Genomic DNA, 57671 nt, shown 5'->3' on the forward strand with positions numbered 1-57671 from the left:
CCGATCGTTCGTTGAGACAAGTTGATAAATATTCAAATTCCTACGCCATCGATGTTAGCGCTACCGAAAACCATCGATTAAATTTGTTGCGGTGCAGAAAATTGCGCCAAGTAAAACGCAAACCGGGCAATGCTGTCAAGCAAGCCACACTATTTTTGCCAACCGGCGAGGGAATAAAGTGGCATCTGAGCAAGAATGGGGCCAGCATGGCCTCTCCACCCCTGTTTTGTTCGCCAAGCCGTGGCCGTGAATGTATATAATGAGAATGATTATTGATCATGGCTTTTGTATGAGACTTTGTGACTTGACGCCGTTTACCCCCGCAGTGATCGAATATGTAGAAGACGTGCTGGAGCAGGACCCGATCGCCAAGCGCCTGCGCGAGCTGGGATTTGTCCATGGCGAAGCCGTGAGCCTGGTGGCGCGCGGCCCGGTCGGCGCCGATCCGCTGATGATCCAGATCGGCTTTACCCGTTTTGCCCTGCGTCGCGCCGAAGCGCACCGGGTCCACGTCAATCCAGCGTCCTGAATCCCGGCCTCATGTCTAGTGCATCCTCCCTCCGCATCGCCCTGGTAGGCAACCCCAATTGCGGCAAGACCGCCCTGTTCAACCAGCTGACCGGCAGCCGCCAGAAAGTGGCGAACTACGCCGGCGTCACGGTAGAACGCAAGGAAGGCCGTTTCACCGCACCGTCCGGGCGCGTGTTCCAGCTGCTCGACCTGCCCGGCGCGTACAGCCTGGAAGCGACCAGCCCGGACGAGATGATCACCCGCAAGGTCTGCCTCGGCCAGATGCCGGGCGAAGCGCTGCCGGACCTGGTAGTGTGCGTCGCCGACGCCACCAACCTGCGCCTGCACCTGCGCTTTGTGCTGGAAGTCAAACGGCTGGGCCGGCCCATGGTGCTGGCATTGAACATGATGGACGCCGCCCGCAAGCGCGGCATCACCATCGACCGCGTGGAACTGCAGCGCCGGCTCGGCATCCCCGTGATTGAAACCGTGGCGGTGCGCAGCGGCGGCGCGCGCGGCCTGATCCAGCACCTGGACCAGGCCGGCGCACCGGCAGCGGCAACCGGCAGCGTCGGCGACGATCTGCACGCCGAGGTGCGCAGCATGCTGGCGGCGGCTGTCGCCATGCCGCGCAATACATCGATGATCGACGACGCCATCGACCGCTGGGTGCTGCATCCGGTGTTTGGACTGGCGCTGCTGGCGGCCATCATGTTCTTCATTTTCCAGGCGGTCTTTTCCTGGGCGCAGCCGCTGATGGAAGCGATCCAGGCCGGCGTCGGCGCAGTCGGCGCCTGGGTTGCGGCCGCCATGCCGGAAAGCCTGTTGCGCAGCCTGGTGAGCGACGGCATTTTCGGCGGCCTGGGCACGGTGCTGGTGTTCCTGCCGCAGATCCTGATCCTGTTTTTCTTTATCCTGGTGCTGGAAGAATCCGGCTACCTGCCGCGCGCCGCTTTCCTGCTCGATCGCATGATGTTCAAGGCCGGCCTTACCGGCCGCTCCTTCATCCCGCTGCTGTCGAGTTTTGCCTGCGCGATTCCCGGCATCATGGCGACCCGCAGCATCCAGGACCCGCGCGACCGCCTGACCACCATCCTGGTGGCGCCGCTGATGACCTGTTCGGCGCGGCTTCCCGTATACACCTTGCTGATCGCCGCTTTCATTCCGAGCCGCAGCGTGTGGGGCCTGTTCAATTTGCAGGGCGTCGTCCTGTTCGTGCTGTACGTGGCCGGCATCGCCAGTGCGCTGGCGGTATCCTGGATCATCAAGCGTGTGCGCAAGGATAAAAGCGAGCACGCGCTGCTGATGGAGCTGCCGTCATACCGCCTGCCCGGCGCCCGCAATATCGCCATCGGCCTGTGGGAACGGGCGCTGATTTTCTTGCGCCGGGTGACCACCATCATCCTGTCGCTCACGGTGCTGCTGTGGTTTTTATCGACCTTCCCCGGCCCGCCGCCAGGTGCAACCATGCCTGCCATCGATTACAGCCTGGCGGGCCGGATCGGCCACCTGCTGGAATACGTGTTTGCCCCGATCGGCTTTAACTGGCAGATATGCATTGCATTGGTGCCGGGCATGGCGGCGCGTGAAGTCGCGGTATCGGCACTGGGAACCGTGTATGCGATGTCCGGCAGCGAGGACGCCATCGCTTCGCAACTGGGGCCGATGATCGCCCATCAATGGTCGCTGGCGACTGCGCTGGCGTTGCTGGCCTGGTATGTGTTTGCGCCGCAATGCATGTCGACGCTGGCGGTGATGCGGCGCGAAACCAATTCCTGGAAGATCGTCGGCGCCGCCACCGCCTACCTGTTCGGCCTGGCTTATCTTGCGGCTTTCCTCACCTATCAGATTACGAGGTTCTTGACATGACGCCCTTTCTCGTGCTGCAAGCCATCGTGATCGGCGCCGCCGTGATCGCCAGCCTGGTCTATGCCTGCCGCCGCCTGATGCCGGCCACCAGCCAGCGCTGGCAAGGAGCCCTGGCGAATTCCCTCAGCAGCGACTCGCGGCCGACAGCACTGCGCGCGATCGGCAAGCGTTTGCAACCGGCGGCCTCAACAGGAGGCTGCGGCAGCGGATGCGGCTCGTGTTCCACCGGCTGCGGCCCAACCCCGGCAGCCGACGAACAGCCGCTGCAATTCCGCGAGCGCTCGCGCGAATAATCGATCCGAAAGCACAAGTACCCCGCAAGCAGCCAATTAGGGTCAGAGTCAAATTGTTTGCGTTTATTAGGGTCAGAGTCAAATTGTTGACCGGTCAACAATTTGACTCTGACCCTAATTACTCGTCCTGCAGCGCGTAGCGGGCGCAGTATTCGTCGGTGATCAGGCCGGACCACCAGCCGCCGCGCAGCACGGCGCGGATTGCTTCTGCTTTCTTGACGCCGCCTGCCATGCCGATCACCGGGCGCGCCGGCGGCGACGTCAGCGGCAAGCTGGTGACGCGGTCTTCAAGCGGCGATGCGATCAGGCGGCCGTCGCCGGCGATGGCGTGGCCGATCATCTCTCCCACTGCGCCATATCCCTGCAATTGCGCCACTTCTTCGGCGGTGATGAAACCGTCTTCGTGCATCGGACAGCCTGGGGCAATGGTGCCGACGCCGATGAAAGTGACGTCGGCATGCTGCGCCAGGTCGGCCACGATGCGATACACGCGGTGGCTGCACCACTGGCGCATGTCGTCGGCGCTGTCAGCCACCAGCGGCGCCGGCAGGAAAAAGAAACGAGCCTGGATCTTGTCGGCGGCGGTAAGCGCCACGTCATAGCGATTCGATGAGCCGTCGGCGGCAATCGCTCCCACCATCGACACGATCCGATGCTGCGGCCGTTCCATTTCAGTGACCGCTTCCAGCACCGCCTTCAAGGTCCGTCCCGAACCGACGTTGACCACCAGCGGCGTCTCCTGCTGCAGATAGCGCTCCATCACCTCGGCGCCGACCACGGCCAGCATCTGCTGCACGCGGGCGTCGTCGACCACGTTGCCGCCCGCGCCCGTGCTCGGCACCACATGGCATTGCTCCAGGCCGTAGCGCTGCTGCAATGCTGCGGCCAGCTCCAGGCAAGTCGATACCGGATGCTCCACCCTGACCTTGACCAGCCCCGACTCACGCGCATAAGCCACCAGCCGCTGCGCCATCTGGCGCGAGATTCCCAGGTGGTCGGCGATTTCGTTCTGGGTATTGCCGGCCACGTAATACATCCACGCCGCGCGCGCGGCGAGATCCAGCTTTTCATTTGCCATCTGATTTCCTTTTTTGGGCACGGTGCGCCCGGCATGCGTCTCCACGACATGCATCGCCTGGGCCGCTACTGCCTTGTTTTTGGCATTCGACCCAGGAATTGTCCCAGATAGTGCAGCGCAGCAGAACTAAATCTTGACACGCTTTGAATCATGCATGATTATTTGCTCAACGAAAAGTCTTTTGCTCAACATTCGAAACAGCAAGACATGGCTCAAAAGACAACGTTAAAGAATTTTCCAGGCGACCACTATCAACGCCGCCTGAGAAAGTGATAACGCGAAGCCGCGCAAGTCGGCATGGCGTATTGATCATTCCTACAATGGAGACAAACATGAAACGTCGCAGCATCCGCGCAAGCTCGTTTTCAGCCGCCCTGGCCCCACTCAGCCTGCTGGCTATGTTCTGCAACAGCGCCTGGGCCGCGCCAACCACCGTGAACATCGCAACGATCAACAATCCCGACATGATCGAATTGCAAAAACTTTCCTCGAATTTCGAAACCGCCAATCCTGACATCAAGCTGCGCTGGGTAGTGCTGGAAGAAAACGTCTTGCGGCAGCGGGTCACCACCGACATCGCCACCGGCAGCGGCCAGTTCGACCTGATGACCATCGGTGCCTATGAGGCGCCGATCTGGGCCAAGAAAGGCTGGCTGGCGCCGATGGAAGGCTTGCCTGCCAGCTACGACGAAGGCGACCTGATCAAGACCGTGCGCGAAGGCTTGACCGAAGGCGGCAAACTGTACGCGCTGCCGTTCTATGCCGAAAGCTCGATGACGTATTACCGCAAGGACCTGTTTGCGGAAAAGGGCTTGAAAATGCCCGAGCACCCGACCTTCCAGGACATCGCCGGCTTCGCTGAAAAACTGACCGACAAGCAGAACGGCATCGCCGGCATCTGCCTGCGCGGCCGTGCAGGCTGGGGCGAGAACATGGCGCTGGTCGGCACTATGGTGAATACCTTCGGCGCCCGCTGGTTCGATGAAAAATGGCAGCCGCAGCTCAACTCGCCAGAATGGAAAAACGCCGTCACCACCTATGTCGACCTGCTGCGCAAGTACGGCCCGGCAGGCGCCACCTCCAACGGCTTCAACGAAAACCTGGTGCTGTTCTCCAGCGGCAAATGCGGCATGTGGATCGACGCCACGGTGGCCGCCGGCATGATCTACAGCAGCAAGGAATCGAAAGTGGTCGGCAAGGTAGCGTTTGCGCCGGCGCCGGTGGCGGTCACGCCTAAGGGCGCGCATTGGCTGTGGATCTGGTCGCTGGCGATTCCGAAATCGTCGAAATCGCAGGACGCCGCCAAGAAATTCGCGGCCTGGGCGACTTCCAAGGAATATGTGCAGCTGGTCGCCAAGGAAAAGGGCTGGGGCCTGGTCCCTCCAGGCACCCGCATGTCGACCTACGCTTCGCCTGAATACAAAAAGGCGGCGCCTTATTCCGACTTCGTGCTGAATGCGATCCAGTCGGCCGACACCAAGGATGCCACCTTGCAGAAAGTGCCTTACACCGGCATCCAGTTCGTCACCATTCCCGAGTTCCAGTCGCTGGGAACGGTAGTCGGCCAGGCGATTGCCGGCGCGCTGGCGGGCAAATCGACCGTCGAAGCTGCGTTGCAGACATCGCAGGCGCAGGCGGACCGGGTGATGCGTCAAGGGCGGTATATAAAATGACAGCGCAAGTAATAACACGCAGTCAATAAAAACAGCAGGCCCGCAGGCGGACGCTATGCCCGCCTGCCCTCCCTTGCCGCTGCCGGACCATGCCCTTGCAAGGTCCATCATCCGCAGCGCAAAAACGTAAGAGGTAAATCATGTCGACTCCTTCCGCCCAGGTCGCCAGCGCGGCCCTGCCGGTACGGCCAAACACCAGCAAATTCAAGCCGGTACGGCTGCTGCAAACGCCCTCGGTGTTCCTGCTGCTGCTGTGGATGATCGTGCCGCTGGCGATGACGCTGTACTTCTCGGTCATCCGCTACAACCTGATGATGCCGGACGTCACCGGTTTTGTCGGGCTGGACAACTATGCCTTCCTGTTCAACGATCCGGCATTCTGGCCGTCGATCCTCAATACGCTGCTGCTGATCGGCTCGGTGCTGGTCATCAGCGTGGTCGCCGGCACGCTGCTGGCGGTGCTGTTCGACCAGCCGTTCTTCGGTCGCGGCATCGCTCGCCTGCTGGTGATCGGCCCGTTCTTCGTGATGCCTACCGTGGCCGCCCTGATCTGGAAAAACATGATCCTGCATCCGGTCTACGGCCTGCTGGCCTGGGCCATGCGCCTGGCCGGCCTGGAGCCGATCGACTGGCTGGCCGAATATCCGATGCTGTCGGTGATCATGATCGTCGCCTGGCAATGGATCCCGTTCGCCTTCCTGATCCTGCTGACGGCATTGCAGTCGCTCGACCTGGAACAGAAAGAAGCCGCGCAGCTGGACGGCGCCGGACCGATCCGGGTGTTCTGGTATGTCGTGCTGCCCCATCTCAAGCGCGCGATCACGGTAGTGATCATGATCGAAACCATTTTCCTGCTGTCGATTTTCGCCGAAATCTTCACCACGACCGCCGGCGGTCCGGGCACGGCGACCACCAACCTGGCTTACCTGGTGTATTCGATCGGCCTGCAGCAGTTCGATATCGGCATCGCCTCGGCCGGCGGCATCATCGCCGTGGTCCTGGCCAATATTGTGTCGTTCTTCCTGGTGCGGATGATGGCCAAGAACCTGAAAGGAGCGAACGAAAAATGAGCGCTAAAAACAAAAACCGCCTGTGGTTGGGGCTGGTGGCGTGGGCCTGCGCCATCGTGCTGTTCTTCCCTATCTTCTGGGTTGCCATCACCGCCTTCAAGACTGAACACCAGGCTTACGTGCCGACCCTGATCTTCTGGCCGACGCTGGAAAGCTTCCATGAAGTGATGGCGCGCAGCAATTACATGAACTTCGTCGGCAATTCGCTGATCGTCTCGCTCGGCTCCACCATCCTGTCGCTGCTGATCGCGGTGCCGGCAGCGTATTCGATGGCGTTCTTCCCCACCGCGCGCACCCAGAAACTGCTGCTGTGGATGCTGTCGACCAAGATGATGCCGGCGGTAGGCGTGCTGATCCCGATCTACCTGCTGGCCAAGAATACCGGCCTGCTCGATACGGTGACCGGCCTGACCATCATCTACACCCTGATCAACCTGCCGATCGCGGTCTGGATGGCGTTCACCTACTTCAACGACGTGCCCAAGGAAATCCTGGAAGCGGCGCGCATCGACGGCGCCAATGCCTGGCAGGAAATGGTGCACCTGCTGCTGCCGACCTCCATGCCCGGGCTGGTCTCGACGGCCCTGCTGCTGATCATCCTGTCATGGAACGAAGCGTTCTGGAGCATCAACCTGACCAGCGTCAGCGGCGCGCCGCTGACCGTTTTCATTGCTTCCTACTCGAATCCGGAAGGACTGTTCTGGGCCAAGCTGTCGGCCGCTTCGCTGCTGGCGATCGCGCCGATCATGGTGCTCGGCTGGCTGGCGCAAAAGCAGCTGGTGCGCGGCCTTACTTTCGGCGCGGTGAAATGAGCAAAACAATGGATAGCCATATCAGCCACCTTATCTGCGACTGCGACGGCGTTTTGCTCGATAGCGAGAGCATCGCCCTCGCCGTCCTGCATCGCGAGCTGACGCCGTATTTGCCGCCGTCCATGCTGCAGGCCGGCCCGGCGCTGCACAGCGCAATCGCTGAGCGGCTGGGAATGATGACCAATCTGCTGCTGGATGAAGTCGACAGCGAATTCAAGCTGGGACTGGGCGCGGCGGACTACGATGCGATCAACCTCGCGGTCGGCCGCGCCTGCAGCGAAGAAGTCAATCCGGTTCCCGGCGTCAGGGAAGCACTGGCGGCGATTGCCTTGCCGAAGGCGGTCGCCAGCAACAGCAGCCTGGACCGCATCCATGCCGGGTTGCGCCGCTGCGATCTGCTGGAGCTGTTCGACGGCCACATCCACAGCGGCCACCAACTGGGCAGTCCGAAACCGGCGCCGGACGTCTACCTCGCCGCCGCCGCCGGCTTTGGCGTGGCGCCCCGGCAATGCATCGCGATTGACGACAGCATCACCGGCGTCCGTTCGGCGGTTGCCGCCGGCATCCGCGTCATCGGCTTCACCGGCGTCGCGCACGACCGCCAGCGGGCCGGCGCCCGGCTGCTGGCGGCCGGCGCCGAACGCATATTCGACGACATGCGGCAACTGACCGAGCTGCTCAGTAAACAGACGGCGTAATGCCACGCATTTTCACTGGATCGCCGCCATCCGCGGCGGCAATCCAAGAACAAAACAGAAGGAGACCATCATGGCAGGCGTAACGATCAAGAACCTCATCAAGAGCTACGACGACAATGAAGTCATGCGCGACATCAACCTCGACATCGAGGATGGCGAATTCGTCGTCTTCGTCGGCCCCAGCGGCTGCGGCAAATCCACGCTGCTGCGCATGATCGCCGGCCTGGAAGATATCACCAGCGGCGACCTGTTCATCGGCGACACTCGCATGAACGACGTGCCGCCGGCCAAGCGCGGCATCGCCATGGTGTTCCAGTCCTATGCGCTGTATCCGCACATGACGCTGTACGACAACATGGCGTTCGGCCTCAAGATCGCGGGAAAATCGAAAGCCGAGATCGACATCGCGGTCCAGCGCGCCGCCAAGACCCTGCACATCGATCATCTGCTGGACCGCAAACCGAAAGCCCTGTCGGGCGGCCAGCGCCAGCGGGTGGCCATCGGCCGCGCCATCACGCGCGAACCCAGCGTGTTCCTGTTCGACGAGCCTTTATCGAACCTGGATTCGGCCCTGCGGGTCAAGATGCGCCTGGAATTTTCGCGGCTGCACGACCAGCTCAAGACCACCATGATCTACGTTACCCATGACCAGATCGAAGCCATGACCCTGGCCGACAAGATCGTGGTGCTGTCCGCCGGCCGGGTAGAACAGGTCGGCTCGCCGCAGCAGCTTTACCATCACCCGGCGAATCGTTTTGTGGCGGGCTTCATCGGCTCGCCAAAAATGAACTTCATCGACGGCAAGGTAGCAGCCATCGCCAATCACGGCGTGCTGGTGGAACTGGCCAGCGGCGGCCGCCAGTCGGTTACGGTCGACGGCAGCAGCCTGCAGATCGGCGCGCCGGTCAGCATCGGCGTGCGTGCCGAACACTTGATGCTCGATTCGCACAATCCGATGCTGAAGGCAAAGTTCACGGTGCTGGAGGCGCTGGGCGATTTCTCCTATCTGTACGCCGATTCAACCGCATCCGAAGAGCCGCTGGTGCTGCGCGTAGCCGATACGGTGGACATGCAGCGCGGCAGCGAAATCGGCGTGTCGGCCGATCCCCAGCGTTGCCACCTGTTCGACCAGGGCGGCCGCGCCTTGCGCCGGCTGGATGCAACCGTCTCCGCAACCGGACAGAACCATCCAGCCACTGCACAGACGGCATAAGACATTATTTACCAAAGCGGCGTCAGCCATCATTTATCCAGGACTCACCATGCAAGCCACCTCCTCTCCTACTGACGCAGCCGGCAATACCTGGCTGCACATCGGCGCAGGCTCCTTCCATCGCGCCCACCAGGCGGTATACCTGCATCACCTGATGGAAACCGGCGACACCAGCTGGTCGCTGGCGCTGGCCAACATCCGCGACGACATGACGCCGCTGCTCGACGCGCTGGAACGCCAGGGCGGCGCCTATACGCTGGAAACCGTGACGCCGGGCGGCGTGCGCAGCTACGAAACGATCCGTTCGATCAAGACCATCGTGCCGTGGGACGCGGCGCTGCTGGAACTGACCGCGTTCGGCGCCAAGGCCAGCACCAGGATCATTTCGTTCACGGTTACCGAAGCCGGCTACTACCTGGACCATCACCACAAGCTGGACACCGGCAATCCCGACCTGGCCGCCGACCTGCAAGGCGAACTGAACACCGTCTACGGCGCCCTGACCGCCATCCTGCGCGCACGCGCCGCAGCCAGCAACGGCCCGGTCACCCTGCTCAATTGCGACAACCTGCGCCACAACGGCGAACGCTTCCACGACGGCTTGCTGCAGTTCCTCGCATTGCGCGGCGAAACCGACTTGCAGCAATGGGTGGCGGACCACACCAGCAGCCCCAATTCGATGGTCGACCGCATCACGCCGCGCCCCACCGAGGAAGTCAGGACACGGGTGGCGCAAGCGCTCGGCCAGGCCGATCCTTGCGCATTGATGGCAGAGTCGTTCATCCAGTGGGTGATCGAAGACCGCTTCGCCGCAGGCCGCCCGGCGCTGGAAAAGGTCGGCGTCGAAATGGTGCAGTCGGTGCTGCCCTATGAAGAAGCCAAGATCCGCATACTCAATGCCACCCATAGCTGCATCGCCTGGGCCGGCACGCTGGTTGGCCTGAACTATATCCACGAAGGCTGCGCCCGGGCGGATATCCGCAAAATGGCGTACGACTATGTCACGCAAGACGTGATTCCCTGCCTGACGCCGAGCCCGCTCGACCTGGCGGACTACCGCGATGTGGTGCTGGAGCGCTTCGGCAATCCGAATATCCAGGACAGCAACCAGCGCGTCGCCGCCGACGGCTTTTCCAAGATTCCCGGCTTCATCGTGCCGACCCTGCAGGAATGCATCGCCCGCGGCGCCGTGCCGCACGCCACCCTGGTCCTGCCGGCGCTGTTCTTCCTGTTCCTGCAACGCTGGGCGAAAAACGAACTGCCCTATGCCTACCAGGACGGCATCTTCGATGAAAACGCGACCCGCGCCATGCTCGGCAGCCCCGACCCGGTGCGCGCCTATTGCGCCGATCCCGCCTTATGGGGCACACTAGCTGGCAGCCCGCAGCTGGAGCTGCCGCTGCGCGCGGCGCTGGTGCATGTCCAGGACTGGCTTGCCCAGCAGACCTGACCGGATGCTGCGCTGGCAGCATCTGTTGCTGCAATAATCACCCATAAAAATACAATAGGATGGAGATATGTATCTCGGCATCGATTTGGGCACTTCGGAAGTCAAGATCGTCCTGATGGATCAGTCCGGCAAGCTGCTGGCCGACGCCGGCAGTGCGCTCACCGTGTCGCGCCCGCAGCCGCGCTGGTCGGAACAGGATCCCGGGCAATGGTGGCAAGCCACCGGCGAAGCCATCGCCAAGCTGCGCGCAAAAGCGCCGGCAGAATTCCGCGCCGTGCGCGCCATCGGCCTGTCGGGCCAGATGCACGGCGCCGTAGTGCTCGGCGCGCAAGACCGCGTCTTGCGTCCGGCGATCCTGTGGAACGATTTGCGCAGCATCAGCGAATGCGTCGAACTGACCGAACGCGCGCCGCAATTGCACCAGATCGCCGGCAACCTGGCCATGCCCGGTTTCACCGCCCCCAAGCTGCTGTGGCTGGCGCGCCACGAACCGGAAGTATTTGCCGCCATGCAGATGGTGCTGCTGCCGAAGGACTGGCTGCGCCTGAAGATGACCGGCAACAAGGTATCCGAACCATCCGATGCGGCAGGCACCCTGTGGCTCGATGTCGCCAAACGCGACTGGTCGGACGAACTGCTGGCGGCGACCGGCATGCGCCGTTCGCACATGCCGCGCCTGGTCGAAGGCGGAGAATCGTCAGGCACGCTGTTGCCTGAAGTGGCTGACGCCTGGGGCTTGTCGCCGGAAGTCATCGTGGCCGGCGGCGGCGGCGATGGCGCCGCCAGCGCGGTAGGCATCGGCGCGGTGAATCCCGGCGACGGTTTTGTCTCGCTCGGCACCTCGGGCGTGCTGTTCGTCGTCAACGACCGTTTCCGCCCTAACCCGGCCCAGGCGGTGCACGCCTTCTGCCACGCCCTGCCCGGCCGCTGGCACCAGATGAGCGTGATGCTGTCGGCCGCCAGCTGCCTGCGCTGGTTCTGCCGGCTGGTCAGTGTCGACGAAACCACATTGCTGGCGGAAATCGCCGAACTGGATACGGCTGCGCTGGAAAACGCGCCGCTGTTCCTGCCCTACCTGTCGGGCGAACGCACCCCACACAACGATCCCTATGCGCAAGGCGTATTCCACGGCCTGTCGCACGCCCACGGCCGTGCCGCGCTCGGTTATGCCGTGATCGAAGGCGTCACTTTCGGCATGGCCGACGGCCTCGCCGCCTTGCACACCGCCGGCACCGAGGTCACGGAGCTGTCGCTGGTAGGCGGCGGTTCGCGCAGCCCTTACTGGGCGCAACTGATCGCCGATGCGCTGAATGTGCGCATGGTGACCCACGTCGGCAGCGAAACCGGCGGCGCGCTGGGCGCCGCCCGCCTGGCCTGGCTGGCTGCCAACGACCAGCCTGGCAAGGAAGCCGTCATCTGCGCCAAGCCGCCGCTGCGCGAGGCATTTACGCCGAATGCGCAGCGCCACGCAGCACTGCAGCCGCGCCTGGCGGCTTATCGCGAGATTTACCGCTGCCGGCCTGAGCGAAATGCGGATGCCGCCTTGCCTGGGCATTGAATTGCTTTAATTTCGCGGTTGATTGCTGCTAGAATATATTCGTACTCTTGCATGGGCTTTTGCAAAAGTAGTGCCGGTGTAGCTCAGTTGGTAGAGCAATTCATTCGTAATGAAGAGGTCGGGGGTTCGACTCCTCTCTCCGGCACCACGAAACATTTCAAGAAATCGCAAAAAAACGCTGCAAACCACGTAAATACATGGTTTTGCGGCGTTTTTTTCATTTCAATCTCAATCTGTTGATTTGTGTCCAAAACTAATAGTCATCTAGCAGTCCTCTCTCGGACTGGACCAAGATTGATCGAGAATCCAAGTCGCTTGCAGAGCGTGTTGTGCTTCGAATTGGTTAGGTGATTGATAGCCCGGCGCTGGCGCGGGTTCACCCCAAGACACTCGTGACTGCGCCATTTTTTTCGCTGTCTTGGGGCACCATAACGACCATGTGCCTATTGGGTGTTTTTCACACGTGCGATCGATCCTCTATTCGCATCTTCCTTATAAGCATAGACGACCTTGCCGTTGGCGATTTCTCCCATGACGATCATGTTTAGGGTTATCGCTTCATGATCGGTCGGCGAAAAAGGCTTGTAGTAGCGCGAGACGATTGTAGATGTTGTGTGCACCTGCAAGTTCTCTAGAGCATCCTTTATCTTCGAACCGTCCACCGAGTTGGCCTGGAATAACGCCAGCGTCAGCAAGCGCAGCGCATCATAGGTCTGGGCGGCAACCATGGCAGATGGAATGTGGTTAACCTTGTTAATGTTTCGATAGGTCAGCGAGAATTGATTACTCACTGAACTTAGGTCGTTTTCAATGAACGTCACTGAAGTACGCGTACCTTCAGCGGCCGCACCTGACTTGTCTATGAATGTCTGTTGCGATAAAGTCCACGGCCCAACCATCGGCAGTTTCAATTTCAGTTTTTCTGCGCTTTTCACTACCATTGCCCCTTCCGGGCCAAGGCAATACAGTACGATCGCCTGAGCACCGTTTTCTTTCGCATGCTGCAGTTGTATTGTCATATCTATGTCGCCAACCTTGAAGCTCTCCACCAGCACTGGCTTGATCTTGCGCCGTTCCAGCTCCGCCAGTATGTTTTGCTTGGCGAACTGGCCAAAGGGGCTGTCATCATGCAACAGCGCAATTTTATCGATCTTGCGGCGATCGATCACATCGTTGAGAATCACGATCGGCTGCAGCGCATCGTTGGTGCCAGAGCGGAACACATAGCTGACCGGATAGGCCGGCGGCATGAAGGATTTGGTAATCGCCGCGCCGGTGGCGCCTGTCACGATCAACGGGATCTTGGCTTCCTGGAATATTTTCGCCGCAGGCAGCGCAACACCGGTATTGCCGAAACCGACCACGGCGACCACTTTTTCCTTCTCGATCAATTCTTTGGCCATGGCAACCCCGAGCTCCGGTTTAGCTTGGTCGTCACGCTCGACCAGTTCGATCCGTCGTCCCATGACCCCACCGATCTGATTGATGTCGGCAAGGAATACCCTGGCGCCGCCGACAATACTTTGCCCCATGTCCTCCGATGACTTTCCTGTGACAGGACCAATGATTCCTATCTTGATCGGCGGTAATTCGGCAAATGCGTTTGTGTAAAATCCTAGTGTCATCAGGCAAAAAATGACACTGGACATCCTGTTTCCTTGCATCGTTGTCTCCATGGAATTTGAACATTCTTTTTGTTTTTGTTAGTCGGGAATTTCAGAAAAAACTTTGTGCCCTCCCTTTATCCAGTTCTCCAATTAGCATATGGTGAGTAAATTTGACGAAAAATGTAATCAGGAAACCCTTAGTTCTGCGTGGGGATTTCCTTCAGTGTTGCGGACAATGACGCATGTCGGGCAATCCTCGTCAACGTATCAAAGCCGCCAGGCGTGAAATCCGGCAAGCAACGGCGCAGCCCGAAACAGATTCACGAGGATCTGTTGGAATCGGGTTTCAAGGGGTCTTGCGACAGGGTGGCGGCGCTCGCCAGGCAATGGAGGGGACGGCTAGATGATTATCAATTCGGCGCGCAAACGAACAGCTACCTGGCTAGATCGTTTTTATCAGCCGCAGCGAGAGAAAACTCACGCACCTTTACAAGCAACGGAGAAGCATCAAAGCATTTCTTATACTGCTGATTTTGGACTGATCGAGGAGCGGCGGCTGCAAGATTGATACGAGCGGGTCGCAGAGTCAGCAATTGCCTGGAGAATGTCCCCCTGAACTAACGAAACAATTGCATCCTCATTGCGTGTTTGGTTGCAGTACAAATTTGTTTCAAAATAGCGACAAATTTTAACGGAACGGTTTGATTTATCCCACAGTGGCGCCGATGCTGCCGATCAGCGTACAGCCGCATTCGGTCTTGTGACCTTCCAGCGCAACGGGAATCCCGTCAAGGATAAACGTCGAATGCCCTTCGATGATCTTGTTGACGCCGTGCGGTTTACCGCCCGGATAGACCAGCGGACATTCGACCAGGTCGCCCAGCCGTGCAATCGGCTTGTCCAGCACGTTATGCGTGGGAGAACCGCTGATCACATGACCGCCATGACTGGTTTTGTCGCCCACCACGATGATTTTTAGAGCCATGATTTGTCCTGAAAAAATAATCCAACTACATTAAGCCACGCAGGCAGCATTCGCAATTTCGCGGCCACATCCGATCCGGAATTCATCTGTAAGAAGAACCAGAATACATGGACAGCACGTTCATCGCCACCACAAGTCCGATACCCACAAACGGAAAGGCGATGGCGCTGCCCACCGCCAGGTAAGCCTCTTTCCGCCATTGCCTCCTAGCGCAATACCATGCGGCGATTATCAGCGCAGGCAGGGCCAGATAAAAAACATAGACGATATTCACCGACGCCAGCCAGAAAAACAGGAACAATCCGACTGCCACCAGCAGCCAGATCCAGGTGTTCGGGCGCGAGGCCGGAGTGGCGGGATCCGCGCTCTCCGGCGCCATCCTCATCATGCGGCGCCATCCTATGAATAACAGGGTAAACAGCGGCGGAATGAAGGGAGCGACGGCAGCAGAATTGATGGAGCGGCCCAGGAGGACGGTTAATACAATAAAGGCGACACTAACCAATAACGACAGGCCGATGCCGCGCAGTATCCAATCCCACGCGCGGGTGCCGGCATTTGCATCCGGAGCATTCGATTCCTGCTTTTTTGCCGACCTGGCGATTTTGACGATCCACACAAGCAATGCCAGCACCAACAGCACCGGTACAACTGGCAATAAACTCAGCCAGCTGGCCTGGGCTTCACTCGTTTCCATCATCGTGTTTTTCCAATCTAAAAATTGCGGAGTCTGCCGCTCGTCGAACTTAACCCGGCAGCTTTACATTTGATCCGTCTAATTTATCAACACGTCCTTTATACGGCGCCAGTGTCGTTAAATCTTGCGTTTCGACCTGCGTATTCGTGAAATCAAGCCTTTCGAGGATCTTGGTATTCTTGATATCGAGCCTGCTGATGCGGCTTTCCTTGAAACTGGCTTCCTGGATAGCGCAATTATCGAGAATCAGGTTTGCGGTATTTATATGATTCGATGCCAGCACAGGAATCTTGCAATTGTGAAGACGCAGGGACTGGTTGACGCGCGCTATTTCCTTCTTGCTGGAAAAGCCTCCACCGATAAACACCCCTTCGCTGGCTTTTCCAAACGTGACATTATCAATGTCGATACGCACGATCTTGGCCGGCGAAGTCTGGAATACGTCTCGTCCGTTCCCCTTGATCTGGCAGTTCCGTATGGTCAGGCTTGCCGCCGATCCAAACAAGGCATTGACATAACCCGCATCCAGCGATTCCATCAGCACATCGCCCTTGACCGTGGCTTCGGACAGGTCGATGTTATCGATGGCGGTATTGCGAATGGTGAGGGATAAAAATGCGGCAGGACGCATATCAAAATTTCCGCGCAGCTTGGAGTTCTCTATAAGAACTTCAGAACCGCCTGTCGCCGCATCTATCGGGCAATCAACATTTTCAAATTGACAGTCCCTGATAGTCAGCTTGGTATCGCCATAGATGCTCATGTACTTGAACTGGCAGCGCGTGAACTCCGTTTCGCCTTCGGTCCCTAATGCGCCAAAATGGTTTTGATCGGCGCCGTCACCCTGGAATTTACAGTCTTCGAAACGGACTTTCGTACTGCCCGGATCGCCGATCAGATTCAGCTTGCCGACACCCGCGCATTTGGAAAACTGGACCCGATTCATTTTGCCGAATCCCAAAATTCCGCCAAAGCGGCAACCGTCGAATTGCAGATCTTCACTGCCCTTCAATTTGATGGCATATGAGCTTGCAAAATCGCAGTCGACGAAACGGATGTTGCGCCATGCCTGGCCATGAAATTCAGTGCCGCCAAATGACGCGCTATTGATTGTCATGAGGGCGTCGCCATTTTCTTTCTGGCGGAGCTCCGGATTTTGCAGGTAGTCAAAAACTTTTCCAAATTCGCCAATTGGTTTTTTGCTGCTCATGGCATCACATCCTGTTATGTTGGTTAGACTTAAAGCAAAAACACTGACACGGCGCAGAAAACTCCGCCGTGAAGTTATGATTATCATGTTCAGCCTTTAATGACTTTTTGAGGATCCGGATAGCTGTTTCCTGGGCCGTTCCGGTAGGTTTTAAATAACCATCCCCAATCTGGCACTTCGCCCCGCTCTCCGGCTGGCCTGCCGATAAGCGGCACGGCTCCGATTTCCGTTATTCTAAATTGAATCTCCAGCGGAAATACCCACGAATCGCTGAAGTTCATGTCTTTGCCCCAATCGGGCTGGCCGGCGGCAACGGTTGGTTTCTTCAACAAGACTTCGCAAAAAGCTTGCGGGATTTTTGTCCCGCCATTTGCCCTGAATGCGCTGTCCAGCACATTCAGATCCGATGCGCTAAACGTCAGGCGCTTTTTGCTGCCGCTGGAAGAGCCAAACAACTGCTTTGGCGCATCCGAGAAAGATGGCGTGAGCCGGTGCCAGGTTTTTTTTGCGTCGCCTGTTTCTTCATCCCGTCCCCCGACAAATACCCATATGTTCATTCCAGTTATACACGCCAACCCTGTCATCTGGTCGCTAAGAGTGACATCCACGGTACGGGAAAAAAGCGCCTGCCCAGGCTTGAAGTCGGTACACATGAAATTCAGCGGCATGGCTATGTCGCTGTCGCCACGGCTCATGACAGCCAGATAGTCGAGCGCCACGCACAAGCGCGGCTGCGTGTTCTTTTTAGGATCGCTGGTCTTGACTTGTTTAATCGCACCACCCTTAGCATCCAGCAAGGTTCCGCTAGGCGGACGCAGGGTCCAGCCATTGAGCTCCCCATACAGGTTTTGCACGCCGATCGGGCCGCCGCAGCTGCTGACGATAAAATTGGTGTGCTGGTCCGAGCTTTTTTGCTCCCCGTGCAGCCCAGGGTCGCGTGAATCGGCAATATTGGCCCGTCTCAACATGTTAGGGCGGTCTTCTGGCGTCGGCCGGTACAGTCCCGAACGATGGCTATGGCCGGACAAGTGATGATTGACACGCCGCGTATCGTCGACAAAGACACAGGTATCGAAATACCACTTGAGATTCTTTTCGCAAGTGCCGAAATTGGCATCATTAAAAGCTGGCGTATCGACGACGCGGACCTGCCCTTCCGACAGCACTCTGTCAAACGGCGTGATGCTGAGCTTGGCATTCAGCGGCGATTTGTTGTAGTTGATGATGGTGAAATGCGTCGCCACCAGCAGCTTTGCCTTGGAGTTCTGCTTGTAAAGCCCGGCAGAATTAAGAATATGCTTCTGCTGTTCATTGATCGAATGCGTGGCACGGGGCAAGACCGTGCTGCCTTGCGCATCAGGGCTGCTGCTCTGGCGCCAGATCCTGTCGCCCGCCATCCCCTTTACTTTTTCCATGCTCAAGTTGATGTAGACCTCGCCATTGCCCCATTCCAGGCCGCACAGCACCTGCTTTGCATCTTTGCCGGCCGGGTCTTCCGGTTTCGCGCCGTATGGGATGACAAAATCCGACAGCGGCGTGAACAGGGCGCTGAACCAGTCGAAATTGTCCGCGTGAAAATTCCTCGCCGTGTAAATTTGCGCATAGGTTGGACCGTAAGCCAGCGTCGCTTCATAGATGGTCATGTTATGGTCGGCGGCAATCCCTTCGTTGGCCTTGCCGGCAATCCACTCGCTGGCTGCCTCAACGTCCTTGCGCAGGTCCGCTATCTGCTCTTCTCGTGAAGAGGTCTTGAACCACCATCCGTCGCGCTTGATCGTTGGCATCACCGGCGACATGCCGGTTGCCATCTCTTCCATCCGCCCCATCTTGTTAGCCCAGGTGCTCAAACTGGAGTCGGCGCGCGGGCTGACTCCGTATGGCACGTCATACGCCTCGTGATTGCCGGTCGTCATGAAAACGGGGAGCGTCAATTCCCGGTAAGAGTGCCGCACCAGGCTGTACATCAGCATATCGTCCATGCCGCGCTTGTACAGGTTTTTGTCATCGAGCTTGCCGAGCACGTTGAAATTTCTCCATTGGTCGCCAATGGTTCCCCCGGCCTGGTCCGGGTCGATATTGCGGTTGAAGTCGATCAGGTCGCCGGTCAGAAAGATCGCATCGGCACGGTTCTCGCCCTTGCCGAATTGCTCAAACAGATCCTTGAGAGCCATGAAACTGTTGCACACCTTGCCGCCGACCTTGTCCGCCAATGCGCCTGCCGCATCGTCTTCGATCACGCGGGCCGGAGATTGCGCCAACGCATTGTGGCGCACATTCACATGCACATCTGACAGATGGCCGATCTTGAGCGTGTCGCTCTTGCCGCGAATGACCGGATGCCAGCTCATCAGCCGGTCAGTCCTCTGCGCCGGCAGGCCAGTTGCCTGGAAATTATCGAGATTGAATTCATAGGGCCGCGCAAAATGATTGGCGGCGGCATTTTTCTGGTTATGCAGGAAATCGTGGATGTACATGTCCTGTCCTTCGACATGGGTAACCCCTTGATATTCCTGATGACGGGCATGTTCCTCATCGATTTCCACCATCCAGGCAAACGTTTTGAAGGCATCGGTGCCAATACTGGTAAACGGGCCTTGCGTCAGGTCTATCTCGATTTCGTAGACATGGCTTAGCCCCCGGTACACTTCGGCGGCCTGGGTTGAAATCGTGGCAAACGGCTGGCCGTGCCGGTTCTTGATCAAGGCCCCGGCAGCGAAGTCACCCACCAGCCAGCCGTTGATGGCTGTCTTGGCCTTGGAAAATGTCTTGCCATCCCCAAACAAGGTGCCCTGGGTGGTGTCGGTCTTTGTGTCCTTTTTCTTGATGTCATACAGGCGCAGATGGCGGTCAGTCGCGCAATGGATGGTATGCGCCTGCTTGGTCTTCTCATCAATGGTGAAGTGCGTACGCGCTTCCGCAGCCGCTCCCAGGAAAATGCTGCACTTGGTTTGCCCCGGCGCCAGGATCAACGGCGTGCCGAGGCTGGGATAAAGAATGACAGCACTGATAGGAGGATCTTTTTCGCACTCGGTAACGCCGGGAGTCTGGTTCTTGCCGCTGGAGGCATTTGCTACGCTTGAAGAGATATCAGCCATGTAATAGTCCGGATAAAAGTATTAGGCCAATGACGCTAGCGGATGGCTGGAAACGTTTCCAGCGCGGCGCAGGCGTAACGGGGTCAGTATTTTTTCTGAGAGAAGCGCCAGGCTGCGCGGCGCATCGGCCTGCTGCCCTTCCCAATACGCCGCGGGCATACGCCCGATGACGGCAGCGATCGATTCCTTCGCAGCGGCGCTGGCGCGCAGCAAGGCGTTTAGCTGCGGCTCGTCGCAAGCGCGCGGGTGCATGCGCAAACCAAGCGCGATCAGCAGCCGCTGGTCGCTCCATTCGTTCAAATCCAGCTGCTCGGCCAGCTGCAGCTGGAGATGGGCGATCACACGCAGCACGGGCGCGGCGATGTGGTCGAGCTCGCCGGGATCGGTATCTTCTTTCAGGACCAGGGCTTGCAACCGCTCGGCGTGGTTCAGGCGATCCAGCGCCAGCTGCAGTTCGGCGCCGATTGCCAGCGGTTCGCTGAGCGCGGCCGGCTGCGGCTGCGCTGCGCCGCGGATGACGCGCGGCGCGAACAAATGGTCCCAGCTTGCCCACCATTGCATCGCGCTGAGGAATTGCTGGCGCACCGGTTGCGGCCAGCATTGGGCCATGTCCAGGCCGATGCGCGGGTCGAAATAACGCATCAGCACTTGCGACTTATCTTCCAGCAGGCCGTTGAACCAGCTGCGCAGATGGACGCACAGTACGTGATTGCGCAGCGGACTGGCGATCACGCTGAGCGCCTGTCTGTTGCCGGCGTCGGTGGCAAGGCGCAGCAGCAAAGCATCCGAAGGCTGCGGCGGCAAGCGCAACAGCCATGGCCCCTGGTCCACGTGCGCATCCTCCGCCGTGTGCGCAAACAAAGGCTCCGCATCAAGTTCGTAGTCAGCGATGAGCTTGGCGATGCTGCCCGGCGCACATTGCCCCGCGTTGACCAGCGCGTAACACTGGGCAGTGCGCGGCGGCCGCAGCAGGATGCGCAAATCGTGGCTCAGCGCCTGCGCGACTTCATCCAGGAATTGTTGCGGATCATGCGATGGCGTTGATTCTGCCGAATCTGGAACTGCGTGTAACGGAGCGTTCATGTGATATCCATTCAGAGCCGCTTGGTCAGCGTGGAAGCCTGCTGATTCGCTTCCTGCATGCAGCTGACGCAGATATCGGGCTGGGTCTTGACCGGCAGGCTTTTCGGCCCAGGCCAGCTGCGGCTCGCCGCATGCACCAGATGCGGACCGTTGGTGCCGTATTCGATGCCGCCGGCATTGTGCTTGACATAGCTGCCGCCGCCGTTGATCAAGACTTCTTCCTTGGCCGTGATGGTGACGCGCTCGGCAGTCACGCTGATGTTCAGCTTGGCCAGCAGGTTGATGTTGTTCGACAGCGCCTTGACGTCGATGTCGCCTGCCGCTGCGATCATTTTCATGCCGGCCTTATGGACAAACAGGCGGAAGGTCTGGGCAACGCTGGCAAACAGGCTGTCGCCGCTGGCGATCGACAGGCTCTTGCCGGAACTGATCGCGGTATGCTGGGTGCTGGCGATATGCATCGACTGCGCCGTCGTCGTTTCGATCCCGGCCGGGCTGGCCAGCACCAGGTGCGGCGCCGCCAGCTCAGGGAAACCGTCCTCGCCTTCGGCAGCGCCGCCCTGGATTGCCTGGTTCTGGCTTGTGAGCGCCTGCGCGACATTGGTTTGCTGTGCAGGTGCTTCCTGGGCGCCGCTCTGCTCGGCCAATTCGGCCAGCGCCTGATGGCCGTCCGTCGCCGCCGACAAGCGCTGCACCGTTTCGCCCATGTCCTTGATATGCGAAGCCGCGCCGGAGCGCGCCTCGGTCGTGATCAGCATGCCCTTGGCGGAACGGGCGACGCCGTGGCCGTCGGTGCGCAATTCCCAACCTTCGCCGCGGAAATCCTTGCGCCCGGCATTGTCCTCGATGCGCGTGATGTTGCCGAGGGAAAGCTGGCTGTGCTGATGGTCGCTTTTCAGCTGCGCCTGGATCTTGCCGTTGCTATCGTCCAGGATCAGGTGGTTGCTGCGGCCGCTGCCGCCATTGCCGAACTCGCGGCTGCGCATGCCGGTCAGTACCTGCTGGCCGGCCAGCTGCCATGGCGGCATGTTGCTCTGGTTGTAGACGGCGCCGGTGATGATCGGATGGTCCGGATTGCCGTCCAGCCACTGGACGATGCATTCGGAGCCGATGCGCGGGGTGGAGATGGAGCCGAGGTCGCTGCCGGCCCAAGGACTGGCGACACGCACCCAGGCGGAACTCTTTTCATCATTGGCGCCGATGCGGTCCCAATGGAATTGCAGCCTGACCCGGGCGAATTCGTCGACGTAGACATCCTGCCCGGCCGGCCCGACCACGGTCGCCGTCTGCGGCGCCTGGATCCTGGTGTCGACGCTATTGAAGCCGCGCGCCGGACGCCACGGGATGCTCTTGCGGATGCAGACCAGGCGGTTGTCATAGGCCGCCGCCTGGTCAGCCTGCTGCAGGTAATTGTTGCTGGCGCTATGGACCACGCTGACGATCAGGAACGCATTCTTGTCCGCCCCCCCCGCCTGGCCGGAGGCGCCGACGTTGAAGTGTCCGGTCAGCACGAACGAACGCCCCGGCACGGCAAAGCGGCTGTTGCCTGCCGCCGCCACATGCTTGCCGCTGGCTTCAATCTGCTCCATCTGCCGCTTGGCCATGGCGTCGCCATCCTGGCGGTCCTTGAAGCCATATGCGCCTGCGTATTCGTACGACTCGACATCGAGCACGTCGCCTTGCTGGTTGATGGTCGGGATGTCGAGGTTGGCCGGGATCGGCGCCTTGAAATTGAATCCCGACAGGGCGACCCGGCCCGGGACGATCTGCCGCACCGGCGTCCATTCGCCGATGGCGTCTTCTTCCTGCGCGCCGGCGTGGCGCTGGAAACGGATTTCCGGACTGCTGCCGGCGATCGGTTCGGCCTGCGTCGAATCGTCCGACAGGACCAGCTGATGCCCCTTCTCGGAATGCTCATACCAGTAGTGCCAGCCGGCGGCTTCCCAGCGCCGGTGCAGGTAGTTGTGATCGGATTCGTCGAACTGGCAGGCCATGGTAAACGGCAGGTCGCTGCCCTTGACGCGTGAATCCCAGTCGGCATGCGCGCCGTAATCGCTGAAGATGTTTTGCGTTTGCTCGTTCAGCGTCTTGCCATGGAACAGAAGATTGTTTTTCCGCAGCCGGAGATAGGCTAGCCACGGCTTCAGGACCATTGAGTAAAACGCCACGCTGCCGTCGGTCCTGGCCAGCCGGAATTCGAAGACATAGCCGTTGAAATAGCGCAGGCTGCCATCGCCGCGCACCAGTTCCACTGTCACCATCTTGCCCTGGATATCCTTGAGCGGGATGCTGGCGTCGTCCGCCAGCACTTCAACCCTGTATTCGAAATCGCGCGACAAGCCTTCTTCGGCTTCGAGGCGATTCGCCACCAATGTCGTGCGCGGCCCGTCGCCATGGGGGAAAGACAGGCGCAATATCCGGTTATGCTGGCGATCCTGCACCAAGGCCAGGATGGATTGAGGCAAACTGCTCATGCGGGGTTCCTCGAAATTGAACCGTTACTGATAAATGTTATTTAAACAATATTTAACGTTATATTTTACCTGAAGGCAAATCTTATCAAATCATAACTGCCAGCACTGTTAATTACCAACGGGAAATATTATTAATCCGGATACTTTGCAAGAATTAACACTCTTGTTGGAATTCAGAGACAGCATCCGGCATGCGTCCCGGACCGGCCGCCGCCAAAGCGCCATTTGCGGGCACTCCGCGGCCATCTGCATGCAGTCCGCCACATGCCGATTCGGCAGAATCAGGCAATCCTCGCACAGCATTGGTCTACCCTGCCCGATGCCTGCCCGCCTAAGATGAGATCAACGTTTTATCCATCAACGGAGATCCCATGAAAACGGTAGACCATATCTATATCAACGGCAGATTCATCAAACCCCACGGCACTGAAATATTTGAACTCGTCAATCCATCGACCAGGACGGTGATCGGCAAAGTCACGCTCGCCGATGAACAGGATGCACAAGCCGCGATTGCAGCGGCGAAGGCTGCCTACAAGAGTTTTTCGCAAACCACCAAAGAACAGCGCATGGCGTATCTGCAGCGCTTGCACGATGCCGTAGCAGCCCGCTCGGACGAACTGCGGGAGACCATGATCGAAGAGTACGGCGGCCCGTACCGCACGAGCAGTGCCACCACGCAGCGCGCGGCCAACAGCTTTCTTCAGGCCAGGGAACTGCTGAAGACATTCGATTTCGTCAAGCATGTCGGCATCTCCAAAGTGGTGCTGGAGCCGCTCGGCGTGGTCGGCCTCATCACTCCCTGGAACGCCAACTACGGTTTCATCTGCAGCAAGCTGGCCATGGCGATTGCCGCCGGCAGCACTGCCGTGATCAAGCCCAGCGAACTGAGTTCCCTGCAAACCCAGCTGCTGACCGAGTGCCTGCATGCCGCCGGTTTGCCGGCCGGCGTGTTCAACATCGTCACCGGCCGCGGCGCCACGGTGGGCGCGGAAATCACCCGCCATCCCGACATTGCCAAGATTTCGTTCACCGGCTCGACCGATGTCGGCAAAACCATCGCACGCGGCGCGGTCGACACCATGAAGCGGGTAACCCTGGAACTCGGCGGCAAATCTCCAAACGTGATCCTGGATGATGCGGACCTGGAACAAGCCATCCCTGTCGCAATAGCGGCGGCGACCGTCAACAGCGGCCAGGCGTGCATGGCAGGCACCCGCCTGATCGTTCCTGCGAGCCGCCTGGATGAAGTCAAGCGCCTGGCAGCAAAAGCGATGCAAGCCTTGCAAGTGGGGGATCCGCACAACCCCGACACGGCGATCGGGCCGATGGTCTCGCAAACCCAATATGACCGCGTGCAGCGCTATATCCGCCTGGGCGTGGAAGAAGGCGCGGAATTGCTGGTCGGCGGCGCCGGCCATCCGGCCGGGCTGGACCAGGGCTATTTCGTGCAGCCCACCGTATTCGCGAACGTCACCATGGACATGCGGATTGCAAAAGAAGAAATTTTCGGGCCGGTGCTGGTCATCCTGAGCTATGCAACCGAGGAGGAAGCCATCGACATCGCGAACGATACTGTCTATGGCTTGCACGCTTTCGTCAGTTCGGCGGATGTCGGCAGGGCAAACAAGGTGGCGGCCCGGATCGTCGCCGGCCGGGTGTTCATCAATGGCATGTATGATGAACCCAGAGCCCCGTTTGGCGGATTCAAGCAATCCGGCATCGGCCGGGAATTCGGCACATATGGACTTGAAGCCTACCTGGAGCCGAAAGCCGTCATGGGTCACGGTGAAACAAGCAATGAAAATGCGCAATAGCGGCAATCCTCCGATACCTTCCTCCGGCCCGCTGGACCTCCTGCGGGCGGAGGTGCTGAGCCATTTCGAAAACATTCCTGAAGAACAGCGCGACGTCTCCACCGCGCTGCCTTATCTCTCGTTCATCCGCTTCACCCGCCCCACCGAACTCAGCAGGGGCATGCTGGAGCCGTCGATGTGCCTGGTGCTGCAGGGGACAAAAAAGGTCTTGATCGGAACCGAGATCACGCACTACGGCAGCGGCAGTTATGTGCTGTCCGCAATCGACATGCCGGTTTCAGGCCAGGTGGTGGAAGCATCTGCCGCGCAGCCTTATCTTGGGATAAGGATCGACCTGGACGCCAGGGAAATAGCAGCGCAGGTCATCGAAAGAAATATCCCGGTCCCAAAGAATTCCCGCTCGCGCGCCGGCGCCTATGTGGAGGAATCGGATGCTGAACTGCAGGATGCATTCCTGCGCTTGTTGCGGTTATTGCGGAAACCCCGGGACTTGGCCGCACTGGCGCCCCTGGTCAAGCAGGAAATCCTGTATCGCCTGATCACCGCCAAAGACGGCGACGTGCTGGGCCAGACCGTGCTGGCCCATTACCAGGAAAAAGGAGTCAACCAGGCGATCCACTGGATCAAGACCAACTACGCCGAACCGATGCAGATCGAGAAGCTGGCCAAGACGGTCAGCATGAGCGTATCGAACCTGCACCACCGCTTCAAGGCCATCACCGTCATGAGCCCCTTGCAGTATCAAAAGCAGATACGCTTGCTGGAAGCGCGCAAGCTGCTCTTGGGCGGCAACATCGAAGCCGCCACGGCGGCCTTCAAGGTGGGCTATGAAAGCCCATCGCAATTCAGCCGGGAGTATCGCCGGCTGTTCGGAGCCTCGCCGCTGCAAGACATGGAGTATTTGAAACACCATGAACTGGATCGGTAAAACAGGCTAGCTGCTAGAATTGCAGGCTCGTCAAACCAGCAGGATTCCCATGCCATCCTACGCATTCCGTCTTCTCAATGTCTTTGCAGAATCCACTTTCGGCGGCAACCAGCTCTGCGTGTTTGAAGACGCCCGCGGCATGGACGACGCCACCATGCGGGCGCTGGCGCTGCAATTCAATCTCTCGGAAACCACGTTTATCCTGCCGTCCGAGCACGCCGCTGCCCGTGTACGGATTTTTACGCCGGGTTATGAAATGCGCTTTGCCGGCCATCCGACGCTGGGCACCGCGCACGTGGTGCGCGATCTTGCCGGCGCCGGCGCCGGCGACAGGCTGTCGCTGGAATTCGCAGCCGGCGTGGTCCCGGTGTCCGCCGACGGCGACGTCTGGACTTTCACCGCGCCTCAAGGCGGCGGATTGAAAACGGCGCCGACAAACCTGACGCAAGCCGAGATGGCAGCGCTGCTCGGCTTGAATGAAGACGATCTGCTGGCCGCACCGGTATGGATAGACACCGGCGCCGACCAGTTGCTGGTAGCGCTGCGCAGCATGGACGCCGTGCGCCGCACCAGCCCTGACAGCGCACATCTCGATGCCTGGCCTGAGAGCAGCCTGGAGCGCAAGACCGTCTACGTGTTTGCCTTCGATCCGGACCGGCCGGGCCAGGTGCTGTCCCGCTACTTCTTTTCCAAGCAGGGCGGCGGCGTATCCGAAGATCCCGGCACCGGATCGGCTTGCGCCAATCTTGGCGGCTGGCTGATCGCCAACGGCCATCCCTTGCCTGCCGAATATCAGATCGCACAAGGCGAAGCGGTGCAGCGCCCTTGCCTGCTGCGGCTCAAGGTGACGGCTGACCGCGCCATCCAGGTGGGCGGCAAGGTCATCGAAATCGGCCGCGGCAAAATCAGCCTGTAACGTTTAATTCCGGCTCAAGCCCGCGCCTGCGACCAGCGCCGGTAGCGCCGCGTCAGCCGGCGCGTACGCAACTGGTCGATGACCAGGGTCAGCAGCGCCGAATGATTCCCTGCCGCCGCCCGGCTGGCGCCGAGCGATCGCAGGCGGCGCTTGACCAGGGCCATGCGCGCCAGCGCCGCCATCATCTGGTCCTTCCATTCCACCGCCGGACCGCGCGCAGCCTGGTCGCCGCCGGCTAGCCATTGCGCAGGCAAGTCGGGCGCGATCGCCAGCGCCGTCGCCATGCCCGCCACCGCTACGCCGCTAGCCAGCACCTGCTCCGCCACCGCCTTGCGGCCGATGCCGCCGGTAGTCATCACGGGCATGCGGGCGACGGCGGCCAGTTCTTTGGCAAACTCCAGGAAATAGGCTTCACGCGCCAAGGTACGGCCATCCGCAGTCTGGCCCTGCATCGCCGGGCTCTCGTAGCTGCCGCCGGACAGCTCGACCAAGTCCACCTGCAATTCGTTGAGCCAGAGAATGACCTGCCTGGCGTCGTCCTCGCTGAAACCGCCGCGCTGGAAATCGGCAGAATTGAGCTTTACCGCCACACTGAATCCGGCCGCAACCGCGGCCCGCACCGCGCGCACCACTTGCAGCAGCAAGCGCGCCCGGTTTTCCAGGCTGCCGCCCCACTCGTCCTGGCGGCGATTGCTCAGGGGCGACAGGAATTGGGAGATCAGGTAGCCGTGCGCGGCGTGGATTTCAACTCCGCTGAACCCGGCCCGTTCGGCAGCGGCGGCGCTGGCGGCAAAGCGCTCGATGACTTCCTGGATCTCCGCATCGCTCATCGCTTTCGGTTGCACAAACAGCTTGCTGTGCTTGCCCATGTCCAGCGCCAGCGCCGACGGCGCCCACGCCGTGCCGCCCATGGCAGCCATCACCTGGCGCCCCGGATGGTTGAGCTGCATCCACACTTGCGCGCCCTTGTGTTTCGCCGCTTCTGCCCACTGCTTGAAAGGCTGCAGGGGGGTATCGGCTTCCAGCACGATGCCGCCCGGCCCGGTCAGGGCGCGGCCGTCGATCATGACGTTGCCGGTGATGATCAGGCCGGCGCCGCCGTCGGCCCAGGCGCGGTAAAGCCGGTGGATGGCGGCGCCGGGCAACTGGCCGCTGTCGGCCATGTTTTCTTCCATGGCGGCTTTGGCGAGGCGGTTGGGCAAGGTGCTGCCGTTCGGCAGTTGCAACGATGAAAACATGGTCGAAGTCATGATGGATGCGCTAGCAAAAGGAGGAAATACGGTATGCTAAGCTTGAAGTCAACTTGAAGGTCAAGCGATATGAAGATTGGTGAATTGGCGGACAAAACCGGCATGGCGCCCTCGGCCATCCGCTATTACGAACAAAGCGGCCTGCTGCCCAAGCCTGAGCGCGGCGCCAACGGCTACCGCGACTATGCCGAGGCTGCCATCGAACGCCTGCGGCGGATCCAGATGGCGCAAAGCCTGGGATTTTCGCTGGACGCTATCCGCAGCGTATTCGCCAGCAACGAGGAACTGTCCAAGGACGACCTGATAGGCAAGCTGGATGGCCGGCTCAAGGAAATCGAGCAGCTGATGGACACGCTGCGCGAGCAGCACCAGCACCTGCGCAACCTGCGCGCCACGCTGCAGGCAACCTGGGCGGAAGGAGAATGCCTGAACACCTCCAGCCTGGAAAACGGCCGGATTGCCAGGCCCGGGAAACACTAGGCGTCCTTGTATTCGGAATACTTGCGCGCATCCCCGCGCACTTTATCGGCAGGATATTTAAGCCGGTTGAGGACCATTTTTTCTGACACGGCTGCGCGCAGGTCAATGTCGAGCTTGTCGGCAAGGCGCACCAGGTAGACCAGCACGTCGGCCATTTCATGCCGGACCTGCTGCAATTTGCCTGGGGCGAGCTCATCGCCGCTGCCGGTTGGCAGCCATTGGAAATGTTCCAGCAGCTCGGCCGCCTCGACGCACAGCGCCGCCGACAGGTTTTTAGGGGTATGGAATTGATCCCAGTCGCGCTCGGCGACGAACTGGCGGACTTCCTCCCGCAAGCTGGCAAATTCACCGTTTCCTGACTGTTCGACCATGGCAGCGCTCCGTTTAAAATTCCCACCATGATATAGGCTGCGGCGGCTGCAAGCAGCCGCTTCGATGCCGCGGTCATGATCGTGCTCTGGCAGCGCTCCGGGCGGCGGTTAAAATGTCAATTTCGCAAGCACTTACATCGCAAAGGCCTACGTGATATAAGAGTAGCTGTTACTTTGCTTTCAGCAACCTGCTCTTGACTAGAGCCTGTTAACAGGCCCTAGTGTTTTGTGAACAGGCGTGCCGCCGTTTAATGATGGAACCATCATCTCGGTAAGGATGCATATGGACATGAGCGTAAAAATCGGCGGGCAGCCGGAAGCAATCCGCCGGGTGACAAAAATCTATTCACGCTTGCTGATCGCGGGCTTTGCGCTATCGCCGGCTATCCTGATCGCCTACCTGTATTTCTTCCAGGATCCCGGGCTCAAATTCGAAGACCACCTGTTCCACGAAATCGCGATTGCCGCCGCTACCCTGGAGGGCATTTTTGTCACTTACGTCAGCTGGCGTTGTTACCTGTCCTCGGGAGAGCCGCTGCTGCGCTGGCTTACCCTGGGGTTTTTAGGGTTCACCCTGATCTACGCCCTGCACGGCATCTTCACCGGCATGGCACATCACAATATCTGGCTGTTCCTGCTGTATGGCCCGGCGTCCCGCCTGGCGATGGCGATCCTGCTGCTGGTCGGCTTGTTATCCTTCAACCAGGAACCCGACGCTCGCGAGCTGCGCACCAATCCGCGTCCATGGCGGATATGGATCGCGGCATTTCTGCTGATCGATATCGCAGTGGCGTCCATCGCCTATTCGGCGATTGCAGGCAGTCCTGCCGTGCGGCTGACAATGGAGGGCGGCGCCCTGTTTTTCTGCGCGGTCAACATCATCCTCATGCTGGCCGGCCGGATCCGCTCGCCGCTGATGACGATCTTCGGCATTTCGATCGCCCTGTTCGGCCTGTCGTCATTGGCGTTCATTCTCGGCCGCCCGTGGAATCACATGTGGTGGCTGGCGCATGCCATCTTCGCCGGCGGATTTTTCTTCCTCAGCTACGGCATCATCCAGGCCTTCCATACCACCCGTTCATTCGCCACGATCTACAACCAGGAAGAAATGGTGAACCGGCTGGCGATGGCGATGGTCCGGACCGAAAGCGCGCTGCAGGAGCTGCAGCACAGCAACCGCATGCTGGAGCACCTGGCCTCGACCGATCCCCTGACCGGCGCCGCCAACCGCCGCTATTTCATCGAGCGGGTAGATGCCGAAATCGCCAGGTCCAGGCGGGATAACCTGTCGTTTTCCCTGCTCGCCCTCGACCTGGATAATTTCAAGGCCATCAACGATCACTACGGCCATCAGGTGGGCGACGACGTACTGCAGGGTTTCGTGCAGAAATGCCTGGAAGAGATCCGTCCCTATGACAGCGTAGCGCGCATGGGCGGCGAAGAATTCATGGTCTTGCTGCCGCAAGCCTCGCTGGACGTTGCAGTGGTGATCGGCGAGCGCATCAGGTCAGCCACCGAAAACGCCGTGTTCGACAGCATCGTCATACCTAAGGTGATACTCACTGTCAGCATCGGCGTATCGCAGTTCGGCCGCGACGGCAGCACCATCGACACGATTTTCCGCGCCGCCGACGAGCGCCTCTATCGCGCCAAGAACCAGGGCCGCAACTGCGTGATTACAACATGAAGCGGCAGCGCCGCGACCTGCCGGCTCAACCGGCGCCGGTGTTGCGGTATTTGCCGATGCCGATGCCGAATATGCTGGTCTGATGGCTCCTGCTTTTCACCACCCTCAATTTTTTGCTTGGGTCAAGCAGCGTAAAGCGTTCCCTGATGTCAGCTTCGCTTGGCAATGAATTTGCGCGCCAGCGGATGATATCGATACCGGCCTTTTTCAGTGCCTTGTACTTTCGTTCATCCTCTTTGCTGACGGTCTTGCTGTTGTGATTCTTGTTGTCTATCTCGATCACCGCGACCACATCGCTGGCTTTGTCGCAAATCACGAAATCCAGGTTCTTTGCCGTCAGGCTGTCGAGACCGGCGCTGTCCTTGGTGCCGAGGCAGCGGCTCAGCCCGACTTGCGCCAGCACCATGTGGTCCGGCAACGCGCCTACCAGCCGCCAGTACATGATCTGTTCATTGTTCGACATCGGTTTTTTCTTGACGTATTCGCGTCGCTTTTGCAGCTTCGCCTGCTTCTCCCTGGTAACCACAGCAATCACAGCCATGATAATGAGCGTTAGCACCGTGAGTGCAATGACTGCTTTCATTATTCAGTTCCTCTAGTTGAGTGCAGCGGCCATTATATTTCTATATGGAAATATAATGAAGTCAAAAATGCAGTACTTATGGATTGTTTATCGCAATCGCCGGCAGCGGGGCCGTCAGGATCTTGGAAAAGAACTGGCCGGGAAAGGCCGGCAGATATCGGCGCACCGCGAGAAAAGCGGCACAGGATGGGGGGAGCAAGGGACGGCGGACATCTGGTCCGCCCAACCCTGCCAGCTCGCTGAGCCGACAGTAGCTGGCTATATTTACAGGCCGGAATTACTCGGTCAGCCCGAAAATCGCATCGTAGCCATTCTTGGCGCGATCTGCTTCTTCCAGTTCATTGCTCAAACCCAGGTCTTCCAGCTCTTCCGCGGCATTGTTGAACTGCTTGCTGCTGGAGGCGCCGATGACACGGTAGATTTCCTGTTTCGCATTGCGGATGCCGAGCAATATCTGTTCTTGCCTGACGACGTTCAGTTCTGTCGACGTGATCAGCAGGTTGGCCATGATGTCGTGGTCGAACTCGGGGATGTCTTTATCTCCGATTAGTGCTGTTTTCAATCTGTTCCTCTTGTCTTTATGGATAAATTTTGCCGCAAGTGTGCGATTTTATCAGTGTAGTGCTTTGTAAGTAATGGAGCTTCAGAAATGGTGTATTTTTGTGCCAGGCTAGACGCAAACCGGAGCGATAGCAGTGCTATCGCGAGGATTTGCAACGACGCATGGCGCGAAAAGACGCCGTTTATGAAGTTTCATTATTTGCAAAGTACTACACTAAGTCTGGCGTTTTGCCGTCATGGCGCTCCGCGAAGCGCCTGGGCGCTGCATCTGCGCCGGGCTTCGCGGAGAAGGCTCCTGCTTATTCCTGGTGATAGCGGGTCACCAGTTCGACTTCGCTCTTCGAACCGAGGAAGACCGGCACGCGCTGGTGCAGCTTCTCCGGCTGGATATCCATGATCGCCTGCTTGCCGTCGGTGGCGGCGCCGCCGGCCTGCTCGACGATGAAGGCCATCGGGTTGGCTTCGTACATCAGGCGCAGCTTGCCTGGCTTGTCCGGTTCACGCGCATCGGCCGGGTACATGAAGATGCCGCCGCGGTTCAGGATGCGGTGGACGTCAGCCACCATCGATGCGATCCAGCGCATGTTGAAATCTTTCTGGCGCGGCCCGCTGCTGCCTGCCAGCATTTCGTTGACATAACGCGTGACCGGCGGGTGCCAGTGGCGCGCGTTGGAAGCGTTGATCGCAAATTCCTTGGTCTCGGCCGGGATTTGCATGCCGCGCTGGGTCAGGACCCACGAACCCATTTCACGGTCCAGGGTAAAACAATCCACGCCATTGCCGGTGGTTAGCACCAGCATGGTCTGCGGGCCGTAGACGGCGTAGCCGGCAGCGACCTGCTTGCGGCCCGACTGCATGAAATCCTGTTCGGTCGGCGATTTCATGCCGTCCGGTGCTTTCAGCACGGAGAAAATGGTGCCGATCGAGACATTGACGTCGATGTTGCTGGAACCGTCGAGCGGATCGAACAGCAGCATGTATTCGCCTTGCGGATAGCGGTTGGGAATCGGGTGTATCGATTCCATTTCTTCCGAAGCCATGGCCGCCAGGTGGCCGCCCCACTCATTGGCTTCCAGCAGGATTTCATTGGAAATGATGTCCAGTTTCTTCTGCACTTCGCCTTGCACGTTCTCGCTGTCGGCGCTGCCCAGGACTTCGCCCAGCGCGCCCTTGCCGACGGCGTGGCTGATGGTCTTGCAGGCGCGCCCGACCACTTCGATCAGCAGCCGCAGTTCGGCCGGGATGCTGTTGTGCAAGCGTTGTTGCTCTATCAGGTGCTGGGTAAGACTAATACGTTTCATATTGCTCTTTCTTTGTTGTAGCCTTCCCCGGCCGGCAGCGGAAACCTTCCCGCTGCCGGTTGGGAAACGGCAAAAAAATCAGTTGGCGAGTGCTTTGCCGATGACTTCCAGTACGTCTTTCGACAAGTCAGGCGCTGCGGCGACGCGCTGCAAGGCCGCGCGCATCTTTTCCTGCAGCGCCGGCGCATATTTGCGCCAGCGGTCCAGGCTGCGCGCCAGCCGCGCCGCCACTTGCGGATTGACGCCGTTGAGTGCGATCACCTGGTCGGCCCAGAATTCATAGCCGCTGCCGTCGGCCGCGTGGAAATTGGCCGGGTTGCCGCTGCAGAAACTGAAAATCAGGCTGCGCGCGCGGTTCGGGTTTTTCAGCGTGAACGCCGGATGCTCCAGCAAGGCGCGGATCGCCGCGACATCGGCCGTGTAAGCCGTGGCTTGCAAGGCGAACCATTTGTCGATGACCAATGCTTCCTGCTCGAAATCCTTATAGAATTTTTCCAGTGCGGCAGCCTTGCCTGGCGCACTGCTGTTAGTCAGCGCCACCAGCGCGGCCAGGCGGTCGGTCATGTTGTTGGCGTTGTCGTATTGCTGCTGGGCCAGCGCATGCGCCGCCTCGTCGTCGGCCTGGATCAGGTACGACAGGGCGACATTCTTCAATGCGCGCTTGCCAGACGCTTCCGCATCCGGGCTGTATGCGCCGAGTGTCTGGCTGGCATGGTAAGCCGCCAGCAGGTCATCCTTGAGCGCCAGTCCCAGCTTGCCGCGCAGGTATTGGCGCGACTGGTGGATCGCTTGCGGATCGATCACTTCGGTCTGCTCTGCCAGCAAGACTTCCGACGGCAGGGTCAGGGCCAGTTCGCGGAAAGCCGCGTCAAGCTTCGCATCGTTGAGGATCAGGCCGAACGCCGTGCCCAACGCTGCGCTGTTGGAGGCCGCATTGTCCAAGACCTCCTGCAGCGCCACCACATGGCCGGCTTGCCCTGCATCCTGCACCGCTGCAGTCAGCGCCAGCAAGCTGCGCGTAGCGAGACGCTGGCCGGCTTCCCAGCGGTTGAACGGATCGCTGTCGTGCGCCAGCAGGAAAGCCAGTTCGGCATCGCTGTATTCGACATCCAGCACCACCGGCGCCGAAAAATTACGCAAGATCGACGGCACTGGCTGTTCCGCCACATCGACGAAACGGAAGGTCTGCTGCGCCTTGGTCAGCTCCAGCACGCGGGTGGTTGCGCCGCCGGCCTGGCCCTTGCCGTCTGCCTGCAAATGCAGCGGCATGTCCTTGCCTTTGCTATCGAGCAGACCGACTGCAACCGGGATATGGAATGGCAGCTTCTTGGCCTGGCCCGGGGTCGGCGCACAGGTCTGCGTCAGTGTCAGCTCGTAGGTTTTCTTGACGGCGTCGTACTTGCTCTGTACTTGCACCCGCGGCGTGCCGGCCTGGCTGTACCAGCGCTCGAACTGGCTCAGGTCGCGGCCGTTGGCGTCGACCATCGCGGCGCGGAAATCGTCGCACTCTACCGCTTGGCCGTCATGCCGCTCGAAATACAAGTCCATGCCTTTGCGGAAACCGTCGCGGCCGAACAGGGTCTGGTACATGCGCACCACTTCGGCGCCTTTTTCATAAATCGTGACGGTGTAGAAATTATTGATTTCGACATAGGAATCAGGCCGCACCGAGTGCGCCATCGGACCGGCATCCTCCGGGAACTGGGCCTGGCGCAAGACGCGTACGTCATCAATGCGCTTGACGGCGCGGCCGCTGTCGGTGCCGACCATGTCCGCCGAAAACTCCTGGTCGCGGAATACGGTCAGGCCCTCTTTCAGGGACAGCTGGAACCAGTCGCGGCAGGTGACGCGGTTGCCGGTCCAGTTATGGAAATATTCGTGGCCGACCACCGCTTCGATATTGGCGTAGTCGATGTCGGTAGCGATGCGTGGATTGGCCAGAACATATACCGTGTTGAATATGTTGAGGCCCTTGTTTTCCATCGCGCCCATGTTGAAGTCGCCGACGGCGACGATCATGAAGCGGTCCAGGTCGAGCTCCAGGCCGAAGCGTTCTTCGTCCCAGCGGATGCTGTTGACCAGGGAATCCATGGCGTGCCGGGTCTTGCCCAGGTTACCGTCTTCGACCCATACCTGCAGCAAGACTTCGCGGTCGGATTTTAGCATGTGTTTTTGTTCCTGGCAGACCAGATTGCCGGCCACCAGCGCGAACAGGTAGGACGGTTTCTTGAACGGGTCTTCCCACTTGGCGTAGTGGCGGCCATCTGTTAGTTCGCCTTCGTCGATCAGGTTGCCGTTCGACAGCAGCACCGGATATTTCTTCTTGTCGGCGCGCAGCATCACGGTGTATTTGGCCATCACGTCGGGACGGTCAGGGAAATAGGTGATCTTGCGAAACCCTTCTGCTTCGCACTGGGTGAAAAAATTGCCGTTGGATACATACAAACCCATCAGCGAAGTATTTTTTTCCGGTCTGGTCAGCGTTTCGATTTCCAGCACCACCTTGGCCGGCGCCGAAGCGATGCGCAACTTGCCCGCTTCCAGCTGGTACTGGCCGGGTTTCAATTGTTTGCCGTTCAGGCGCAGTTGCAGCAGTTCCAGCTCTTCGCCGAACAGGACGATTTCCTTGCTGCCGCTGGCCGGATTGCGCCGCATCGTGATGCGGGTGGCGATACGGGTGGCTGCCGGATCAAGGTCGAAGCCCATGTCGACGCTGTCGACCAGGAAGGCGGGAACGGTGTAATCCTTACGAAGAACGGTTAATGGCGTGGCAGAGATGTCTGTGCGCATAGAGTAATGTGGAATGACGGTTGATAACTATGAACTATGGTTGGCAACTAAGTCTATGTGCCAAGATTGACGAACTGCTTAATCACCTAGCTGGCCGTCTCAATCGTTCAGGCAGATAGTGATTCTACCAATCAAAACACAAATCATCATGCGATTTATAGTGGGTTGTCAGCCCATGAATCATGCCAAAAATCACAAAATTTATACTCATGCCTGTCAAAATCGGATAGACTCATCTAGTCTAAAACCGCATAGCGAATTGGACAGTAAATTTACTTTCAGCAGGTCCTCAATAATTAATGGAGAAACTCATGGAACAAAATAAAATCGTTGAACAAGTTGAAGAAGATATGTTTGCTCAAATTGCTGTTGCGATTAATGATAGCGAGTTGGTCGAGTCCTATGCGGGCGTTCTTGACATGTCCTTCATGACATAAGTTTGAAAAGAAAAGGAGGGGGGGGGTAAGATTTTTATTTCCCCTTTTTTTCATTAACAAGGTGCTGAAAAGTTATTTCAATTTAGATCCGTGTGATTATGTGCACATTCGCAGCTGGTCGCTCTTCAATACCCAGCATGTTTTAATTATTATGCTCGTAGGTATAGCATATTTCATATGGCAATAAAATGCATACTTCAGAAACATTGATTAATGTAAGTGCGTTTCCATCGACAAATAATGCGCAGGTTCTTTACCTAAATTATCAACGCCGTGTTTTCAATAGTTTGCTCCATGTGGCAAAAGCAGCAGCTGGCCCTTTAAATATTGATATTTCAGGTATCAAACGTTTGTCAGATCGCTTTGTAAATACCCCTGCTTCATCATATCTTTTTGCAACAAATTGCCTTTGTGTAGAGTCAATAAAAAAATGCAATGGAATTGATGGCCTTAAATCTGCTCTCATTAATTTCAATGAAACTGCAGAAGACGATTTGATTTTTGTTTTTCCAATCATCCGAAATATTTCAGATGTTCAATGGGTAAAGGGAGAGGATGTCGCAGATGTTGCAAACAAGGCTTTTGAAAAAAATAGAAATTTTTATACGCTGACAGCAAATATCAAGCCAGTAATGGAAGAGTCATTTATTTTCCATAAAAATTTTATTAATAAAGCATTGGTATTATTAAAAAACTCTCCTGCACACGTTTATTTTGACGAACTATGCAGATATATTTCAACTATAGGTTTATACGATGGAATAGGAATTTCTGGATGGTCTTCAGAGCAACATATCGGCGCCATTTTTATTCGTAATTCAACTGGATCTGGGGAGTTACGTGAAGGTGTTGAAGCAACGGTTGTTAATGCCCCACCTCTTGTCTACTATGTGGAACAATTAATTCATGAAACGGCCCATGTTCACTTGGATTTGCTCATGGAAACTCACAAACTTTTTCTGAATGACAATGAAGCGAAATACGTTTCACCAATTCGTTTTGATTTAAGGCCGATGCGGGGGGTATTTCATGCGGTATTTGTACTTACTCGGATCTACAACGTTCTTCGGTCAATTAATTTCTCTGAGGAACGAGATGAAAATTATCGTCTCGCCAGATGTAAAGTTATTGAAGGGAAAGTAAAATCTGGATTGAAAGAGATTCATAAAAATGCTGTGTTAACAGAATCAGGAAGGTTTTTGTTGGAAGATATGGCGAAATTATTAAGATTTCCATAATTCATGACATCCCCACTGTATAGCAGCAATGATCGAAGGATATTTTTGAACTTATTGCGCGCAATCGTCTGCGCTCGCCCAGATCGTTGTGACAGTAGTTGGTCAGTGCATGTCGGTTGAGCTAGACCCACAAATATTCTGCGAGGTTCAAATCCAGTGCATACAGCGGCAGTATATCTTCACGCACCAGTCGGCCACGATGCGCTCTCAAGCCTTCGCAGATAAGCAGCATCGGTTTTTCAAATGGGTCTTGAGCACCTTGAAACTCAACAACCTTTCCCTCTTCTTGATGCTACCGTTGTGCAGCCAGAACAATCCAATAGTACCCGTAAGTTCTGCGATATCCCTATGTATGGTTCCGCTTGAGGTGAAAGCTGCCTTCGATACGTTCCATAACCCCATTTTGCACGACGGTGAACGACACATCCAGAAATACCCAAGCAACGAGGCAATCGTGGCGAAACCAAACAGTCGGTTGCTTTCAACTCGCTGCGACGATCGCGCAAGCATGCTGATACGGTACTGCTTTTTATCACCAATCCACCTGTTCTCTTCCCCAACAATGTAGCTGAACACGCTGAGCATATGCCCAAGGTCAAGCAGAAAATACAAGGCAATCGCATACTTGATGTTTTACGCAACGTTTTTAACGCTAATCCTGTTCAGCCTACCTTCTGCTGAATAATCAAAATTTCGAGAGAGTCCGCCTATGTTTCACCAAAGACACATGGATCAACTAGCCTCAATCATTGAAAAATCAGTTGTAACTCATCGCATGACATCTATTGGAGAGATGTATGTTGCAGGCACCGGGATTCACGTCAATACGAATGGTTCCGCAGCTCCGTATTTTGTGGGTGGGTTTTCCTGTAAAAAAACTAGGGAAGAAGCAGTACTCGTCGCCCGATTTGAATGTAAAGAACGGGCGTTTGCGATGTTCGACTTTAGGAATGATACCAGCGACGGATACCCTCTTTACTCATTTTCTCAGAATATAGTCAAAGGAATGGCGACTCCCGATGAGGTCATGCTACGCCCTGGTTCGGATGCTGTTGGACTTGCCATCCGTGTTTCGCGGAAGGACGCAATAGTACACGCCGCTAATGAGATACTTGAGCGTGCTTTACTTGGGAAAATATTTTACTGTGAGCTTCCCATAGCTCTTATATCTAAAGAAACCATAGGAGATCATCTCTGTTATTTTTACACGACGGCAGATAAGCAACAAACCGGATTTGTGATGGCTGTCTTGGTGGGGCGCGACCATAAATTTCTGACATTGGGTGCAAGCAGAGATGATTCAATTAGACATGCCATTAATAAAAGTCGGGCGGAAGCAATTATGCTCGCGGACAATATCCTAGCTGGAAAGAGTACTAAGCATATCGTTAATAAACACACTCGCCAGCGTATGGCATCTCAAACTGATGCTGCAATGATTCTCAAGCGTCTGGATTTTCTCGAAAACGGATGCGTCAAATCTATCCCTGTACCGACTGATAGTTGTTCAATTGAAGGCGTGATTTCGCTATGTGGAGGTAGCGATATTTCCTATTGTGTGCTGGCCGAATCGGAATCAATGGCTGTCGTACGCGCAGTCGCAACTGATTTCCCAACCTTAGCTGATCTAAGACTTAATAATTTAGGCTCCATGGAGGCCAGTATCGACTTTGTTTGCTGATGCACCATTTTGACCTCCCTTGAAGTATGTCCGTTGAATCATAGCCAATTGTCAAAAATGAAAAAATTACCTGGTTATTGTTTACTCTCCTTTGAAGTTATTTACACTGCGTGGGAGTGGATGTTTCTTCTTGCCGCGGCATTTTTTCTTACATCAATCGAGCATGGTGGATTAATTTCGAGCATTCTTTTTTTCACAACAGCCGGTGTGAGGGTTCTAGGCGCAAAGAGGATTGCGGCAGAGATTGCAAATCGGTCGATCATTGCTAAATTCAGTTTAGCGCTTATTGCAAGGTTTGGACTTTTTATTTTAGCATTGTGTCTATTTTTTTTGAAAGATGCACCAAATTATATTTGGATAGTATGGATGATACTCGCAGCTATTCTCTTCATTTCTGACGGATATGCGAGTATAGATTTTCGTTACATCCTGTCCCAAAACGAGCATTTTTCCTTTGGTCGTATCGGCTCATTTCTCAACATCGGGAAGCGAGGAACAATTGCAATTACCTCCCTAATTGCTCTACAAATTCCGTCGGGGGATTGGAGAACTTTGGGGTTGATTTTGTGTGTGCCGATCTTTTTTGGCATAGTATCCATGGCTTGGCTACTGTTTTTTGTTAATACAAACCCTTTCCTGCTTCTAGAGAGACAAACGTCTGTTTCAGAGAAAAGCACAGAAATCTGGAGGACAGGCAAGGAAGTCAGGGCGCTGGCGCTATATTTATTCGCATTTAATTTATTCTTCGGAGCAAATGGTCTAATGGTAATTAAGGCCATTACAAGTTATAAATTGGAACTGTATGCAATCAATCCACTCACTATTTTTTACGCCTCCTTTGTATTTACCAATGTAGTCACAATGATTTATCCGAAGTTAGCAGAGCGATTTTCTGATTGGAGAAGTATTTGCTTACTTTATATATTGACAGCAGGGTTTTGCATTGGCTATTGGGGGTTGAGGAATAATGTTTTTATGTTCATGGTCGCCGCCTTGTGCTTTGGTATGGCGTATGCTCTCCAAACAACCTGTGTCTTTGTCAAATTGTATAAAGAAATAAAAGGGAACAATCAGGCAAATCATCTAGCTCGGATCGATACTGTGAGCAAACTCGGCTTTATCGTATCTCAACTCTCCGTTGGATTATTGCTTGACGCTGGATTTGACCCTCTTTTACTGAGTGCCACGTTTGGTTTGGCATCTGTGATTGCTCTTGGCATATATATGGGAATATGCCAAGGTTTGATCCCACAGCACGCCAAAATGAGGCAAACCCCAGGTCCAGCCCCCCACCAAGAGGAACCCCCATGAAATCCATCATCACTCTCTGTCTGGCCGCATTCACATTGCTGCTAGGCGGTTGCGCCACGGTCATCCGCAGCGACGTCACCGCCTTCAACGAATGGCCGGCCGATTTGCCGGACAAGTCCTATGTGTTCGAAACTACGGCGGCGCAAAACAATGACCTGGAATATCGCAATTACGAAAACCTGGTGCGGCAGGAGCTGCAGCGCCTGGGATTCGTGCCAGCCGGCAGCGCCTCGCCGCAGCTAAAGGTCGCGCTTAACTACGGCATTGCTGCGCGCGATGTCCATGTGGTCGAACCGGTAGTGGCGGATCCCATGTGGTACGGCCCTTACGGACCTTATGCCTGGGGCGGCCCAAGGTTCTACAGCCCGTATTACGATCCGTTCTGGTACGCACCGCAGGTGATCGGCCAGCGCGAATACAACTACCAGCTGTTCCAGCGCCGCCTGAACATCGCGATCACGCGCGCCGGCAACGGCCAGAAACTGTATGACGTCACGGTCTCCAGCGAAGGCAAGATGAATTCCTTGCCTGCCGTGATGCCGTACATGGTGCGCAGCGCATTCACCGACTTCCCTGGCAAGAGCGGCGTGCCGCACCAGGTTGAATTGAAAGTCGAAGACCAGAAATAACAAGCCTGTCGGCGGCAAAACGGCCTGTGTTCCCTTTCACCAGGGACCACAGGCCGTTTTTCATCGGGCGCGGAGTCAGCTATAAAACCATTCGCTGGCAAACGTGATGAAGCCGATCAGCATGACCGCCAGCACCAGTACGATCAGCAGGCGGCCAAACTTGGGTGAACCCTCGCTGCCGCTGGCCTGCTCTTCCGGGTGGTTCATCGGATTTTGCGCATCCGGCTGCTGTTTCAAGGGGTCGTTCATGCATGCCTCAGGGAATCAGGATGGTGGAACCGGTGGTCTTGCGCGACTCCAGGTCGATATGCGCTTGCGCCACGTCTTTCAAGGCATAGCGCTGGTTGATTTCAATCGTGATTTTTTTGCTGTCCACCATCTGGAACAGGTCGGCCGCGGCCGCATCCAGGTCGGCGCGGCTGGCGATATAGCTCGGCAGCGACGGCCGGGTAATGGTCAGCGAGCCGCGCGACGCCAGTTCGTTCAGGCTGAACGGCGGCACCGCACCGGAAGCGTTGCCGAAACTGACCATGGTGCCGAGCGGCGCCAGGCTGTCCAGCGAACCGATGAAAGTATCCTTGCCGATCGAATCGTAGACCACCGGCACGCCTTTGCCGCCGGTGATTTCACGTACCCGCTCGACGAAATTTTCGGTCTTGTAGTTGATCACATGGGCGCAGCCGGCTGCCTTCGCCAGCGCTGCTTTTTCATCGGAGCTGACCGTGCCTATCATGGTCACGCCCAATGCCCTGGCCCATTGGCTGGCGATCAGGCCGACGCCGCCGGCAGCGGCGTGGAACAGGATGGTTTCGCCGCCGCGCAAAGGAAAGGTGCGGCGGAACAGGTACTGCACCGTCAAGCCTTGCAGCGTCATCGCGGCGGCGGTATCGAAACTGATGGAATCCGGCAATTTGACCAGGAACGCGGCAGGCATCACGCGCGCCTCGGAATAAGCGCCATTCGGGCGCGTGGCGTATGACACCCGGTCGCCTACCTTGACATGCTGTACGCCGGCGCCGACCGCTTCGATCACGCCGGCGGCTTCCTGTCCCAGGGCGCCCGGCAAGGGCTGTGGATACAAGCCGCTGCGGAAGTAGACGTCGATGAAATTCAGGCCGCAAGCGACATGCCGTATCCGCACTTCGCCCGGTCCCGGGTCACCGACTTCCACGTCGACATATTCCATCACTTCCGGGCCACCGGTCCGCGACATCCTGATTGCTTTTACCATGATTGCTCTCACCTCCAAATATGCGTCAAATTGCCGCTTTTTTTAATTGTGTTGCTTTTTTAAATCCCTATGATTTCTTTTTCGAAATCAGGTAAATACCCGCCAACACCAGCCCGGTCCCGGTCAGCTGGATCGCCGTAACCGGTTCCGCCAAAATCAAGGCCCCCAGGAACAGGGTGGAGACCGGCCCGACCATGCCAGCCTGCGCCGCAGTCGCAGGGCCGATGCGGGCCACCGCGACCATGGTCAGGAATACCGGCAGCACCGTGCAAAACACGGCATTGATGACCGACAGGCCATATACCGCCGGCTGCTGCTGCAACAGGACCTGCCACGGCCGCAACAGCAAGAACTGCAGGATGCAGGCGGCGCACGATACGCACATTGCATACGCCACCAGCCGCATCGCCCCGACCCGGCTAACCAGTTCCCCGGACAGCATCAGGTACAGTGCGTAACTGACCGCCGCGCCCAGCACCAGCGCACTGCCGAGGCCGACATTCGCGCCTCCCAGGCGCACATCGTGCAGGAACACCAGCACCGTCCCCAGGTAGGAAATCAGCAAAGCCCCCCACTCCAGCCAAGTCACCCGGCGCCCATAAAACAGGAACGACATCAGCAGCACGAACGAGGGCGTCAAGAACAGTATCAGGCGCTCCAGCCCGGCAGAAATATACTGCAAGCCGAGAAAATCCAGAAAGCTCGACAGGTAATATCCGATCAATCCCAGAACCACGATCCGCACCCGGTCCTGGTTCGCCAGCGGCGCTTCGCTGCGCGCCTTCCACAATGCCACCGCGGCGAACAGGGGCAAGGCGAATAGCATGCGAAACGTGATCAGCAATACGGCGTCGACCGGATAACGGTAAATCAGCTTGGCGACAATGGCCTTGGCAGAAAACAGGATGGCGCCGGCAATTGCAATTGCCAAGCCGCCAAGAAAAACCTGGCGGCCGCCAGGCTGCAACTTGCCGCTCATTGTTTGCCCATGGTGGAATTGTAATGGGTATGTGAAGATCGCGTTGCTAAGGCAATGGTTAGGAAAAAAACTGCCTCCTGCCGCGGCCCCTGAACGCGATCATTGGTGATGGTCAATCTCACTTATTCTTCACTTCTTCTTCAGCAAAGATCCCAGCACGCCGCGTATCAATTCGCGCCCGACCTGCGATCCGATGGTGCGCGCAGCGGACTTGACCACTGCCTGCACCAAGCTGTCCTTGCGCCCCGAACCGCCGCCGAGCAGGCCGCCCAGCACGCTGCCCCATGAGCTGCCGGCAGAGTCCGCACCCGCTCCGGCGCCGTCCTTGCCGGCCGGAGCGGCCGCCACCCGCCCTTTCAGCTTTTCGTACGCGGATTCACGGTCGACCGCAGTTTCATACACCCCGGCGACGATCGACGATGCAATCAGCTGCTTGCGTTCGTCGTCGCTGATCGGCCCGATCTGCGACGCCGGCGGCAGGATGAAGGCGCGCTCGACGATGTTCGGCCGCCCCTTCTCATCGAGGAAAGACACCAGCGCTTCGCCGACGCCGAGCTCGCTGATGATTTGGGCGGTATTCAAATCGGGATTGGCGCGGAAGGTCTCGGCGGCGGCCTGCACCGCTTTCTGGTCGCGCGGCGTATACGCCCGCAGCGCATGCTGCACCCGGTTGCCCAGCTGGCCCAGCACGGTATCGGGAATATCCAGCGGATTCTGCGTCACGAAGAACACGCCGACGCCCTTGGAACGGATCAGGCGCACCACCTGCTCGATCTTTTGCAGCAGCGGCTTGGGTGCTTCGCTGAACAGCAGGTGGGCTTCGTCGAAGAAGAACACCAGTTTCGGCTTGTCCAGGTCGCCGACTTCCGGCAGGCGCTCGAACAGTTCCGACAGCATCCACAGCAGGAAGGTCGAATACAGGAGCGGCGCGTTCATCAGCTTGTCCGCCGCCAGGATGTTGACCACGCCCTTGCCGCTGCCGTCGGTCTGGATCAGGTCGTCGATGTTCAGCATCGGTTCGCCGAAGAACTGCTCGCCGCCCTGTTCGCCGATGCCGATCAGGCCGCGCTGGATGGCGCCGATGCTGGCAGCGGAAATATTGCCGTATTCGGTCTGGAAGCTGGCGGCGTTGTCGCCGACGTGCTGCAGCATCGCCCGCAGGTCCTTCAGGTCCAGCAGCAGCAAGCCATTGTCGTCGGCAATCTTGAACGCCAGCTGCAATACGCCCTGCTGGGTATCGTTCAGGTTGAGCATGCGCGCCAGCAGCAGCGGCCCCATGTCGGAGATGGTGGCCCGCACCGGATGCCCCTGCACGCCGTACACATCCCAGAAAGTCACGGGCGTGGCGGCCCATTGCGGCTCGGCCATGCCGAGCGCCTGCAGGCGCTGCTTGAGCTTGTCCGACGCCGCGCCGGCCTTGGCCATGCCGGACAGGTCGCCCTTGACGTCCGCCATGAAAACCGGCACGCCGCTATCCGACAGCGCTTGCGCAATCACCTGCAAGGTGACGGTCTTGCCGGTGCCGGTGGCGCCGGTGATGCAGCCATGGCGGTTCACCAGTGCGGGCAGGAGCGCCAGGTCATGCTGGGCGTTTTTGGCAATCAGGAGAGGATTTGACATGGTTTGGCAGACGTTTTAAGTGGATTTCAATGGATTTCACGAAAGTGCAATATGGTAAAATTGCGCTTTGATTATAGCTAACTCACGCACGAAAGAATCATCATGGCTGGACACAGCAAATGGGCCAATATCAAGCACAAGAAGGCCGCCACCGACGCCAAGCGCGGCAAGATCTGGACGCGGCTGATCAAGGAAATCACGGTTGCGGCCCGCATGGGCGGCGGCGACATCGACGCCAATCCGCGCCTGCGGCTGGCGGTTGACAAGGCGTCCGACGCCAATATGCCGAAGGATAACGTCACCCGCGCGATCCAGCGCGGCAGCGGCGGCCTGGAAGGCGTCAACTATGAGGAAGTGCGCTACGAAGGCTACGGCATCAACGGCGCCGCGATCATTGTCGATTGCATGACTGACAACAGAATCCGCACCGTGGCCGAAGTTCGCCACGCGTTTTCCAAGTTCGGCGGCAACATGGGCACCGAAGGTTCGGTGGCTTTCATGTTCAAGCATTGCGGCCAGCTGCTGTTCGCGCCGGGCACCAATGAAGACGCCCTGATGGAAGCAGCGCTGGAAGCCGGCGCCGAGGATGTCCTCACCGACGACGAAGGCGGGATCGAAGTCATTTCCGCGCCGCATGATTTTGCCGCGCTCAAAGGCGCATTGGAAAAATCCGGCTTCAAGGCTGAAATGGCGGAAATCATCATGAAGCCGGCGACCGAAACCGTATTCTCGGGCGACGACGCCATCAAGATGCAAAAGCTGCTCGACGCCCTGGAAAACCTGGACGACGTGCAAGAAATTTACAGCAACGCAGTAATCGAAGACTGACTCGGATCGTTTATATGAAAATTCTGGTAGTGGGCTCTGGCGGCCGTGAGCATGCCCTGGCGTGGAAAATCGCCCAATCACCGCGTATCCAAACCGTCTTCGTGGCGCCCGGCAACGGCGGCACCGCGCTGGACCAGCGCCTGGAAAACATCAACATCACCGATCCTTCGGCGCTGGCCGATTTTGTTGAACGCGAACATGTCGCGCTCACCGTGGTCGGGCCGGAAACGCCGCTGGCGGCCGGCATCGTGAATGTTTTCCGCGACCGCGGCTTGAAGATTTTCGGACCGACGCGGGAAGCCGCGCAGCTGGAAAGCTCCAAGGATTTCGCCAAATCGTTCATGCAGCGGCACCACATCCCGACCGCCGAATACCAGACCTTTTCCGACGTCAATGCCGCCCACCGCTACATCGACCAGAAAGGCGCGCCGATCGTCATCAAGGCCGACGGCCTGGCTGCCGGCAAGGGCGTGGTGGTTGCGATGACCATCGACGAGGCGCATGGCGCGGTCGACATGATGCTGTCCGATAACCGCCTCGGCGATGCCGGCGCGCGCGTGGTGATCGAAGAATTCCTGGCCGGCGAAGAAGCCAGCTTCATCGTCATGGTCGACGGCAAGCACATCTTGCCGCTGGCCACCAGCCAGGACCACAAGCGCCTCAAGGATGACGACCAGGGCCCGAACACCGGCGGCATGGGCGCTTATTCGCCGGCGCCTATCGTGACGCCGGCGCTGCACGCCCGCGTCATGCGTGAAATCATCACACCCACCGTGCAAGGCATGGCCAAGGACGGCATTCCGTTCAGCGGCTTCCTGTATGCCGGCCTGATGATCGACGACAAGGGCAATCCGAAAACGCTGGAATTCAACTGCCGCATGGGCGATCCGGAAACCCAGCCCATCATGGCGCGCCTGAAAACCGACCTGCTGGCGGTGATGGAACACGCCGTCAACGGCACGCTGGATACGATCGAGCTGGAATGGGACCGCCGCACCGCGCTCGGCGTGGTGATGGCCGCAGCCGGTTATCCCGACGCGCCGCGCAAGGACGACCTGATTTCCGGGATTCCCGCCGAGACCGCCGACGCGGTCACCTTCCATGCCGGCACCACCCTCAGCGGCGAGCGCCTGACCACTTCCGGTGGCCGCGTCCTGTGCGTGGTCGGCCTGGGCGACAGCGTCAAGATGGCGCAGAAGCAGGCATACAACGTGGTCGATGCAATTCATTTCAACGGCGCCCAGTTCCGCCGCGATATCGGCTGGCGGGCATTGAAGAAACATGCCTGATCGAGCGGGCGGCTAGCATTTTCTGCGGTATCAAGAAGTTGGGGCCAGCGGTTTTCGTCAGGCAAGGACGGACAACCCTGGCCCCAATTGATTAAACAAGATTCACTACATCACTCCACGATGAGCTCAAACATCACCACCGGCAATCCGGCCAGCGCCGTCAAATCCTATCTGCTCGACCTGCAGGCGCGCATCGTCGCGGCGCTGGAGCAGATCGACGGCAAGCAGTTCGGCAGCGACCAATGGCAGCGCGCCGAAGGCGGCGGCGGCAATTCGCGCATCATCGAAGAAGGCAATGTGCTGGAACGCGGCGGTGTCGGTTTTTCGCACGTGATGGGCAAGAGCCTGCCGCCGTCGGCCGCCGCCAACCGGCCTGAACTGGCCGGCCGCCAGTGGGAAGCGATGGGCGTGTCGCTGGTGATGCATCCGCGTAATCCGTTTGCCCCCACCGTGCACATGAACGTGCGTTTCTTCATCGCCAGCGCAGAAGGCCAGGAACCGGTCTGGTGGTTCGGCGGCGGCATCGACCTGACGCCGTATTACGGTTTTACCGAAGACGTCGAACACTTCCACCGCAGCTGCCGCGACGCCCTTGCCCCTTTTGACAACGAGGCCGGCCAGCAGCTGTATCCGCGCTTCAAGCAATGGTGCGACGACTACTTCTACCTGAAACACCGCAAGGAACCGCGCGGCGTCGGCGGCATTTTCTTCGACGATTTCAACCAGCTGGGCTTCGACCGCAGCTTCGCCATGATGCAAAGCGTGGGCAATGCCTTCATCCCGGCATATACCCCGATCCTGGCGCGCCGCAAGGATATTCCCTACGGCGAAACCGAGCGGGATTTCCAGGCATATCGCCGCGGCCGCTATGTCGAGTTCAATTTAGTGTATGATCGCGGCACTTTGTTCGGTCTGCAATCCGGGGGACGTACCGAGTCCATCCTGATGTCGATGCCGCCCGTGGTCAAGTGGCGTTACGACTGGCAACCGGCGGCAGGTAGCCCGGAAGCCAAGCTGTACACCGATTTTCTGATCCATCGCGAGTGGGTGTGATGGGCAGCTCCCCTGTGACATCCAGCCAGCTTGTTCATCCCGAGGCCCAGCTCCGGCCATGCATTGCGGTTCTCGGCGGCAGCTTCGATCCGGTCCATAATGGCCATGTCGCGCTGGCGAAGTACTTCGTGACCTTGCTGGCGCCGGATGAATTGCGGGTGATTCCTGCCGGCAACCCATGGCAAAAGCACGGGCTGGAAGCCACGCCGGAACAGCGGGTGGCGATGGTAGAGCGTGCATTCAGCCGGCAAAGCGTGCCTTTGGTGATCGACCAGCAGGAAATCCGGCGGCACACCGCGACGTATACGATAGATACGCTGCAAGCCTTGCGGTCCGAACTTGGACCGCAGGCGTCTATCGTATTCCTGATGGGCGCAGACCAGTTGCAGCACTTGAATACCTGGCAAGGCTGGGACCGCCTGTTTGACTATGCCCACCTGGGCGTTGCTTCGCGGCCCGGGTTCGCCATGGATGCATCGCAGGTTCCGGCCGAGGTCACGCGCGAATTCACACGCCGCGCCGCCACCCCGGAACAGATTCGCCAGAGCGCGCACGGTTTGACCTATCTGGCGCAGAACCTGGCTGTAGACATTTCGGCAACGGAAATTCGTGCCGCGCTGCACAACGCAAAAAGACCCGACACGCTGGTCCCGGCCGCAGTACTGGACTATATTGAACAACATCATCTCTATAAGAATTAAATGGATATCAAAAAACTACAAAGTCTCGTCATCGATGCACTCGAAGACGTCAAAGCACAAGACATCCGCGTCTACGACACGGTCCACCTGACCGGCCTGTTCGACCGCATCGCGATCGCTTCCGGCACCTCCAACCGCCAGACCAAGGCACTGGCCGCCTCGGTACGCGACAAGGTCAAGGAAAACGGCGGCACCATCCTCAGCGTCGAAGGCGAAGACACCGGCGAATGGGTGCTGGTCGACATGGGCGACATGGTAGTGCACATCATGCAGCCGGCGATCCGCGCGTATTACCGCCTGGAGGAAATCTGGGGCGACAAGGAAGTCAAGTTCGGCGCCGCCAAGCGGATTTCCACCCGCACCGCAGCCGAAGAAGAAGCGCCGAAGAAGATTTCGCGCCACCTGACGACTTCGCAGGCACTGAAACCGGAAGACGACACACCGAAAAAGGCGCCTGCGCGCAAGAAACCGGTCAAGACTGACGGCGCCAAGAAGGCGGTCGGCAAAACCATCAAGGTGGCGCCGTCGAAGAGCTCGATCCCGCCGAAGAAGACTGCGGCGCCAAAGAAAGCGCCAGCCAAGAAACCCGCTGTCAAGCGCGCTCCGGCAAAAACCAAGGCAGCTGAATAAGCTGCCGCGGCCATAGCATCCCCATGCAGCTCATCATCGCTGCGGTCGGCCATAAAATGCCGGCATGGATAGAAAGCGGATTCGGCGAGTATGCGAAACGCATGCCGCCGGACTGCCGCATCGTCCTCAAGGAAATCAAGCCGGTCGAACGTTCCGGCAGCAAGACCGCGGAAACAGCCATGGCGCTGGAACGCAGCCGGATCGAGGCGGTGCTGCCGAAAGGCGTGCGCATCGTCGCCCTCGATGAACGCGGCAAAGACCTCACCAGCGTCCAGTTATCGCAGCAGCTGACCCAATGGCAGCGCGACGGGCGCGATGTCGCCTTCATCATCGGCGGCGCCGACGGCCTCGATCCTGAATTCAAGGCCGGCGCCGACAGCCTGCTGCGCATCTCCAGCCTGACGCTGCCGCACGGCATGGTCAGGGTGCTGCTGGCGGAACAGCTCTACCGGGCCTGGTCGATTACCCAGAACCATCCTTATCACCGCGTCTGAGCCCCTCAATAAGCCCCCGATACGCAGGTAACTCTGTAATAATCGCTGGAATCATGAGACCACGCACCCGCCGTAGCCGCCAGCAATGAAAAATCCTTACCAGAAAATCTACCTTGCCTCGAAAAGCCCGCGCCGACGGGAATTGCTGCGACAGATCGGCGTCGCATTCGAATTGCTGCTGCTGCGCGACCAGACGCCGCGCGGCCCTGATGTCAGCGAGGAAGTCTTGCAGGGCGAAGCGCCGCAGGAGTATGTCGCCAGGGTGACCATGGAGAAAGCACACGCCGCGCAGCAGATGATGGTGTGGCGCAGCCTGCCGGTGCGCCCTATCCTGGCCGCCGACACCACGGTCACGATCGACGGCCGGATCCTCGGCAAACCGGCCAGCAAAGCCGAGGCAAGCGCCATGCTGCGCCTGCTGTCGGGGCGCAGCCACCAGGTCCTGACCAGCGTTGCCGTCATCCATGGCGAGCAATCCTGGCAACTCACGCAGGTTTCCGATGTCTTGTTCCAGGAGCTGCCGGAAGCCATGATCGAAGCCTACTGCGATACCAGCGAACCTTACGACAAGGCCGGCGCTTATGGCATCCAGGGCCCGGCAGCGATTTTCATCGAAAGCATACGCGGCAGCCATTCAGGCATCATGGGCTTACCACTTTTTGAAACCGCGCAACTATTACAACAGGCAGGCATCCGCATTTTATGAGCGAAGACATCCTCGTCAATATCACCCCCCAGGAAACCCGCGTCGCCCTGATTTTCCAGGGCGCGGTGCAAGAGCTGCACATCGAGCGCACCTTGTCGCGCGGCCTGGCCGGCAATATCTACCTGGGCAAAGTAGTCCGCGTGCTGCCCGGCATGCAATCGGCGTTCATCGATATCGGCCTCGAGCGTGCGGCATTCCTGCACGTCGCCGACATCTGGGAGACCCGCGCGCACGACGGCCAGGCGGCGCAGCAGACGCCGATTGAAAAGCTGCTGTTCGACGGCCAGTCGCTGACCGTGCAAGTGGTGAAAGACCCGATCGGCACCAAGGGCGCCAGGCTGTCGACCCAGATTTCGATTGCCGGCCGGATGCTGGTGTACCTGCCGCAAGACCGGCACATCGGCATCTCGCAGCGGATCGAAAATGAAGCCGAGCGCGAACTGCTGAAGGATAAAGTGCAAAAGCTGCTGCCGCCCGAGGAAAAAGGCGGCTTCATCATCCGCACCATGGCCGAAGACGCTTCCGAGGCCGACCTGCAGATGGACATCGAGTACCTGCGCAAGACCTGGTCGTCGATTACCCAGCTGGCAAAAAGCAAACCGGCGCCGACCTTGCTGCACCAGGACCTGAGCCTGGCGCAGCGCGTGCTGCGCGATTTCGTCAATGACGAGACCACCACCATCCAGGTCGACTCGCGCGAAAATTTCCAGAAGCTGCAAGAGTTCGCCGCCAGCTACACGCCGTCGGTGACCGCGCGGCTGATGCACTACACCGGCGAACGGCCCCTGTTCGACCTGTACGGCGTGGAAGAAGAAATCCAGGAAGCATTGAGCCGCCGCGTGCCGCTCAAATCGGGCGGCTACCTGATCGTCGACCAGACCGAAGCCATGACCACCATCGACGTCAACACCGGCAGCTTCGTCAACGGCCGCAATTTCGACGACACGATTTTCAAGACCAACCTGGAAGCGGCGCACGCCATAGCGCGCCAGCTCAGGCTGCGCAACCTGGGCGGCATCATCATCCTCGATTTCATCGACATGGAGAACAGCGAGCACAAGAGCGCCGTGCTGGCTGAGCTGCACAAGGCCCTGCTGCGCGACCGCACCAAAAAATCGGTATCCGAATTCTCGGCGCTGGGCCTGGTGGAAATGACCCGCAAGCGCACCCGCGAATCGCTGGCGCACATCTTGTGCGAGCCCTGCCCCGCCTGCAACGGCAAGGGCCAGGTCAAGACCGCGCGCACCATCTGCTACGAAATCCTGCGCGAAGTGCTGCGCGAAGCCAAGCAGTTCAACCCGCGCGAATTCCGCATCCTGGCGTCGCAGGTAGTGGTCGACATGTTCCTCGAGGAAGAATCCCAGCACCTTGCCATGCTGGGCGACTTCATCCGTAAACCGATTTCGCTGCAGGTGGAAACGGTTTATCCGCAGGAGCAGTACGACATCATCCTTATGTAAGGCATCCATGAATAGCCCTTTACCGATTTCTCCTGCAGCCGCCGACGGTTCTTTCCATATCGCCTTTTGCGTCGACGACCACTATTGCCGCAGCATGGGGGCGACCATCGCCTCCGTCATTGCCAACAGCCCGGGCGTAACATTCACCTTCCACGTGTTTGCCTTCGCCCTTTCCGAAGACAACCGCCGGCGCTTCAAGGAACTGGAACAGATGTACCAGCTGAAGACGCATGTGCATATCATCGATCCGGCGGTATTCAAGCCGTTCGCGCACATTTCGCAGTTTTCCTACTATTCGCCCACCATCTTCACGCGCCTGCTGATCCCGTCCACTTTGCGCGGCATCTGCGACAAGGTCCTGTACCTGGATGCGGATATCCTGTGCGCCGGCAGCATGGCCGAGCTGCTGGACATGGATTTCGGCGACAGCGCGGCGATTGTCGTGCCGGACGCCGACGAAACCACCAGGAGGCGCTGTGCGGCCCTGCAGCTGGCATCGCAGAAGTATTTCAATTCCGGCGTGATGTACATGCATGTCGATAACTGGATGGCCCAGGAAATCACCGAAAAAACCATCCTTGCGATCCTCGAAAACGGCAAGGACTACAGGTTCCCGGACCAGGACGCGCTGAATGTGGTGCTGGAAGGGAAAATCCAATATATCCCGAGGAAATGGAATTTCCTGTACGACCTGATCCATGACCTGGAAAAGGACAAGCGCCAGATGCGCGATATCGGCGAGGTGGTCTTCATTCACTTCGCAGGCGCCGTGAAACCCTGGAACGACTGGTGCCTGCATGCGTCGCGGGACATGTTCGTCAAGTACCAGGCGTTGTCGCCATGGGCCGACCTGCCGCTCGATCCGGCGCCAAGAAACTATAAAGAGATGCGGATGTATTCCCGCTTCCTGATGAAACGCGGCCAGATGCTGGACAGTTTCAAGTGGTACATGAAATACCTTTCCGCCAGGTAAATATGCATGAAGGGTAACAAAAAGTGAGAACCTGGCCGGCGACCCTGGCCGCCAGCTATAATTTCTGCAACTTATCGTCTATACAGCCTTAACCGATCCAATAATGGCAATAACCAGCTCCCATCTCTTGATATGCCGCACCGACAACATCGGCGACGTCATCCTGACATTACCCATCGCCGCTTTCCTGAAGCAGCACTATCCGGACCTGAAAATCAGTTTCCTGTGCCGGGGTTATGCCGCGCCGGTCGTCAGGCAGTGCCGCAGCATCGATGAGGTGGTGGAACTGGAAAGTTTCCTGCTGGACCCCGCTGCCTATTTTGCCCACGCTGACGTCGATACGATCATATTGGCGCAACCGAACAAACGCCTGGCGGTTATCGCTTTCAAGGCCCGCATCCGCAACCGTATCGGCAACGCCCGCCATAAGCTTTACCAGATGCTGTATTGCAACCGCCGGGTGCGGTTCAAGAAAGGGAACTCTGAATACCATGAGGCACAATTCAATTTTGAGTTCCTGCGCCCTTTCGGCCTCACTACCATTCCCGAACCTTCGGCCATTCCAGCTCTTTACGATTTCGATGTCCCGCAGAATCCGGAAATAAACCGGCTGCTTCAGCCCTATCCGTTCAACCTCATCCTTCATACAAAATCGAATGGGCATGGGCGCGAATGGCCGGTCAGCCATTACGCGGCGCTTGCCCGGCAGCTCAGCAAATATCCCGACGTCCGCCTGTGGCTGACAGGCAGTCCCGCCGAAGGACAATGGCTGGCCGAACATGCCGAGGAACTGCTGGAATTGGAGAATGTGAGCAACCTGTGCGGCAAGTACAGCCTGGATCAGCTCAGCTCGCTGATTAACGCAGCCGACGGCTTGATTGCAAGCGGCACCGGCCCGCTCCATATTTCCGCCGCGCTGGGCCAGCGCACGCTCGGCCTGTTCCCGCCGACGCGGCCGATGCATCCGGGGCGCTGGGCGCCGCTCGGGCGACGGGCCCAAGCCTTGTCCTTGCCGGTCAGCTGCACCGGTTGCAAGGATAGCCAGGCGGCCACTTGCGCCTGCATGGAAAACATCACGCCTGAAAGCGTCGCCGAGATCGTTTTGCGATGGCGGCAAGAAGCGCAGGCAGAAAAAGCCCCCGCCCCTGCTATCAGCGCTTCAGGACGGCAATAACCTGCGCAACCGTAATCGCCTTCACCCAGTCCCGACGATTTGCGGTGGTAATGACAATGCTGTTCTCTTTATCGATCGGCGCCCATTCGGGATTTTTCTGACGCATCAACGCAATCACGGGCACCTGTACCGCGTTCGCCAGGTGCATCACCGCGGTTTCAACCGAGATGATCAAGTCGCACTCGCGCAGCATCGCCGGCAGCTGGAAAAAGTTCTCCTGGGCGCTGAACAGCTGCAAGCGTTCAACCGCATGACCGTCGAAAAACGTCTTGGCCTGCGCCATTTCTTCCGGCACGACATTCACGATAAACCGGGTATCTTTCCAGGCATCCTGGGTCCTGATCGCTGCCACCAGTTCCACCACCCGTTCCAGCGGCCAGCAGCGTTTGTGCGTCTTGGCGTACGGATTGACGAAAACCAGCTTGGCCGGATTGACAGATTGCCTGCGGTCGCGATTAAAGCCCCACAGTTTCAGCTGCTCCTGTGCGTACCGGCCCCATTGCTCTGGAATGCGCACGAAAGGCTGGCGTGACGACGCCGCGCTGTCCATGCCGAACAAGCGGTTGAACCAGGCAGCATAAACCTCGCTGATGTGCACTCCCGGCTGCGCTACGCGGTCAGGATCGAAAGCGGCATCCAGCTTGCGGTAAGCCAGGCGCTTGTGCAAGGCAAGGACTCCAGCCGGCTTTTTCATCCCGACCACAAAACCTTGCGGACTGATTTGGCGCGCCAGCGTTGCATACATGGGCGGCCTCAAGGTCGACAGCGACACCACCAGCGGGTACTGCTGCTTTTGCGCCTCGGCGATCGACTCTTCAAACAAGGCGGGGTTGTATGTTTGCTGATAGACCTTGGCGACGAAAGGACATTCGGCCAGCCAGTCATACAAGGCGTATTTCTTCAGGAAGGGCCACGCCGCGGTGTTCTTGGTGCGACGCACCTCATCCACCCATATATGGATCTTGATATGCGGGAAGGCTTGCGCAAAGGCTTGGAAACAATTCTGCAGATAAGTGAAATCGCCGAGGGCAAGGTGGGCGATGAACAGGATCTTATCCGTTTTTTTTAACAGTTCGGCTGGAACGAGTTGTGCTGTCATGAGATTTTCTTTTGATTTTTTTCAGGCGACATTTCCAGAGGGAGCAGGCCGGCGATCTCAGGCAGCAAGCCTGAGATCCCGCACATTACATCTCTATATTCACCGCATCCTTGGAAAACTGGAGATGATACAAATTTGCGTATGCACCCTGCTTGCCGAGCAATTCATCGTGGGTGCCGATTTCGACAATGCTGCCGTTCGAGAGCACGACGATGCGGCTGGCGCGCTCGATAGTCGAGAGCCGGTGCGCAATCACGAAAGTGGTGCGGCCTTGCATCAGCTGGTCGAGCGCCGCCTGCACTGCCCGTTCCGATTCGGTATCGAGCGCTGAAGTCGCCTCGTCCAGGATCAGGATGGGAGCATCCTTGTAGATGGCGCGCGCCATTGCCAGGCGCTGGCGCTGGCCGCCGGACAGGCGCGAACCGTTGTCGCCGATTTGCGTTTCGTACCCTTCTGGCAAAGCGGCAATCATGTCGGCCAGGTAAGCGGCCTTGGCAGCGGCTTCAATCCGTACGCGGTCCGGCGCCCGGTCGCCATAGGCGATATTGGCGGCGATCGTGTCGTTGAACAGCACGACATTCTGACTGACCATGGCTATCTGCGCCCGCAGGCTGTTCAAGGATATGTCCTCGATAGGCAAGTCATCCAGCAGGATACGGCCTTCAGTCACCGAATAGAATCCGGGAATCAGGTTCACCAGCGTCGATTTGCCGCCGCCTGACATCCCCACGAAGGCGATGGTTTCACCCGGCTCGACGTTCAGGTTAATGTTCTTTAGCGCAGGCTTTTCCTGGCCTGGATAAGAAAAACCGACATTGGAAAATGCGATTTTCCCGTTTGCACGCTTGTCCAGCTGTACTCCCCCGGTGCGCTCGACCGGACTGTCGATCAGCTTGAACACCGCTTCTGCCGCAGCCATGCCGCGCTGCAGCGGGCCGTTCACTTCAGCCAGCTGCTTGAGCGGTACCTGCAAGGCGATCATCGCCGCCAGGAACGACACGAAATCGCCCGCGGTAAGCTGGCCGTGGCTTGCCTGCACCAGCCCCATCGTGATCATCGCCGACATGGCGCAGGCCATCATGATTTGCGTGACCGGCACGGTGGCGGCAAAGGTGCTGGTCATGCGCATGCTGTAGTGACGGATATGTTCTGCCGATTCTTCGAATCGCTTCCGCTCGTAAGTCTCGCCGCCAAACACCTTGATGACCTGCTGCGCGCGCGCGGTTTCTTCAATGACCTGGGTCAACTGCGCATTGACGTCGAGTGAATCCTTATTCAGCCGTTTCAAGCGCTTGGCGGTGGTGCGCACTACCAGGATCATCAGCGGCATCAACACCAGCGCCACGATCGTCAGTTTCCAGCTGATGAACAGCATGTAGCCCAGCAAACCCGCTACAGTCAGCACGCAACGCACGATCGAAGTAAACAGCTTGCTGATCATTTCTATGATTTGCTGCACTTCAAACATGATCGAATTGATCACGCGCCCTACCGTATGCGTAGCGTGGAAATCAATCGACACATTCAGGATCCGATTGAACATCTGCTGCCGCAATGTCGTCAGCACCCGGGTCGACACCCAGTTGGTCATGTAGGTTGTCAAAAAGGTCGAAGCGCCGCGCGCCACAAATGCGCCAATCACGGCGACCGGCACCAGCCACAGCGGGAACGTAGGTTTTTCGACAAAACCGTTGTCCAGCAGGATTTTGAAAATGTAAGCTACCAGCGGCTCCGTCGCCGCGGTCACGACCATGCCAAGAAGACCAAGGACCAGTCTTTTTTTGTATGGGCGATGCAATAGTGCAAGGCGCTTGAAAATTGTCGTATAGGAAAATGCGCTCATAAGTCAGTCTGCTTTAAGTTCTTTTTTGCGCTTTACCGTCATGAAAAAAATCTTTCCTGAAAGTAGTGCTAAGTAATATGGGGATGCAGAGCCAATTGGCAAAAAGCGACAGCTGTGCCCTAGTATTCCACGGCGACAGCTTCCTTCCCTACTTTTTCCACCAGCGCCAGCTGCAAGCCATCGCTGGGAGACACTCGCCATGCATCGCCCAGCACTATTTCGCAAGCTACCCCGTC

At 58.1% G+C, this 57671-nt stretch carries 51 protein-coding genes, 1 tRNA gene and 1 pseudogene (1 of these 53 only partly in view); 32 read left to right on the forward strand and 21 right to left on the reverse strand.

The window, feature by feature from the left end; translation table 11 throughout:
* The first annotated feature begins 289 nt into the window (after positions 1–289).
* Genes V8G57_RS18015 through V8G57_RS18025 form a run of 3 tightly spaced genes read left to right on the forward strand, consistent with a single transcriptional unit; the run spans position 290 to position 2672 of the window.
* Positions 290–529: a FeoA family protein gene (locus V8G57_RS18015; protein WP_092397590.1), complete on the forward strand. Its 240-nt coding sequence runs from the start codon at positions 290–292 to the stop codon at positions 527–529.
* An 11-nt stretch (positions 530–540) separates the two neighbouring features.
* Positions 541–2379: a ferrous iron transporter B gene (gene feoB / locus V8G57_RS18020; protein ID WP_342830542.1), complete on the forward strand. Its 1839-nt coding sequence runs from the start codon at positions 541–543 to the stop codon at positions 2377–2379.
* Complete coding sequence (locus V8G57_RS18025) at positions 2376–2672, forward strand: DUF6587 family protein (RefSeq protein WP_092397594.1); 297 nt, start codon at positions 2376–2378, stop codon at positions 2670–2672. Before feoB ends, V8G57_RS18025 begins: the two co-directional genes overlap by 4 nt.
* 118 nt (positions 2673–2790) lie before the next feature.
* Here V8G57_RS18025 and V8G57_RS18030 read toward each other — a convergent pair whose 3' ends face one another.
* Positions 2791–3750 (reverse strand): sugar-binding transcriptional regulator, encoded by a 960-nt coding sequence (locus V8G57_RS18030; protein WP_342830543.1) that lies wholly within the window; start codon positions 3748–3750, stop codon positions 2791–2793.
* Positions 3751–4082: 332 nt separating this feature from the next.
* Here V8G57_RS18030 and V8G57_RS18035 point away from each other — a divergent pair, with 332 nt between their 5' ends.
* The 8 genes and pseudogenes from V8G57_RS18035 to V8G57_RS18070 all read left to right on the forward strand — a co-directional run bounded on the left by V8G57_RS18035 (position 4083) and on the right by V8G57_RS18070 (position 12372).
* Positions 4083–5423, forward strand: coding sequence for an ABC transporter substrate-binding protein (locus V8G57_RS18035; protein ID WP_092397596.1), 1341 nt, complete (start codon positions 4083–4085; stop codon positions 5421–5423).
* Between the two features lie 140 nt (positions 5424–5563).
* Positions 5564–6493: a carbohydrate ABC transporter permease gene (locus V8G57_RS18040; RefSeq protein WP_342830544.1), complete on the forward strand. Its 930-nt coding sequence runs from the start codon at positions 5564–5566 to the stop codon at positions 6491–6493.
* Between the two features lie 29 nt (positions 6494–6522).
* Positions 6523–7305 (forward strand): annotated as a pseudogene (locus V8G57_RS18045) (carbohydrate ABC transporter permease); the annotation flags it as partial.
* Complete coding sequence (locus V8G57_RS18050) at positions 7302–8003, forward strand: HAD-IA family hydrolase (protein ID WP_342830545.1); 702 nt, start codon at positions 7302–7304, stop codon at positions 8001–8003. The pseudogene V8G57_RS18045 and the gene V8G57_RS18050, both read left to right, overlap by 4 nt.
* 70 nt (positions 8004–8073) lie before the next feature.
* Positions 8074–9216: a sn-glycerol-3-phosphate ABC transporter ATP-binding protein UgpC gene (gene ugpC, locus V8G57_RS18055; RefSeq protein ID WP_342830546.1), complete on the forward strand. Its 1143-nt coding sequence runs from the start codon at positions 8074–8076 to the stop codon at positions 9214–9216.
* A 49-nt stretch (positions 9217–9265) separates the two neighbouring features.
* Positions 9266–10666 carry a D-arabinitol 4-dehydrogenase gene (dalD, locus tag V8G57_RS18060; protein ID WP_342830547.1) on the forward strand — a complete coding sequence of 467 codons (1401 nt, stop codon included), beginning with the start codon at positions 9266–9268 and terminating at the stop codon, positions 10664–10666.
* A 67-nt stretch (positions 10667–10733) separates the two neighbouring features.
* Complete coding sequence (gene xylB / locus V8G57_RS18065; RefSeq protein WP_342830548.1) at positions 10734–12224, forward strand: xylulokinase; 1491 nt, start codon at positions 10734–10736, stop codon at positions 12222–12224.
* Between the two features lie 72 nt (positions 12225–12296).
* Positions 12297–12372: transfer RNA gene (locus V8G57_RS18070), tRNA-Thr, on the forward strand.
* 295 nt (positions 12373–12667) lie between these two features.
* Here V8G57_RS18070 and V8G57_RS18075 read toward each other — a convergent pair.
* The gene (locus tag V8G57_RS18075; RefSeq protein WP_342830549.1) at positions 12668–13873 is read right to left on the reverse strand and encodes an ABC transporter substrate-binding protein; all 1206 of its coding nucleotides are present in this window, start codon (positions 13871–13873) and stop codon (positions 12668–12670) included.
* Between the two features lie 361 nt (positions 13874–14234).
* On the opposite strand from V8G57_RS18075, the gene V8G57_RS18080 reads away from it, so the two are divergent.
* Complete coding sequence (locus V8G57_RS18080) at positions 14235–14399, forward strand: hypothetical protein (protein ID WP_342830550.1); 165 nt, start codon at positions 14235–14237, stop codon at positions 14397–14399.
* Positions 14400–14537: 138 nt separating this feature from the next.
* Here the strand turns inward: V8G57_RS18080 and V8G57_RS18085 are convergent, their stop codons facing one another.
* From V8G57_RS18085 to V8G57_RS18110, 6 genes are all read right to left on the reverse strand, one after another.
* Positions 14538–14816, reverse strand: coding sequence for a PAAR domain-containing protein (locus V8G57_RS18085; RefSeq protein WP_092397614.1), 279 nt, complete (start codon positions 14814–14816; stop codon positions 14538–14540).
* An 82-nt stretch (positions 14817–14898) separates the two neighbouring features.
* A complete protein-coding gene (locus V8G57_RS18090) occupies positions 14899–15516 on the reverse strand; it encodes a hypothetical protein (RefSeq protein WP_342830551.1) in 618 nt (205 codons plus the stop codon).
* Positions 15517–15562: 46 nt separating this feature from the next.
* The gene (locus tag V8G57_RS18095) at positions 15563–16723 is read right to left on the reverse strand and encodes a right-handed parallel beta-helix repeat-containing protein (RefSeq protein WP_342830552.1); all 1161 of its coding nucleotides are present in this window, start codon (positions 16721–16723) and stop codon (positions 15563–15565) included.
* A gap of 89 nt (positions 16724–16812) precedes the next feature.
* Positions 16813–19506, reverse strand: a complete 2694-nt coding sequence (locus V8G57_RS18100) for a metallophosphoesterase (RefSeq protein ID WP_342830553.1) — start codon at positions 19504–19506, stop codon at positions 16813–16815.
* Between the two features lie 333 nt (positions 19507–19839).
* Positions 19840–20901, reverse strand: coding sequence for a DUF4123 domain-containing protein (locus V8G57_RS18105; RefSeq protein WP_342830554.1), 1062 nt, complete (start codon positions 20899–20901; stop codon positions 19840–19842).
* Positions 20902–20912: 11 nt separating this feature from the next.
* Positions 20913–23375 carry a type VI secretion system Vgr family protein gene (locus tag V8G57_RS18110; protein WP_342830555.1) on the reverse strand — a complete coding sequence of 821 codons (2463 nt, stop codon included), beginning with the start codon at positions 23373–23375 and terminating at the stop codon, positions 20913–20915.
* A 371-nt stretch (positions 23376–23746) separates the two neighbouring features.
* Between V8G57_RS18110 and V8G57_RS18115 the strand changes: the two genes are divergently transcribed.
* The 3 genes from V8G57_RS18115 to V8G57_RS18125 are packed head-to-tail and all read left to right on the forward strand — an operon-like array spanning position 23747 to position 27036.
* Positions 23747–25192, forward strand: coding sequence for an aldehyde dehydrogenase family protein (locus tag V8G57_RS18115; RefSeq protein ID WP_342830556.1), 1446 nt, complete (start codon positions 23747–23749; stop codon positions 25190–25192).
* Complete coding sequence (locus V8G57_RS18120; RefSeq protein WP_342830557.1) at positions 25176–26120, forward strand: AraC family transcriptional regulator; 945 nt, start codon at positions 25176–25178, stop codon at positions 26118–26120. The genes V8G57_RS18115 and V8G57_RS18120 overlap by 17 nt, the downstream gene beginning before the upstream one ends.
* 49 nt (positions 26121–26169) lie before the next feature.
* The gene (locus V8G57_RS18125) at positions 26170–27036 is read left to right on the forward strand and encodes a PhzF family phenazine biosynthesis protein (protein WP_342830558.1); all 867 of its coding nucleotides are present in this window, start codon (positions 26170–26172) and stop codon (positions 27034–27036) included.
* A 14-nt stretch (positions 27037–27050) separates the two neighbouring features.
* Here V8G57_RS18125 and V8G57_RS18130 read toward each other — a convergent pair whose 3' ends face one another.
* Positions 27051–28286 carry an NADH:flavin oxidoreductase/NADH oxidase family protein gene (locus tag V8G57_RS18130; RefSeq protein WP_342830559.1) on the reverse strand — a complete coding sequence of 412 codons (1236 nt, stop codon included), beginning with the start codon at positions 28284–28286 and terminating at the stop codon, positions 27051–27053.
* Positions 28287–28355: 69 nt separating this feature from the next.
* On the opposite strand from V8G57_RS18130, the gene V8G57_RS18135 reads away from it, so the two are divergent.
* Positions 28356–28766, forward strand: coding sequence for a MerR family transcriptional regulator (locus V8G57_RS18135; RefSeq protein ID WP_342830560.1), 411 nt, complete (start codon positions 28356–28358; stop codon positions 28764–28766).
* Here V8G57_RS18135 and V8G57_RS18140 read toward each other — a convergent pair.
* A complete protein-coding gene (locus V8G57_RS18140; protein WP_144739655.1) occupies positions 28763–29137 on the reverse strand; it encodes a MazG-like family protein in 375 nt (124 codons plus the stop codon). The genes V8G57_RS18135 and V8G57_RS18140 overlap by 4 nt on opposite strands.
* 283 nt (positions 29138–29420) lie before the next feature.
* On the opposite strand from V8G57_RS18140, the gene V8G57_RS18145 reads away from it, so the two are divergent.
* Positions 29421–30824: a GGDEF domain-containing protein gene (locus V8G57_RS18145; RefSeq protein WP_425458302.1), complete on the forward strand. Its 1404-nt coding sequence runs from the start codon at positions 29421–29423 to the stop codon at positions 30822–30824.
* A 25-nt stretch (positions 30825–30849) separates the two neighbouring features.
* On the opposite strand, the gene V8G57_RS18150 is transcribed toward V8G57_RS18145, so the two are convergent.
* The 4 genes from V8G57_RS18150 to pepN form a co-directional block, all read right to left on the reverse strand.
* Positions 30850–31407, reverse strand: coding sequence for a DUF2726 domain-containing protein (locus V8G57_RS18150; RefSeq protein ID WP_342830562.1), 558 nt, complete (start codon positions 31405–31407; stop codon positions 30850–30852).
* 277 nt (positions 31408–31684) lie between these two features.
* Entirely contained in the window at positions 31685–31969 is a 285-nt protein-coding gene (locus V8G57_RS18155; protein WP_139220048.1) for a hypothetical protein, read from the reverse strand.
* A 298-nt stretch (positions 31970–32267) separates the two neighbouring features.
* Entirely contained in the window at positions 32268–33269 is a 1002-nt protein-coding gene (locus V8G57_RS18160; RefSeq protein WP_092397640.1) for a class 1 fructose-bisphosphatase, read from the reverse strand.
* 78 nt (positions 33270–33347) lie between these two features.
* Positions 33348–36059, reverse strand: coding sequence for an aminopeptidase N (gene pepN / locus V8G57_RS18165; protein WP_342830563.1), 2712 nt, complete (start codon positions 36057–36059; stop codon positions 33348–33350).
* A 311-nt stretch (positions 36060–36370) separates the two neighbouring features.
* Here pepN and V8G57_RS18170 point away from each other — a divergent pair, with 311 nt between their 5' ends.
* From V8G57_RS18170 to V8G57_RS18190, 5 genes are all read left to right on the forward strand, one after another.
* Positions 36371–36496, forward strand: a complete 126-nt coding sequence (locus V8G57_RS18170; RefSeq protein ID WP_342830564.1) for a hypothetical protein — start codon at positions 36371–36373, stop codon at positions 36494–36496.
* A gap of 188 nt (positions 36497–36684) precedes the next feature.
* Positions 36685–37734: an aKG-HExxH-type peptide beta-hydroxylase gene (locus V8G57_RS18175; RefSeq protein WP_342830565.1), complete on the forward strand. Its 1050-nt coding sequence runs from the start codon at positions 36685–36687 to the stop codon at positions 37732–37734.
* Between the two features lie 727 nt (positions 37735–38461).
* A complete protein-coding gene (locus V8G57_RS18180) occupies positions 38462–39415 on the forward strand; it encodes a hypothetical protein (RefSeq protein ID WP_342830566.1) in 954 nt (317 codons plus the stop codon).
* Between the two features lie 57 nt (positions 39416–39472).
* Positions 39473–40726, forward strand: coding sequence for a hypothetical protein (locus V8G57_RS18185; protein WP_342830567.1), 1254 nt, complete (start codon positions 39473–39475; stop codon positions 40724–40726).
* Positions 40723–41355: a DUF4136 domain-containing protein gene (locus V8G57_RS18190; protein WP_342830568.1), complete on the forward strand. Its 633-nt coding sequence runs from the start codon at positions 40723–40725 to the stop codon at positions 41353–41355. The genes V8G57_RS18185 and V8G57_RS18190 overlap by 4 nt, the downstream gene beginning before the upstream one ends.
* A 75-nt stretch (positions 41356–41430) precedes the next feature.
* On the opposite strand, the gene V8G57_RS18195 is transcribed toward V8G57_RS18190, so the two are convergent.
* From V8G57_RS18195 to V8G57_RS18210, 4 genes are all read right to left on the reverse strand, one after another.
* Positions 41431–41604, reverse strand: a complete 174-nt coding sequence (locus tag V8G57_RS18195; RefSeq protein WP_175501000.1) for a hypothetical protein — start codon at positions 41602–41604, stop codon at positions 41431–41433.
* Between the two features lie 7 nt (positions 41605–41611).
* The gene (locus V8G57_RS18200; RefSeq protein WP_092397646.1) at positions 41612–42586 is read right to left on the reverse strand and encodes a quinone oxidoreductase family protein; all 975 of its coding nucleotides are present in this window, start codon (positions 42584–42586) and stop codon (positions 41612–41614) included.
* 67 nt (positions 42587–42653) lie between these two features.
* Positions 42654–43565: a DMT family transporter gene (locus tag V8G57_RS18205; protein WP_092397648.1), complete on the reverse strand. Its 912-nt coding sequence runs from the start codon at positions 43563–43565 to the stop codon at positions 42654–42656.
* A gap of 129 nt (positions 43566–43694) precedes the next feature.
* Positions 43695–45185 (reverse strand): helicase HerA-like domain-containing protein, encoded by a 1491-nt coding sequence (locus V8G57_RS18210; RefSeq protein WP_342830569.1) that lies wholly within the window; start codon positions 45183–45185, stop codon positions 43695–43697.
* A gap of 102 nt (positions 45186–45287) precedes the next feature.
* Between V8G57_RS18210 and V8G57_RS18215 the strand changes: the two genes are divergently transcribed.
* The 10 genes from V8G57_RS18215 (at position 45288) to V8G57_RS18260 (ending at position 54493) form a co-directional block, all read left to right on the forward strand.
* Positions 45288–46013 carry a YebC/PmpR family DNA-binding transcriptional regulator gene (locus tag V8G57_RS18215; RefSeq protein ID WP_092397652.1) on the forward strand — a complete coding sequence of 242 codons (726 nt, stop codon included), beginning with the start codon at positions 45288–45290 and terminating at the stop codon, positions 46011–46013.
* Between the two features lie 14 nt (positions 46014–46027).
* Positions 46028–47302, forward strand: a complete 1275-nt coding sequence (gene purD, locus V8G57_RS18220; RefSeq protein ID WP_342830570.1) for a phosphoribosylamine--glycine ligase — start codon at positions 46028–46030, stop codon at positions 47300–47302.
* A 120-nt stretch (positions 47303–47422) separates the two neighbouring features.
* Positions 47423–48355 (forward strand): oxygen-dependent coproporphyrinogen oxidase, encoded by a 933-nt coding sequence (gene hemF / locus V8G57_RS18225; RefSeq protein WP_342830571.1) that lies wholly within the window; start codon positions 47423–47425, stop codon positions 48353–48355.
* Complete coding sequence (locus V8G57_RS18230; protein WP_342830572.1) at positions 48355–49056, forward strand: nicotinate-nucleotide adenylyltransferase; 702 nt, start codon at positions 48355–48357, stop codon at positions 49054–49056. Before hemF ends, V8G57_RS18230 begins: the two co-directional genes overlap by 1 nt.
* Entirely contained in the window at positions 49057–49686 is a 630-nt protein-coding gene (gene rsfS / locus V8G57_RS18235) for a ribosome silencing factor (protein WP_092397659.1), read from the forward strand.
* A 23-nt stretch (positions 49687–49709) separates the two neighbouring features.
* On the forward strand, positions 49710–50180 hold the full coding sequence (gene rlmH, locus V8G57_RS18240; RefSeq protein WP_014005034.1) for a 23S rRNA (pseudouridine(1915)-N(3))-methyltransferase RlmH: 471 nt from the start codon (positions 49710–49712) through the stop codon (positions 50178–50180).
* An 85-nt stretch (positions 50181–50265) separates the two neighbouring features.
* Positions 50266–50886 (forward strand): Maf family protein, encoded by a 621-nt coding sequence (locus V8G57_RS18245; protein ID WP_092397661.1) that lies wholly within the window; start codon positions 50266–50268, stop codon positions 50884–50886.
* Positions 50883–52346 (forward strand): ribonuclease G, encoded by a 1464-nt coding sequence (rng, locus tag V8G57_RS18250; RefSeq protein ID WP_092397663.1) that lies wholly within the window; start codon positions 50883–50885, stop codon positions 52344–52346. The genes V8G57_RS18245 and rng overlap by 4 nt, the downstream gene beginning before the upstream one ends.
* Before the next feature lie 7 nt (positions 52347–52353).
* Positions 52354–53319: a glycosyltransferase family 8 protein gene (locus V8G57_RS18255; protein WP_342830574.1), complete on the forward strand. Its 966-nt coding sequence runs from the start codon at positions 52354–52356 to the stop codon at positions 53317–53319.
* A 103-nt stretch (positions 53320–53422) separates the two neighbouring features.
* On the forward strand, positions 53423–54493 hold the full coding sequence (locus V8G57_RS18260) for a glycosyltransferase family 9 protein (protein WP_342830575.1): 1071 nt from the start codon (positions 53423–53425) through the stop codon (positions 54491–54493).
* On the opposite strand, the gene V8G57_RS18265 is transcribed toward V8G57_RS18260, so the two are convergent.
* The 3 genes from V8G57_RS18265 to dnaE form a co-directional block, all read right to left on the reverse strand.
* The gene (locus tag V8G57_RS18265; protein ID WP_342830576.1) at positions 54471–55592 is read right to left on the reverse strand and encodes a glycosyltransferase family 9 protein; all 1122 of its coding nucleotides are present in this window, start codon (positions 55590–55592) and stop codon (positions 54471–54473) included. The genes V8G57_RS18260 and V8G57_RS18265 overlap by 23 nt on opposite strands.
* A gap of 85 nt (positions 55593–55677) precedes the next feature.
* A complete protein-coding gene (gene msbA / locus V8G57_RS18270; RefSeq protein ID WP_342830577.1) occupies positions 55678–57435 on the reverse strand; it encodes a lipid A export permease/ATP-binding protein MsbA in 1758 nt (585 codons plus the stop codon).
* A 119-nt stretch (positions 57436–57554) separates the two neighbouring features.
* On the reverse strand, positions 57555–57671 hold the 3' end of the coding sequence (dnaE, locus tag V8G57_RS18275; RefSeq protein ID WP_342830578.1) for a DNA polymerase III subunit alpha. It continues 3351 nt past the right edge of the window; 117 of the gene's 3468 nt are visible here — the last part of the coding sequence; its start codon lies off the right edge, out of view; the stop codon is at positions 57555–57557.

The organism is Collimonas rhizosphaerae, from assembly GCF_038896935.1.
In the GTDB taxonomy this organism is placed as follows: domain Bacteria; phylum Pseudomonadota; class Gammaproteobacteria; order Burkholderiales; family Burkholderiaceae_D; genus Collimonas; species Collimonas rhizosphaerae.

Bases quoted from the DNA above. Each gene is read 5' to 3' on its own strand.
- V8G57_RS18015 (WP_092397590.1), top strand. From the start codon at position 290: ATGAGACTTTGTGACTTGACGCCGTTTACCCCCGCAGTGATCGAATAT.
- feoB (WP_342830542.1), top strand. From the start codon at position 541: ATGTCTAGTGCATCCTCCCTCCGCATCGCCCTGGTAGGCAACCCCAAT.
- V8G57_RS18025 (WP_092397594.1), top strand. From the start codon at position 2,376: ATGACGCCCTTTCTCGTGCTGCAAGCCATCGTGATCGGCGCCGCCGTG.
- V8G57_RS18030 (WP_342830543.1), bottom strand. From the start codon at position 3,750: ATGGCAAATGAAAAGCTGGATCTCGCCGCGCGCGCGGCGTGGATGTAT.
- V8G57_RS18035 (WP_092397596.1), top strand. From the start codon at position 4,083: ATGAAACGTCGCAGCATCCGCGCAAGCTCGTTTTCAGCCGCCCTGGCC.
- V8G57_RS18040 (WP_342830544.1), top strand. From the start codon at position 5,564: ATGTCGACTCCTTCCGCCCAGGTCGCCAGCGCGGCCCTGCCGGTACGG.
- V8G57_RS18050 (WP_342830545.1), top strand. From the start codon at position 7,302: ATGAGCAAAACAATGGATAGCCATATCAGCCACCTTATCTGCGACTGC.
- ugpC (WP_342830546.1), top strand. From the start codon at position 8,074: ATGGCAGGCGTAACGATCAAGAACCTCATCAAGAGCTACGACGACAAT.
- dalD (WP_342830547.1), top strand. From the start codon at position 9,266: ATGCAAGCCACCTCCTCTCCTACTGACGCAGCCGGCAATACCTGGCTG.
- xylB (WP_342830548.1), top strand. From the start codon at position 10,734: ATGTATCTCGGCATCGATTTGGGCACTTCGGAAGTCAAGATCGTCCTG.
- V8G57_RS18075 (WP_342830549.1), bottom strand. From the start codon at position 13,873: ATGTCCAGTGTCATTTTTTGCCTGATGACACTAGGATTTTACACAAAC.
- V8G57_RS18080 (WP_342830550.1), top strand. From the start codon at position 14,235: ATGATTATCAATTCGGCGCGCAAACGAACAGCTACCTGGCTAGATCGT.
- V8G57_RS18085 (WP_092397614.1), bottom strand. From the start codon at position 14,816: ATGGCTCTAAAAATCATCGTGGTGGGCGACAAAACCAGTCATGGCGGT.
- V8G57_RS18090 (WP_342830551.1), bottom strand. From the start codon at position 15,516: ATGATGGAAACGAGTGAAGCCCAGGCCAGCTGGCTGAGTTTATTGCCA.
- V8G57_RS18095 (WP_342830552.1), bottom strand. From the start codon at position 16,723: ATGAGCAGCAAAAAACCAATTGGCGAATTTGGAAAAGTTTTTGACTAC.
- V8G57_RS18105 (WP_342830554.1), bottom strand. From the start codon at position 20,901: ATGAACGCTCCGTTACACGCAGTTCCAGATTCGGCAGAATCAACGCCA.
- V8G57_RS18110 (WP_342830555.1), bottom strand. From the start codon at position 23,375: ATGAGCAGTTTGCCTCAATCCATCCTGGCCTTGGTGCAGGATCGCCAG.
- V8G57_RS18115 (WP_342830556.1), top strand. From the start codon at position 23,747: ATGAAAACGGTAGACCATATCTATATCAACGGCAGATTCATCAAACCC.
- V8G57_RS18120 (WP_342830557.1), top strand. From the start codon at position 25,176: ATGAAAATGCGCAATAGCGGCAATCCTCCGATACCTTCCTCCGGCCCG.
- V8G57_RS18125 (WP_342830558.1), top strand. From the start codon at position 26,170: ATGCCATCCTACGCATTCCGTCTTCTCAATGTCTTTGCAGAATCCACT.
- V8G57_RS18130 (WP_342830559.1), bottom strand. From the start codon at position 28,286: ATGACTTCGACCATGTTTTCATCGTTGCAACTGCCGAACGGCAGCACC.
- V8G57_RS18135 (WP_342830560.1), top strand. From the start codon at position 28,356: ATGAAGATTGGTGAATTGGCGGACAAAACCGGCATGGCGCCCTCGGCC.
- V8G57_RS18140 (WP_144739655.1), bottom strand. From the start codon at position 29,137: ATGGTCGAACAGTCAGGAAACGGTGAATTTGCCAGCTTGCGGGAGGAA.
- V8G57_RS18145 (WP_425458302.1), top strand. From the start codon at position 29,421: ATGGACATGAGCGTAAAAATCGGCGGGCAGCCGGAAGCAATCCGCCGG.
- V8G57_RS18150 (WP_342830562.1), bottom strand. From the start codon at position 31,407: ATGAAAGCAGTCATTGCACTCACGGTGCTAACGCTCATTATCATGGCT.
- V8G57_RS18160 (WP_092397640.1), bottom strand. From the start codon at position 33,269: ATGAAACGTATTAGTCTTACCCAGCACCTGATAGAGCAACAACGCTTG.
- pepN (WP_342830563.1), bottom strand. From the start codon at position 36,059: ATGCGCACAGACATCTCTGCCACGCCATTAACCGTTCTTCGTAAGGAT.
- V8G57_RS18170 (WP_342830564.1), top strand. From the start codon at position 36,371: ATGGAACAAAATAAAATCGTTGAACAAGTTGAAGAAGATATGTTTGCT.
- V8G57_RS18175 (WP_342830565.1), top strand. From the start codon at position 36,685: ATGCATACTTCAGAAACATTGATTAATGTAAGTGCGTTTCCATCGACA.
- V8G57_RS18180 (WP_342830566.1), top strand. From the start codon at position 38,462: ATGGATCAACTAGCCTCAATCATTGAAAAATCAGTTGTAACTCATCGC.
- V8G57_RS18185 (WP_342830567.1), top strand. From the start codon at position 39,473: ATGAAAAAATTACCTGGTTATTGTTTACTCTCCTTTGAAGTTATTTAC.
- V8G57_RS18190 (WP_342830568.1), top strand. From the start codon at position 40,723: ATGAAATCCATCATCACTCTCTGTCTGGCCGCATTCACATTGCTGCTA.
- V8G57_RS18195 (WP_175501000.1), bottom strand. From the start codon at position 41,604: ATGAACGACCCCTTGAAACAGCAGCCGGATGCGCAAAATCCGATGAAC.
- V8G57_RS18200 (WP_092397646.1), bottom strand. From the start codon at position 42,586: ATGGTAAAAGCAATCAGGATGTCGCGGACCGGTGGCCCGGAAGTGATG.
- V8G57_RS18205 (WP_092397648.1), bottom strand. From the start codon at position 43,565: ATGAGCGGCAAGTTGCAGCCTGGCGGCCGCCAGGTTTTTCTTGGCGGC.
- V8G57_RS18210 (WP_342830569.1), bottom strand. From the start codon at position 45,185: ATGTCAAATCCTCTCCTGATTGCCAAAAACGCCCAGCATGACCTGGCG.
- V8G57_RS18215 (WP_092397652.1), top strand. From the start codon at position 45,288: ATGGCTGGACACAGCAAATGGGCCAATATCAAGCACAAGAAGGCCGCC.
- purD (WP_342830570.1), top strand. From the start codon at position 46,028: ATGAAAATTCTGGTAGTGGGCTCTGGCGGCCGTGAGCATGCCCTGGCG.
- hemF (WP_342830571.1), top strand. From the start codon at position 47,423: ATGAGCTCAAACATCACCACCGGCAATCCGGCCAGCGCCGTCAAATCC.
- V8G57_RS18230 (WP_342830572.1), top strand. From the start codon at position 48,355: ATGGGCAGCTCCCCTGTGACATCCAGCCAGCTTGTTCATCCCGAGGCC.
- rsfS (WP_092397659.1), top strand. From the start codon at position 49,057: ATGGATATCAAAAAACTACAAAGTCTCGTCATCGATGCACTCGAAGAC.
- rlmH (WP_014005034.1), top strand. From the start codon at position 49,710: ATGCAGCTCATCATCGCTGCGGTCGGCCATAAAATGCCGGCATGGATA.
- V8G57_RS18245 (WP_092397661.1), top strand. From the start codon at position 50,266: ATGAAAAATCCTTACCAGAAAATCTACCTTGCCTCGAAAAGCCCGCGC.
- rng (WP_092397663.1), top strand. From the start codon at position 50,883: ATGAGCGAAGACATCCTCGTCAATATCACCCCCCAGGAAACCCGCGTC.
- V8G57_RS18255 (WP_342830574.1), top strand. From the start codon at position 52,354: ATGAATAGCCCTTTACCGATTTCTCCTGCAGCCGCCGACGGTTCTTTC.
- V8G57_RS18260 (WP_342830575.1), top strand. From the start codon at position 53,423: ATGGCAATAACCAGCTCCCATCTCTTGATATGCCGCACCGACAACATC.
- V8G57_RS18265 (WP_342830576.1), bottom strand. From the start codon at position 55,592: ATGACAGCACAACTCGTTCCAGCCGAACTGTTAAAAAAAACGGATAAG.
- msbA (WP_342830577.1), bottom strand. From the start codon at position 57,435: ATGAGCGCATTTTCCTATACGACAATTTTCAAGCGCCTTGCACTATTG.